General features: G+C 62.0%; 53 protein-coding genes (2 of these 53 cut by a window edge). 25 read left to right on the forward strand and 28 right to left on the reverse strand.

The genetic code is table 11. The annotated features are described in order from the left end of the window. On the reverse strand, positions 1–306 hold the 5' portion of the coding sequence (locus AAGQ88_RS16470) for a TerC family protein (protein WP_342652967.1). Its footprint begins 465 nt before the window's first position; 306 of the gene's 771 nt are visible here — the first part of the coding sequence; its start codon is at positions 304–306; the stop codon falls past the left edge of the window. Positions 307–425: 119 nt separating this feature from the next. Here AAGQ88_RS16470 and nhaR point away from each other — a divergent pair, with 119 nt between their 5' ends. Beyond that, positions 426–1322: a transcriptional activator NhaR gene (gene nhaR / locus AAGQ88_RS16475; protein ID WP_285424924.1), complete on the forward strand. Its 897-nt coding sequence runs from the start codon at positions 426–428 to the stop codon at positions 1320–1322. Here nhaR and AAGQ88_RS16480 read toward each other — a convergent pair. Together AAGQ88_RS16480 and AAGQ88_RS16485 are read right to left on the reverse strand one after the other, a co-directional pair. Continuing rightward, the gene (locus AAGQ88_RS16480) at positions 1319–2476 is read right to left on the reverse strand and encodes an MFS transporter (RefSeq protein ID WP_342652968.1); all 1158 of its coding nucleotides are present in this window, start codon (positions 2474–2476) and stop codon (positions 1319–1321) included. The two genes, nhaR and AAGQ88_RS16480, sit on opposite strands and share 4 nt — an antisense overlap. A 189-nt stretch (positions 2477–2665) precedes the next feature. Next, positions 2666–3175, reverse strand: a complete 510-nt coding sequence (locus tag AAGQ88_RS16485; protein WP_285424927.1) for a DUF1993 domain-containing protein — start codon at positions 3173–3175, stop codon at positions 2666–2668. 117 nt (positions 3176–3292) lie between these two features. On the opposite strand from AAGQ88_RS16485, the gene AAGQ88_RS16490 reads away from it, so the two are divergent. Further along, complete coding sequence (locus AAGQ88_RS16490) at positions 3293–3961, forward strand: DUF480 domain-containing protein (RefSeq protein ID WP_342652969.1); 669 nt, start codon at positions 3293–3295, stop codon at positions 3959–3961. A gap of 105 nt (positions 3962–4066) precedes the next feature. Here AAGQ88_RS16490 and AAGQ88_RS16495 read toward each other — a convergent pair whose 3' ends face one another. Beyond that, complete coding sequence (locus tag AAGQ88_RS16495; RefSeq protein WP_342652970.1) at positions 4067–4879, reverse strand: shikimate 5-dehydrogenase; 813 nt, start codon at positions 4877–4879, stop codon at positions 4067–4069. 227 nt (positions 4880–5106) lie between these two features. Between AAGQ88_RS16495 and AAGQ88_RS16500 the strand changes: the two genes are divergently transcribed. From AAGQ88_RS16500 to AAGQ88_RS16510, 3 genes are all read left to right on the forward strand, one after another. Continuing rightward, a complete protein-coding gene (locus AAGQ88_RS16500) occupies positions 5107–5457 on the forward strand; it encodes a hypothetical protein (protein ID WP_093459125.1) in 351 nt (116 codons plus the stop codon). Positions 5458–5718: 261 nt separating this feature from the next. Beyond that, positions 5719–5913 carry a hypothetical protein gene (locus AAGQ88_RS16505; RefSeq protein WP_093459126.1) on the forward strand — a complete coding sequence of 65 codons (195 nt, stop codon included), beginning with the start codon at positions 5719–5721 and terminating at the stop codon, positions 5911–5913. A 184-nt stretch (positions 5914–6097) separates the two neighbouring features. After that, entirely contained in the window at positions 6098–6280 is a 183-nt protein-coding gene (locus tag AAGQ88_RS16510) for a hypothetical protein (protein WP_285424930.1), read from the forward strand. Between the two features lie 102 nt (positions 6281–6382). On the opposite strand, the gene AAGQ88_RS16515 is transcribed toward AAGQ88_RS16510, so the two are convergent. After that, entirely contained in the window at positions 6383–6943 is a 561-nt protein-coding gene (locus AAGQ88_RS16515) for a hypothetical protein (protein ID WP_093459128.1), read from the reverse strand. A 274-nt stretch (positions 6944–7217) separates the two neighbouring features. Here AAGQ88_RS16515 and pbpG point away from each other — a divergent pair, with 274 nt between their 5' ends. After that, a complete protein-coding gene (pbpG, locus tag AAGQ88_RS16520) occupies positions 7218–8159 on the forward strand; it encodes a D-alanyl-D-alanine endopeptidase (protein ID WP_285424973.1) in 942 nt (313 codons plus the stop codon). 203 nt (positions 8160–8362) lie between these two features. Here the strand turns inward: pbpG and AAGQ88_RS16525 are convergent, their stop codons facing one another. Together AAGQ88_RS16525 and AAGQ88_RS16530 are read right to left on the reverse strand one after the other, a co-directional pair. After that, the gene (locus tag AAGQ88_RS16525; RefSeq protein ID WP_342652971.1) at positions 8363–9295 is read right to left on the reverse strand and encodes a magnesium transporter CorA family protein; all 933 of its coding nucleotides are present in this window, start codon (positions 9293–9295) and stop codon (positions 8363–8365) included. 4 nt (positions 9296–9299) lie between these two features. Continuing rightward, positions 9300–10883 carry a RimK family protein gene (locus AAGQ88_RS16530; RefSeq protein ID WP_285424932.1) on the reverse strand — a complete coding sequence of 528 codons (1584 nt, stop codon included), beginning with the start codon at positions 10881–10883 and terminating at the stop codon, positions 9300–9302. Between the two features lie 90 nt (positions 10884–10973). Between AAGQ88_RS16530 and AAGQ88_RS16535 the strand changes: the two genes are divergently transcribed. Both AAGQ88_RS16535 and AAGQ88_RS16540 read left to right on the forward strand, forming a co-directional pair. Further along, complete coding sequence (locus AAGQ88_RS16535; RefSeq protein ID WP_342652972.1) at positions 10974–12083, forward strand: GNAT family N-acetyltransferase/peptidase C39 family protein; 1110 nt, start codon at positions 10974–10976, stop codon at positions 12081–12083. 368 nt (positions 12084–12451) lie between these two features. Continuing rightward, positions 12452–12910 (forward strand): DUF2214 family protein, encoded by a 459-nt coding sequence (locus tag AAGQ88_RS16540; protein ID WP_285424934.1) that lies wholly within the window; start codon positions 12452–12454, stop codon positions 12908–12910. 54 nt (positions 12911–12964) lie between these two features. Here AAGQ88_RS16540 and AAGQ88_RS16545 read toward each other — a convergent pair whose 3' ends face one another. Then, positions 12965–14233: an Nramp family divalent metal transporter gene (locus AAGQ88_RS16545; RefSeq protein WP_342655827.1), complete on the reverse strand. Its 1269-nt coding sequence runs from the start codon at positions 14231–14233 to the stop codon at positions 12965–12967. Positions 14234–14397: 164 nt separating this feature from the next. Between AAGQ88_RS16545 and AAGQ88_RS16550 the strand changes: the two genes are divergently transcribed. After that, positions 14398–15834 carry an MFS transporter gene (locus AAGQ88_RS16550; protein WP_342652973.1) on the forward strand — a complete coding sequence of 479 codons (1437 nt, stop codon included), beginning with the start codon at positions 14398–14400 and terminating at the stop codon, positions 15832–15834. A gap of 71 nt (positions 15835–15905) precedes the next feature. On the opposite strand, the gene norR is transcribed toward AAGQ88_RS16550, so the two are convergent. Next, entirely contained in the window at positions 15906–17462 is a 1557-nt protein-coding gene (norR, locus tag AAGQ88_RS16555; RefSeq protein ID WP_285424937.1) for a nitric oxide reductase transcriptional regulator NorR, read from the reverse strand. A gap of 349 nt (positions 17463–17811) precedes the next feature. On the opposite strand from norR, the gene AAGQ88_RS16560 reads away from it, so the two are divergent. From AAGQ88_RS16560 to AAGQ88_RS16580, 5 genes are read left to right on the forward strand one after another with little or no spacing between them, the layout of a single operon-like run. Further along, positions 17812–19263, forward strand: a complete 1452-nt coding sequence (locus tag AAGQ88_RS16560; RefSeq protein WP_342652974.1) for a UbiA family prenyltransferase — start codon at positions 17812–17814, stop codon at positions 19261–19263. Then, positions 19260–20576, forward strand: coding sequence for an FAD-binding oxidoreductase (locus AAGQ88_RS16565; protein WP_342652975.1), 1317 nt, complete (start codon positions 19260–19262; stop codon positions 20574–20576). The genes AAGQ88_RS16560 and AAGQ88_RS16565 overlap by 4 nt, the downstream gene beginning before the upstream one ends. After that, positions 20573–21328, forward strand: coding sequence for an SDR family oxidoreductase (locus AAGQ88_RS16570; protein WP_285424940.1), 756 nt, complete (start codon positions 20573–20575; stop codon positions 21326–21328). The genes AAGQ88_RS16565 and AAGQ88_RS16570 overlap by 4 nt, the downstream gene beginning before the upstream one ends. After that, positions 21325–22296 carry a lysylphosphatidylglycerol synthase transmembrane domain-containing protein gene (locus tag AAGQ88_RS16575; protein ID WP_342652976.1) on the forward strand — a complete coding sequence of 324 codons (972 nt, stop codon included), beginning with the start codon at positions 21325–21327 and terminating at the stop codon, positions 22294–22296. Before AAGQ88_RS16570 ends, AAGQ88_RS16575 begins: the two co-directional genes overlap by 4 nt. A gap of 37 nt (positions 22297–22333) precedes the next feature. Next, positions 22334–23764, forward strand: a complete 1431-nt coding sequence (locus tag AAGQ88_RS16580) for a DUF2723 domain-containing protein (protein ID WP_342652977.1) — start codon at positions 22334–22336, stop codon at positions 23762–23764. Positions 23765–23794: 30 nt separating this feature from the next. On the opposite strand, the gene AAGQ88_RS16585 is transcribed toward AAGQ88_RS16580, so the two are convergent. Genes AAGQ88_RS16585 through AAGQ88_RS16595 form a run of 3 tightly spaced genes read right to left on the reverse strand, consistent with a single transcriptional unit; the run spans position 23795 to position 26686 of the window. Then, complete coding sequence (locus AAGQ88_RS16585; RefSeq protein WP_285424943.1) at positions 23795–24004, reverse strand: DUF2945 domain-containing protein; 210 nt, start codon at positions 24002–24004, stop codon at positions 23795–23797. Positions 24005–24042: 38 nt separating this feature from the next. Then, entirely contained in the window at positions 24043–25893 is a 1851-nt protein-coding gene (locus tag AAGQ88_RS16590) for a glycoside hydrolase family 15 protein (protein ID WP_342652978.1), read from the reverse strand. Then, positions 25886–26686, reverse strand: a complete 801-nt coding sequence (locus AAGQ88_RS16595) for a glucose 1-dehydrogenase (RefSeq protein ID WP_342652979.1) — start codon at positions 26684–26686, stop codon at positions 25886–25888. The genes AAGQ88_RS16590 and AAGQ88_RS16595 overlap by 8 nt, the downstream gene beginning before the upstream one ends. Positions 26687–27186: 500 nt before the next feature. Here AAGQ88_RS16595 and AAGQ88_RS16600 point away from each other — a divergent pair, with 500 nt between their 5' ends. Continuing rightward, a complete protein-coding gene (locus AAGQ88_RS16600) occupies positions 27187–28116 on the forward strand; it encodes a LysR family transcriptional regulator (RefSeq protein ID WP_285424946.1) in 930 nt (309 codons plus the stop codon). Positions 28117–28232: 116 nt separating this feature from the next. On the opposite strand, the gene pstB is transcribed toward AAGQ88_RS16600, so the two are convergent. The 7 genes from pstB to AAGQ88_RS16635 form a co-directional block, all read right to left on the reverse strand. Next, positions 28233–29012, reverse strand: coding sequence for a phosphate ABC transporter ATP-binding protein PstB (gene pstB, locus AAGQ88_RS16605; protein WP_285424947.1), 780 nt, complete (start codon positions 29010–29012; stop codon positions 28233–28235). Then, complete coding sequence (gene pstA / locus AAGQ88_RS16610; protein WP_285424948.1) at positions 29012–29890, reverse strand: phosphate ABC transporter permease PstA; 879 nt, start codon at positions 29888–29890, stop codon at positions 29012–29014. Before pstA ends, pstB begins: the two co-directional genes overlap by 1 nt. Next, positions 29887–30882, reverse strand: coding sequence for a phosphate ABC transporter permease subunit PstC (gene pstC / locus AAGQ88_RS16615; RefSeq protein ID WP_285424949.1), 996 nt, complete (start codon positions 30880–30882; stop codon positions 29887–29889). Before pstC ends, pstA begins: the two co-directional genes overlap by 4 nt. A gap of 70 nt (positions 30883–30952) precedes the next feature. Then, positions 30953–31972: a phosphate ABC transporter substrate-binding protein PstS gene (gene pstS / locus AAGQ88_RS16620; protein WP_342652980.1), complete on the reverse strand. Its 1020-nt coding sequence runs from the start codon at positions 31970–31972 to the stop codon at positions 30953–30955. 356 nt (positions 31973–32328) lie between these two features. Then, positions 32329–33636, reverse strand: a complete 1308-nt coding sequence (locus AAGQ88_RS16625) for an MFS transporter (RefSeq protein ID WP_342652981.1) — start codon at positions 33634–33636, stop codon at positions 32329–32331. Between the two features lie 57 nt (positions 33637–33693). After that, positions 33694–34887 (reverse strand): CoA transferase, encoded by a 1194-nt coding sequence (locus tag AAGQ88_RS16630; protein ID WP_342652982.1) that lies wholly within the window; start codon positions 34885–34887, stop codon positions 33694–33696. A gap of 1 nt (position 34888) precedes the next feature. After that, positions 34889–35719, reverse strand: a complete 831-nt coding sequence (locus AAGQ88_RS16635) for an enoyl-CoA hydratase-related protein (protein ID WP_342652983.1) — start codon at positions 35717–35719, stop codon at positions 34889–34891. Positions 35720–35981: 262 nt separating this feature from the next. Here AAGQ88_RS16635 and AAGQ88_RS16640 point away from each other — a divergent pair, with 262 nt between their 5' ends. From AAGQ88_RS16640 to AAGQ88_RS16665, 6 genes are all read left to right on the forward strand, one after another. Continuing rightward, entirely contained in the window at positions 35982–36665 is a 684-nt protein-coding gene (locus AAGQ88_RS16640; protein ID WP_093459160.1) for a GntR family transcriptional regulator, read from the forward strand. Positions 36666–36778: 113 nt separating this feature from the next. After that, a complete protein-coding gene (locus AAGQ88_RS16645; RefSeq protein WP_342652984.1) occupies positions 36779–37093 on the forward strand; it encodes a hypothetical protein in 315 nt (104 codons plus the stop codon). 411 nt (positions 37094–37504) lie between these two features. Further along, the gene (locus AAGQ88_RS16650; RefSeq protein ID WP_342652985.1) at positions 37505–37819 is read left to right on the forward strand and encodes an antibiotic biosynthesis monooxygenase; all 315 of its coding nucleotides are present in this window, start codon (positions 37505–37507) and stop codon (positions 37817–37819) included. Between the two features lie 223 nt (positions 37820–38042). Next, positions 38043–39374: an OprD family porin gene (locus AAGQ88_RS16655; RefSeq protein ID WP_342652986.1), complete on the forward strand. Its 1332-nt coding sequence runs from the start codon at positions 38043–38045 to the stop codon at positions 39372–39374. A gap of 109 nt (positions 39375–39483) precedes the next feature. Further along, positions 39484–39897, forward strand: coding sequence for a cupin domain-containing protein (locus tag AAGQ88_RS16660; RefSeq protein WP_285424957.1), 414 nt, complete (start codon positions 39484–39486; stop codon positions 39895–39897). 146 nt (positions 39898–40043) lie between these two features. Then, positions 40044–40307 carry a hypothetical protein gene (locus AAGQ88_RS16665; protein WP_093459165.1) on the forward strand — a complete coding sequence of 88 codons (264 nt, stop codon included), beginning with the start codon at positions 40044–40046 and terminating at the stop codon, positions 40305–40307. Between the two features lie 41 nt (positions 40308–40348). Here the strand turns inward: AAGQ88_RS16665 and xylB are convergent, their stop codons facing one another. From xylB to AAGQ88_RS16695, 6 genes are all read right to left on the reverse strand, one after another. Then, a complete protein-coding gene (gene xylB / locus AAGQ88_RS16670; RefSeq protein ID WP_342652987.1) occupies positions 40349–41830 on the reverse strand; it encodes a xylulokinase in 1482 nt (493 codons plus the stop codon). Positions 41831–41857: 27 nt separating this feature from the next. Next, positions 41858–42856: a LacI family DNA-binding transcriptional regulator gene (locus tag AAGQ88_RS16675; protein WP_342652988.1), complete on the reverse strand. Its 999-nt coding sequence runs from the start codon at positions 42854–42856 to the stop codon at positions 41858–41860. 26 nt (positions 42857–42882) lie between these two features. Continuing rightward, the gene (locus tag AAGQ88_RS16680) at positions 42883–43824 is read right to left on the reverse strand and encodes an ABC transporter substrate-binding protein (protein ID WP_342652989.1); all 942 of its coding nucleotides are present in this window, start codon (positions 43822–43824) and stop codon (positions 42883–42885) included. A gap of 61 nt (positions 43825–43885) precedes the next feature. After that, on the reverse strand, positions 43886–44878 hold the full coding sequence (locus tag AAGQ88_RS16685; protein ID WP_285424961.1) for a ribose ABC transporter permease: 993 nt from the start codon (positions 44876–44878) through the stop codon (positions 43886–43888). Between the two features lie 21 nt (positions 44879–44899). Continuing rightward, positions 44900–46498: a sugar ABC transporter ATP-binding protein gene (locus tag AAGQ88_RS16690; protein ID WP_342652990.1), complete on the reverse strand. Its 1599-nt coding sequence runs from the start codon at positions 46496–46498 to the stop codon at positions 44900–44902. Between the two features lie 333 nt (positions 46499–46831). After that, positions 46832–47230, reverse strand: a complete 399-nt coding sequence (locus AAGQ88_RS16695; protein ID WP_342652991.1) for a nuclear transport factor 2 family protein — start codon at positions 47228–47230, stop codon at positions 46832–46834. Positions 47231–47418: 188 nt separating this feature from the next. Here AAGQ88_RS16695 and AAGQ88_RS16700 point away from each other — a divergent pair, with 188 nt between their 5' ends. The 4 genes from AAGQ88_RS16700 (at position 47419) to AAGQ88_RS16715 (ending at position 53271) form a co-directional block, all read left to right on the forward strand. After that, on the forward strand, positions 47419–48606 hold the full coding sequence (locus AAGQ88_RS16700) for an ABC transporter substrate-binding protein (protein WP_342652992.1): 1188 nt from the start codon (positions 47419–47421) through the stop codon (positions 48604–48606). A gap of 83 nt (positions 48607–48689) precedes the next feature. Continuing rightward, positions 48690–49559: a branched-chain amino acid ABC transporter permease gene (locus AAGQ88_RS16705; RefSeq protein ID WP_093459172.1), complete on the forward strand. Its 870-nt coding sequence runs from the start codon at positions 48690–48692 to the stop codon at positions 49557–49559. Continuing rightward, entirely contained in the window at positions 49556–52048 is a 2493-nt protein-coding gene (locus AAGQ88_RS16710; RefSeq protein WP_342652993.1) for an ATP-binding cassette domain-containing protein, read from the forward strand. Before AAGQ88_RS16705 ends, AAGQ88_RS16710 begins: the two co-directional genes overlap by 4 nt. Then, positions 52045–53271 carry an amidohydrolase family protein gene (locus tag AAGQ88_RS16715; RefSeq protein WP_342652994.1) on the forward strand — a complete coding sequence of 409 codons (1227 nt, stop codon included), beginning with the start codon at positions 52045–52047 and terminating at the stop codon, positions 53269–53271. The genes AAGQ88_RS16710 and AAGQ88_RS16715 overlap by 4 nt, the downstream gene beginning before the upstream one ends. Positions 53272–54049: 778 nt before the next feature. Here the strand turns inward: AAGQ88_RS16715 and AAGQ88_RS16720 are convergent. The 3 genes from AAGQ88_RS16720 to AAGQ88_RS16730 form a co-directional block, all read right to left on the reverse strand. Beyond that, the gene (locus AAGQ88_RS16720; RefSeq protein ID WP_285426780.1) at positions 54050–54742 is read right to left on the reverse strand and encodes a GntR family transcriptional regulator; all 693 of its coding nucleotides are present in this window, start codon (positions 54740–54742) and stop codon (positions 54050–54052) included. 96 nt (positions 54743–54838) lie between these two features. Beyond that, positions 54839–56410, reverse strand: coding sequence for a gamma-glutamyltransferase (locus AAGQ88_RS16725; RefSeq protein WP_342652995.1), 1572 nt, complete (start codon positions 56408–56410; stop codon positions 54839–54841). A 102-nt stretch (positions 56411–56512) separates the two neighbouring features. After that, positions 56513–57160: the end of a DNA polymerase II gene (locus tag AAGQ88_RS16730; protein WP_342652996.1), read on the reverse strand. 1716 nt of this gene lie beyond the right edge of the window; 648 of the gene's 2364 nt are visible here — the last part of the coding sequence; its start codon lies off the right edge, out of view — the gene reads right to left on this strand; the stop codon is at positions 56513–56515.

The following is a 57160-nucleotide window of genomic DNA, read 5'->3' on the forward strand; positions in this document are numbered from 1 at the left end:
GACGAGGAACAGACCACCGGCGATCAGGATCATGTCCTTCCACGAAAAGGTCTGCCCGAAGACTTCAATGACCGGCTCGGTCAACTGGACAATCCAGGCCACGGTGCTCAACAGGCCCAGACGCAGAATCAGCGCCATGCTGATGCCGATACGGCGTGCTCGGGTGCGTTGATGCACCGGTAATTTGTTGGTCAGAATCGAAATGAAGATCAGGTTATCAATGCCCAGCACGATTTCCATCACCACCAGCGTCGCCAGCGCGATCCACGCCGTGGGGCTTACCACCAATTCCAGAAGGTATTCCATATAACGGTTCGTCCAGGTTCAGTTCAAAGAAGACAGTCGGCATTCTAGGGACGGAAACACTTCAGCAAAATTCGTATTTTCAAGGTGTATACTTCGGTTTTCCCGAAGTGTTCATCAGCATGCTCAACTACCGTCAACTGCACTATTTCTGGGTCGTCGCCAAGACCGGCAGCATCGTGCGCGCCTGCGAACAGCTGAACCTTACGCCGCAAACCGTCAGCGGGCAGATCAGCCTTCTGGAGCAGACCTTCGGCGTGGAGCTGTTCAAGCGCGTCGGTCGCCAGTTGGAGCTGACCGAAACCGGGCGCGTCGCCCTGCCCTACGCTGAACAGATGTTCCAGCTGGGCGGCGAACTTGAGGCAGTGCTGCGTGCGCAACCGGACGAACAGCAGATTCTGTTTCGGGTGGGCGTAGCGGACGTTGTGCCCAAGTCCATCGTCTATCGGCTGATCGCGCCGACCATGGCCTTGAGCGAGTCGATCCGTATCAGTTGCCGCGAAGACCAGCTCGAACGGCTGCTGGCGGACCTTGCGATTCAGCGCCTTGACCTGGTGATTTCCGACAGCCCCATGCCCTCTCATCTGGACATTAAAGGCTACAGCCAGAAACTCGGCGAATGCGGGATCAGCTTTTTCGCCACGCGAAGCCTGGCGCAGACTTATGGCCGGGATTTTCCCCACGGCATGCAGGGCGCGCCGTTGCTGATTCCGGGGCAGCAGACCGTGGTGCGCAGTCGCCTGATGCGCTGGTTTGCCGAGCAGAACGTGCAACCGAAAATCGTCGGTGAATTCGACGACAGTGCGCTGATGAAGGCATTCGGTAAATCCGGCAGCGGGATCTTCATCGCGCCCAGTGTCATCGCCGACGAGGTCATGGAGCAATATGACGTCGAACTGATCGGCCAGACCGACGCAGTGACCGAGTCGTTCTACGCGATCTCGGTCGAGCGCAAGGTCAAGCATCCCGGCATCGTCGCCATCACCGAAGGTGCCCGACGCCAGCTGTTCACCGACTAAGCCTCACAACGCCCGGCGGCCGGTCTTGCGGCCATGAGCAGCAGCGCCAGCAGGATCGACAGCAGAATGATCCCGGCAGCCGCGAACCCCAGGCTGCCCAGACCCAGTCGGTCAATGACCCGCCCGCCAATGATCGCGCCAATGCCGATCCCCAGGTTGGCCCCGGCGATGTTCAGCGAGGCAGCGAACGCAGGCGCCTCGGGCGCGGCCTTCATCAGCCGCACGTGACTGACCAGAAACAGCGCGGCCTGGGTCACGCCCCATACCGCCAGTGCCAATGCCAGCGCAGGCAACGAGTGCATGCTCGGCACCACCATCACCATGCCACCGATCATGAACGTGCAGAACGTCAGGCTGGCGATCAGTGGATGACGATCAACCAGCCGACCGCCCAGCGAATTGCCCAGCAGGCCGACCGCGCCGAACCCCATCAGACACCACCCCACCACCGTGCCGTTGAAACCGGCCAGCCGTTCGAGCATGTCGGCCAGGTAGGTGTAGGCCGTGAACATGCCGCTGAAAACCAGCACCGACAGCAGCACGTGCCCCTGCATCAGCGGGCTGCGCAGGATGCGGAACTGACTGCGAAAAGAAGCCTGATCCTTGTGCACGCTGCGTGGCAGATAAATGAACAGCAACAGCGCCTTGGCAAACGCCACGACCGAGAGAATGGCGAACGCGCTGCGCCAGCCGAAGGCATCAGAAATCAACGTGCCCACCGGAATGCCGAAGACAGTGGCGCAGACGATGCCGAATCCGATCTTGGCGATCGCACGACCGGCGTGATCGGGGCCGACGATGTCGACGGCGGTTTCGCTGGCCAGCGCCCAGAACACAGGCAGGCCAAGGGCAGGAATCAATCGCGCGACGGCCATGACCCAGATATTGGGCGCTATCGCGGCCACGGCGTTGGCGACACCGAACATGATCAGCACCGAGATGAACAGGCGCTTGCGCTCGAATCGCGAAAACCAGGCTGTCAGGAACGGGCCGAAGCAGGCGACGGTAAACGCGAACAGGGTGACCAGAAGGCCGGCCTGCGGGATCGTCACGGCCAGATCGCGGGAAATCGCCGGGAGCAGCCCGACAATGACGAACTCTGTCGTCAGCACGGTGAAACCGGCGGCCGATAACAGGTAAATGGGAAAGAACATGAACACTCCAGAACGACGAAACGACCAGTCCTTGCGGAGCGGCCGATCGGGGATGACGTAAAGCGGAATGCGGATATTAACAGAGACCGGCGACAGCATCGCCATCGCGCGGCCTGCAAGCAGGACCGCCGCCTGAGCAGGCAGACGGCGGCGAGGATCAGGCGTTCACGCCCGTCCGGGTATCGGCGATCAGTAAGCGCCCATGTAATCGCGTTTGCCGACTTCAACGCCGTTGTGACGCAGCAGGTCGTACGCCGTGGTCACGTGAAAAAAGAATTGCGGCAGCGCGTAGTGAACCAGGTAAGTCTGGGTACTCAGACGCTTCTCCTTGTCGGTGCCCGGGCGCAGTACGATCTCGCGCTCTTCGTTGCCGTTGATTTGCTCCGGCGTCAGGGTGTCGAGGAACGCCAGGGTCTGAGCGAGCAAGGCCTGCAGATCGGCAAACGTGGTCTGCGCGTCCGCGAAGGTCGGTTGTTCGACGCCCGCCAGACGAGCGCCGGCGCCCTTGGCGAACTCGACGGCGATCTGGACTTGCCGGGTCAGCGGGAACATGTCCGGGAACAGCCGCGCCTGCAGCAGCGCATCGGGCTGGATATTTTTCGCGGTGGCGTGGGCTTCGCCTTTGGCCAGCACATTGCCCAGGGCAGTGAGCATTTGTTTGATGACCGGAATCGAAGCGGCGTACAGAGAGATCGTCATGGCAGTTCCTGAAAAGAGGGGCGTATTTAGGCGCATGTCGCGCATGCGAACGCGGCTTGTCTTTTACCTCATCCAGCCCCTACCCTCATAGCCTTTTCAACGCGTGGGGAAACGGCCATGTCCGCCGATCTGGATTCCGGCAATACCGCAGACGCAGCCGATGCGCTGCAGCTCGACAGTACCGAAGTGCGCATTCTGGGCTGCCTGATCGAGAAGCAGGCGAGCAACCCTGAAACCTATCCTCTGACCCTCAATGCGCTGGTGCTGGCATGCAATCAGAAAACCAGCCGCGAACCTGTGATGAACCTGACCGCCGGCCAGGTGGGTCAAGGCCTTCGCGCCCTTGAAAGCCTGCAACTGACGCGGCTGGTCATGGGCAGCCGCGCCGATCGCTGGGAACACCGTGTCGACAAAACCCTCGAGCTGGTCCCGGCGCAGGTGATTCTGACCGGCCTTTTGCTGCTGCGCGGTCCGCAGACGGTCAACGAACTGCTGACCCGCAGCCAGCGCATGCACGATTTCGAAGACGGCGAAGCGGTCGTCCATCAGCTGGAGCGATTGATCGGCCGCGGCCTGGCGCTGTTGATTCCAAAACAGGCCGGTCAGCGCGAGGACCGCTACACCCACGCACTGGGCGATCCGGCCGACATGCAGGCGCTGCTGGCGGCGCGGCAGCAGTCGCCGGAACGCTCCAGTGGCGGCAGCGCGGCCCTGACGGACCGGGTTGAAGCACTGGAAGCGCGGATCGCCGCACTGGAAGAACGGCTGGCGAAACTCGAAGGCTGAGGCCGCAGCGACCCTCGACTCACACTGCGCTGGCGAAACAACGCCATTCGGATGCGCCTGATCACTGGCGTAAATCGGGCGGCCGCTGCGATCGAGCCAGCGGCTCTATCCCCGGGCGAACGCGGCGGCGGCTTGATATTGCTCCTCGGTCGGCGTCACCCCGGTGTACAAAATGAACTGTTCCAGCGCCTGAATGGCCGCCACTTGATCACCTGTGATCAGACGCTTGCCGGCGCTTTCGGCGTGAACAATGAACGGCGTGCGTGCGGGAGTCGCCACGACGTCGAATGCGGTGTCCGCGGCCTCGATAGCCGCTTCTTCGAAGGCCAGGGCGTCGGCCTGATCGCCCGCCATGCCGAGCGGCGTGACGTTGACCAGCAACGGCGGGCGCTCGCTGCCCAGTTCCGCCTGCCACTCCAGGCCACAGGTGCTCGCCAGCGCGCGACCGGCCGCCTCGTTGCGCGCCACGATCAGACCCTCGGTGAATCCGGCATCACGCATCGCGCACGCCACCGCCTTGGCCATGCCGCCACTGCCGCGCAAGGCAAAGCGTGTGCGCGGAACGGCGTGCGCCTCCAGCAACTGCGCGACAGCGATATAGTCGGTGTTGTACGCCTTTAGATGGCCGTCAGTGTTCACGATGGTGTTGATCGACTGAATCGCCGCCGCCGACGCATCCATTTCATCGATCAGGGCGATGCTCGCCTCCTTGAACGGCATGGACACGCCACAGCCGCGAATACCCAGTGATCGCATGCCGGCGATGGCAGCCGGCAGGTCATTTGGCGCAAAAGCCTTGTAATAAAAGTTAAGTCCCAACTGCTGATAAAGATGGTTATGAAACCGCACGCCGAAGTTGCCGGGCCGCCCGGCCAAAGACATGCATAACAGTGTTTCTTTACTGGCAGTGACCAACATGAAATCTCCCGAACGGTATTAGGTGGCGCCTCAGGAAAGGCGTAGAATTGCGTCGCTTGCGGTGGTTAGAACAAGCAATTGTCAGCAAAGTTGTCGAAGACCTTACACAAAATTTACCCAACGGCGCCGCAGAAATTTCGCAACCCGTTGTCTGAGTAGTTATCCCGTGGCAGTGCCTGAGCGTAACGCAGGCCCGCGACAACGGGACTGAACACCGAGGAACAGTCATGATTCGTCACATCCCCAAGGTTGCCTTGTTGTTAGGTGCCCTCGCCCTTGCAGGCCAGGCTGAAGCCCATGGCGGCGGCCCAGGCTGGGGTGGAGCGGCCGTAATTGGCGCAGTCGTTGGCGGCGTGGTCGGTGCAGCCGTCGCGTCGGGCCCGACCTACGTGGCGCCCGCTCCGGTGTATGCGGCCCCGGCTCCGGTGTATTACGCACCGCCACCACCGCCACCGGTTTACTACCAGCCTGCTTATGTCGTTGAGCGTCCCGTGGTTTACGGTCCACCCCGCTACTATGGCCCGCCACGTTACTACGGCCCGCCACCGGGCTATTACCATGGTGGCGGTCGCTGGTAACAGCGAGCCGACCCTGACATGAGCGCTGCTGCTTACAGCGCCGCGCTCGATACCAACCCCGCCGATCAGGCGGGGTTGTCGTTTCCAGCCCGCCGAAGATGTACAGAATACGCGGGTGAAGTTTCTCCAAGGCTTCACGGGTGGGCATTGCGATAAAAGAGGTCGTTCCCGGAACATCAACGCCTGCCCAAACGTACATACTTCAGGCATCGTCTTACTGGCGACTGTCGCGTCAGCCTTCAATAACAACAGGTACGCCCAATGCCGACACAGAATCCGCACCGCACCGCCGGACTTTGCACTTCTGGCAAGGTCTACAACGCGCTCACCGAACTCAAGAGTCTGGAAGGTCACCGCACGGCGAAGTTTCTGTCGCTGCTGGCGCAGAACCTGGTGGAACAGGGCCTGCTGTCAGAGGAAGAAGTGGTCGCCATGCTTGATCAGGTCGTTGACTGACGCGCCGCACGTCGCGCAGTTGCAGCCACGCCTCGCCTCCCTTGCGCACGCCCCGCCCTGCCGCCACCGCTGACGGCTTCAGGCGGCTGCACCCGTCCCACGTCAATGACGACTATCGAGAGCAGTGATTTCTGCCTGCGGACCCGGCCCCGTAAAGTAGCCCCATAGATTGATGGAGGCACTTATGACCAAGGTTCAAATCATGTCGGTAATCGGCAGCGCAGTTCCCGCTCAACTTCGTGAACGTGGCCTGTTGGCGTGCTGGTACTTGATGCAGGACGGTGAGCCCGTCAGCGGCCCGCTGCTGTCGCTGCCAGCCGCACAGGCGCTCTCGCAACAGATTGAAACCCGCCAGCTCAACAGCTGAAACCGAATTCGCTCTTCCCTGAAATCGTGCGTTGCTCCGCACTTCCCTTTAGCCCGCATCCCCTGACGCGGGCTTTTTTTTGCCTGAAATACCTGGCCGGATTCAGCCTCGTTCAGCGAGGGCGACATTGACCTGGCACCGATGGGCGAGCTTCTGCAAGCGCTTTTCCAGGGCAGCAAGCACGACGCGATCCGAGCGACCGCTTTCCATTTCGTCGATCAGGTCATTGGCGACCAGTCGCAGTTCATGGGCGATGACGATGCGGTCGTCGTTCTGATCCAGCTTGTGCGACTCGAACAGCCGATGCAGGAAGTCGTCGAGCGTGCGTTGCTGGCGGTGCCGGTCGCTGGCGCGCAGGTGCACCAGGTTGACGGTGATGCGTGCCAGCAGTTCGCTCAGTTCGCCACACAGGTACTGCATGCGCCGGGCATAGCCGGTCTCGCGGTCACGCACCTGCTTGCGCTGGAATGCAAGGTCGTCGCGCTTCTGAATGGCGGGCACGGCAACGGCTGCCATCAGCCCTGCAATCAAGCCGATGGCCTGAACCCAACCCGCCCAGTCCGAAGACCTGGCGAACAGACCGATCGCAAGCAAGAGCACCGCGACGATCACTGCGGCGAACACCGGCACGGTGTAATCCTTGCTGATAAACCCCTTGGGCATTGCGCAACTCCTGATTCAATGTGGCAAGACGATTCAATGGCGTGGAATGCTAATCGGTGGCTGTCGCGAGTGCCATGAATATTCGATCCAACCCTTTTAAATACAGGCTTTTTTAACCGGAAACCTGAACGCCACCCATACGAGCTGCTTTTATTGACGAAACGGCACGGGGCCCCATCGACATCTCTGGAAACATGCTCCTAAAATGCGCCGATCTTGTTGTCGTCCTTTAATAAGTACGGCGTTCCATGGTGTTTCCATCAATAAGTGAGCTCTGCTCTTGAAAATTCGCACATCACTCATCGGCCTATTATTTGCACTTACAGGCTCGGCACTTTCCACCGGTGCCCTTGCGAACGAACCCGCCGCTTTCAATCGCGACCCTGCCAACCTTCATCTGGCGTCCGGCAGCGCCATGATCACTGACCTGCAGACCGGTCAGGTGCTGTATTCGAGCAACCCGGACGTCATCGTGCCGATCGCCTCGGTGACCAAACTGATGACCGCCATGGTCACCCTTGACGCCAAGCTGCCGATGGACGAGATGATCAAGGTCGATATCTCGCAGACCGCTGAAATGAAGGGCGTGTTTTCCCGGGTCAAGCTGGGCAGCGAGTTGAACCGCCACGACATGCTGCTGATTACCCTCATGTCGTCGGAGAACCGCGCGGCAGCGAGCCTGGCGCACAGCTATCCGGGCGGCTACCCGGCCTTCATCAAGGCCATGAACGCCAAGGCCAAGGCATTGGGCATGAGCCACACCGTTTACATGGAGCCGACCGGCCTCTCGGTGTTCAACGTATCGACTGCGCGCGATTTGACCAAACTGGCGCTTGCCGCCCGCAACTACCCGATGCTGCGGGAATTGAGCACCACGCCGGAAAAGACCGTGACCTTCCGCAAGCCCACCTACACCCTGGGTTTCAGCAACACTGACCACCTGGTGCGCAAGTCGAACTGGGACATCAAACTGACCAAGACCGGTTTCACCAACCAGGCCGGGCACTGCCTGGTGCTGCTGACCAGCATGGCCAATCGTCAGGTGTCGGTGGTGATTCTCGATGCCTTCGGCAAATACACCCATTTCGCCGATGCCAGCCGCATGCGTCTGTGGATGGAGACCGGCAAGAGCGGTCCGGCGCCGGAAGTGGCGCTGCAGTACAAGAAGGAAAAGAACCTGGTGATGAAGCAGAAAGGGCTCCAGGCGTCGGATTGATTGCCTGCAGTCATTGGCGGCGTGTAGGGCCGGCTTTACCCGGGAAGATGGCAGTGCGCAGGACATCACGCTTGCAGCGCGGCGCCCTACGCCTTCCCGGCTAAAGCCGGTCCTACGGGTCTGCGCATTGTCTCGGTAAAGCCGGATAAAGCCAGCGCGCCGTCCCGCGTTGCGAGCTGACATTCACCGGTCCGGTCAGGCCTTCAGCTGCGAATCCTGGCCATGCGCTTGAGCACCACCACCATGGCCGTGCCCAGCCCGGCCATGCCGACCAGCAGGGCCGGGTAGCTGATCCACCAGGGCAGCGGCGTGGTCATCATGCTGTATTCGGACATCCCGCCGATGCCCGCCAGCAGGTTCAGCGGCAGGAACACCACGTTGATCAGCGTCAATTTGCGCAGCAGGTTATTGGTGTTGTTGTTGACCAGATTGCCCCGTGCGTCCATCAGGCTGGCGAACACCGTGGAATAGATGTTCGCCTGTTTATGGCACTGCTCGTTCTCAATGATCATGTCTTCGATCAGCGCCAGGCTGTCAATGGAAAAGTGGTGCTTGTGCGCATGATTGCGCAGCCGGGTCAGCACCGAGCCATTGCTGTCGATGGCGTTGATGTAATAGACCAGGCTCTCGCTGAGGTTGAACATCTGCACCAGATGGCGGCTGTCCATCGAGGCGTTGAACTGCTGCTGCAATTCCCGGGCGATCAGTTTGATCACCTTCAAGTGGCCCAGGTAGTGATGGATATTGTTGAACAGCACCTGCAGCAATACGTCCAGCGGCTCCTGCATCGGCCGATGCTGATCCAGCTCGCCGAGCTGGCGGTCATCGGCGCAGATCAGCACCATCTGGTCGTGGCTGAGCAGCAGGCCGAATGAGGACACGTCAAAGCAGAAGCTGTCCTGCCCGGAATAATTTTCCGGACGCTTCCAGATCATGAACAGCCCGTTGGGGTGAAACTCGATCCGCGCGACTTCGTCCGGATCCAGCGCCGACGCCAGCGCATGGTCATCCAGTTGAAAACGCTCCAGCAGACGCGCCCTCTCCTGCGCATCCGGCTGGCTGAACCAGAGCACAGTAGCGTCCGGCTCGGCACACTCGCGCAACGCGCCCGCCTCAAGGCGATGCCCCTTGATCACGGCATCAGCCCGCCAGGCCGCGACGCTTGACGTCGAGACGGCGGATGAATTCCTCGAGCACCAGCGCGTACAGATCGTCCTGCAACCAGGCGTCTTCGATACCGGCATCAAGGTTGGGGTTGTCGTTCACTTCGATCACCACCACCCGATCGCCCGATTGCTTGAGGTCGACACCGTACAAGCCGTCGCCGATCAGGTTGGCGGTCTTCACGGCCAGCTCCACAACGGCCTTGGGCGCGTCATGAACCGCCAGGGTCCGACACTCGCCGTTGATCTCGGCGCCCTTGGCCTTGTGGTTATAGATCTGCCAGTGGCCCTTGGACATGAAGTACTGGCAGGCAAACACCGGCTTGCGGTTGAGCACGCCGATCCGCCAGTCGTACTCGGTGTAGAGGTATTCCTGCGCCAGCAATAGCACCGACTGCTCGAACAACTGGTCGGCGGCGTCCTGCAGCTGCCGGGCGTCCTGCACCTTGATCACACCTTTGGAGAAGCAGCCATCGGGGATTTTCAGGACCAGCGGAAACCCCAGCCGGCTGGCCACGCGCGTGAGGTCGTCCGGTCGCTCCTTGTACAGAATCTCGGTGGCGGGCATGCCCAGGTTGCGGCGCTTGAGCAAGTCGGTCAGGTAGACCTTGTTGGTGCAGCGCAGGATCGACGCAGGGTCATCCATCACCACCAGCCCTTCGCTCTCGGCCTTTTTGGCGAAACGGTAGGTGTGGTTGTCGACGCGGGTGGTCTCGCGGATCAACAGGGCGTCGTATTCACCCAGGCGTGAATAGTCCTTCTTCTCGATCAACTCGACGTCCATGCCCAGTTGCTGACCGACGCGAATGAAGTTCTCCAGCGCTTTGGAATTGGATGGCGGCAGCGCCTCCTGCGGGTCGTGGAGAATCGCCATGTCGTAACGGTAGGTGCGACGCGATCGCGGCTGGCGCCAGATCTTGCGGCTGAAGCTGTCCAGCGACTGGGCGAACTGATCCTGCTGATCGTCACGCAGACGCGTCATCGCCCCCGTCTTGATGCCGACCACGTGCCAGTGCTCGCGTTTGCGAAACTGCACCAGCAGGATCGGCGCGGGAAAGGCTTCGAACAGCTGGCGCGCCAGATCCTGCAACGGCACGAGGTCGGTCTGGCCGAAATACAGGCTCAGCGTGAAGCCCTCGGTCTCGTCATAGGGATGGTCACGCAACGCGTGCTCCAGCCGTTTGTCCAGGTCGTCCAGTGCCAGACCGTACAGCGATTTGCGCGCCAGCTCACTGATGGTCTTCACCGAAGGAATCACGTGATGACCCCGTGCTTCGGCCAGCAGCGAACAATAATAACCATGGCCCAGGTACCGGTAACTGCGACACAGGTTGATGACCTGCACACGCTGTCCGACATGGGTCTGTGGCGGGCTTTCCATATAATCCTGCGCCGTGATCAGGTCATCACTGGGCAAGTAGGAAGACCAGTCTTCCAGGCGCTCGACCACGATCAATAGTTGACTCTGTGTGGAGAGCGCTTTCAGCGGTTCAATATTAAATGTTGCCGAACGCTGAGAGTGTGTCGATACTTCATCGGTCTTCACCGGCACCGCATTCATGAGTAGATCCTTCGGGAACCAAGTCCTTTCTATTAACCATGGCGTTGTAGAAATGTCCCGTTTCGTTACTCACTCTTTACGGTTGTCGACATGAACTTTATTTATCGCCTCGCCGAACTTTCCGATGTAGATGAGTTGCTGGTCCTGGAAAACCAGTGCTTTGAATCCGACCGACTGAATGCGCGCAGTTTTCACTGGATGGTCAGTCGCGCCAATGCCCGGTTGATCGTCGCCCAAGGCGATGGCCATCTGGCCGGCTATGCGCTGCTGCTGTTTCATCGCGGCACCTCGCTGGGACGGCTCTATTCGCTGGCGATCAGCGAGCGTGCGCGCGGCCAGGGCCTGGGCCAACAGTTGTTGGCCCAGGCGGAGCGCCATGCGCGGGAGCGCGACTGCGCCTACCTGCGCCTGGAAGTACGGCCCGACAACACCCCCGCCATTCGCCTGTACGAACGCAACGGGTATCGCCTGTTCGACCGGATCGACGATTACTACGAAGACCACGCCTGTGCGCTGCGCTACGAAAAGCGCATCCGTGAGCATGCCGTCGGCATCACCCGCCATGTGCCCTATTACGCGCAAACCCTGGATTTCAGCTGCGGGCCGGCCTGCCTGCTGATGGCGATGAAGGCGCTGCAGCCCGAACGCGCGATGCAGCGCCACGAAGAACTGCAGCTATGGCGCGAAGCGACCACGGTGTTCATGACCTCCGGCCACGGGGGTTGCAGCCCGCAAGGCCTGGCACTGGCCGCACTCAGACGCGGGTTTGATGTCGGTCTGCAGGTGTCGGTGCAAGGGCCGTTGTTTCTCGCCGGCGTGCGCAGCGAAGAAAAACGCGAAGTGATGCGCCTGGTGCATCAGGAGTTCAGCCGCGAACTGAGCCGGAGTCCGGTGCGTCAGTTGGGCAATCTGCCCCTCGACCTGCACGCGCTGCAACAGCACAACGGTCTCGCCCTGGTGTTGATCAGCAGTTACCGACTCACGCGCTCCAAAGCCCCTCACTGGGTACTGGTAACAGGTTGCGACAGCGATTTCGTCTACTTGCACGACCCGGATATCGATCACAGTCAGCAACGTCAGGCGATGGATTGCCAATACATGCCGGTCAGTCATAAAGAGTTCGATGGCATGAGCTGTTTTGGCGCCGACAAACTCCGGGCCGCCGTTGTTTTATACCGTCCGGAGGTGGCCGGCGTATAACCCGCATTAACATTATCCAATCATGCGTAAAGAGTTCGTCGTATTCATTGAAGTGCCTCGCTTCAACGCGCATGAATAGGACGTCGGCCGGTGGCCAGTCTGGAATGACTCACGTGGAAAACTCGGAAATCGGCTTCATGATTATTTGCGCGATTGCAGTATTGGGGATGACAGCGTTTTATTTCGACTTCGTGCATCCGCGCACGCGACGCCCTCGGCACAGCCGCGAAGAACATGACAAATGACAACGGTTTGCATCCTGCCCGGTGCTTCGTTTCTTTCATCTTGCCGGGCGCGCATAACGCCAGCCACCCGCTACGCTTGCTCTGTTGAAGTTCGCTTCAGAAACGGCTCGGGGGAGTTGCGCCATGGTCATCAAGTGGGTACTGGCTGCTTTGCATTTACTGGCGTTCGGGTTTGCGTTGGCAGCGGTACTGGCTCGGGGGCGAGCACTGCGGCGATTGCGCGCCGACGATCCCCGATCCTTTCGCGACGTGTTCGTGGTGGACAACATATGGGGCGTTTCGGCGGGCATCCTGCTCATCACCGGCGCCTTTCGCGCGTTCGGCGGGCTGGAGAAAGGCTCGTATTACTACCTGCACCAGCCGCTGTTTCACCTGAAAATGACCGCCTTCGTCGCCATTCTGGCGCTGGAGATCGTGCCGATGTTCGCCTTGATCAAATGGCGCATCGCGTTCAAGCGGCAACAGACCATCGACATGTCCCGGTCACGTCGCTTTGCCCGCATCAGTCACATGGAGGCAGCGCTGATGGTCATCATCGTGATCGCTGCCACTGGCATGGCCCGGGGCATCATGCTGAGTTGAGGCACGGCGTCCTCCCCGGCACCCGTGTACGCGCGGCGGCGAGCCTGTCGCCGCTCAACTCACCCAGAAGTACATGAGCGCCAGATTGGCCGCCGAGATCAGGCCGAACAGCCCCCACGCCAGGGTTTTGGTCAGGGCGCTGTTGGCGAACGGCCCCATCAATTGCCTGTCGCTGGTGAAGCGAATCAACGGCCAGAGCGCGAACGGCAGCTGCAGGCTGAGCACCACCTGACTGAGCACCAGCATTTTGCCCACGGCGCCGTCGCCGAACCAGATCACGCCCGCCAATGCCGGAATCAATGCCAAAGCGCGTGTGATCAGACGGCGCTGCCAGCACGGAATCTTGGCGTTGAGAAACCCTTCCAGCACAACCTGGCCGGCAATCGTCCCGGTGAACGTCGAGCTCTGCCCGGCGGCCAGCAATGCCACGCCAAACAGGATGCTGGCCAGCGTGCCGCCCACCAGCGGATCGAGCAGATGATAGGCGTCCTGAATCTCCACCACGTCGGCGTGGCCGCTGCCGTGAAAGGCTGCGGCGGCCAGAATCAGGATCGCCGCATTGATCACCAGCGCCAGGCTCAGCGAAGCGATGGTGTCGACCCGCGCATAGCGGATGGCGCTGGCCTTGCTCTGTTCGGACGTGCCGTTGACCCGGGTCTGCACCACTGACGAGTGCAGGTACAGGTTATGCGGCATCACGGTTGCGCCCAGAATGCCGATGGCGATGTACAGCGGCTCCTGATTGCTCAGCACGTCCCACGAGGGCTTGAGGCCGGCCGCGACATCCGGCCAGAACGGCTTGATCAGCACCAGCTCGATGAAGAAACACGTGGCGATCGTGGCAATCAGGCCGAGCACGATGGCCTCCAGGCGCCTGAAGTTGGCGCCCTGCAAGGCCAGCACGATGATCGTGTCGAACGCCGTCAGCGCCACGCCCGTGGTAATCGACACGCCCAGCAACAGATGAAAGGCCAGCGCGGCGCCGAGCACTTCGGCCAGGTCCGTCGCCAGAATCGACAGCTCGGCCAGAATCCATTGCCCCATGCCGACCCGATGGCTGTAGCGCTGCGCAGAGAGCTGCGCCAGATCGCGACCGGTCGCGATGCCCAGGCGCGAGCACAGATTCTGCAGCACCATGCCCGACAGGCTCGCCAGCACCACGACGAACAGCAACGCGTAGCCAAAGCGCGAGCCGGCCTCGATGGCGGTCGCCCAGTTGCCGGGGTCCATGTAGCCGATGGAGATGAGCAGCCCGGGCCCGACGAACAGCAGCAATTTGCGCAGGAATGACGCATTGGCCGGGATGGCGACGCTGTCGGTCACCGCGGACGGACAGAAAGGTGCAGTGGCGGTAGTGGGGAGTTTGTACTTCACAGGAATCCGATACAGGGTGGCGTTCAGCCACGGAGCTTAAACTCGCAGAAATGTTTTGTCTTGAATCTCTGTCGCTCTAACATGCGTCGTCCCCTGGATCCGGAAAAACAATAATGCATTCCCCTACTCACGTTTCAGACACCGCCGACGCCACCGCCGACGGCATCGACCCGATCCGCGCCGCGCAGATTTCCGCCCGCATCGACCGGCTGCCCGCCGTAGCGACCCTCTGGAAGCTGGTGGCGTTGTTGTCCATCGGCGGCTTTTTCGAGCTGTACGACCTGTTCCAGACCGCCTACATCAGCCCCGGCCTGATCCGCAGCGGGCTGTTTGCCACCGGCGCGCAAGGCGTATTCGGCTTCTCCGATCAGGCCGCGTTCGCCTCGGCGACCTTTCTCGGCCTGTTTCTGGGGGCCAGCCTGCTCAGCCCGATCGCCGACCGCTTCGGCCGCCGCGCGATCTTCACCTTCGCGCTGATCTGGTACACCGTCGCGACCGTGCTCATGGGCCTGCAGACGACGCCGCTGGGCATCATCTGCATGCGCTTTCTGGTGGGAATCGGTCTGGGCATCGAGTTGGTGACCATCGACGCCTACCTGTCCGAGCTGGTGCCCAAGCGCATGCGCAGTTCGGCGTTCGCGTTTGCCTTCTTCGTGCAGTTTCTGTCGGTGCCGTCGGTGGCGCTGATGTCGTGGTGGCTGGTGCCGCAGGACCCGTTCGGGATCGCGGGCTGGCGCTGGGTGGTGTTTGCCAGTGCCGTGTTCGCGCTGTTCATCTGGTGGCTGCGCTCGCGCCTGCCGGAGTCGCCGCGCTGGCTCGCCCAGCAGGGCCGCTTCGCCGAAGCCGAAACGATCATGGATGACCTGGAGGCGCGCTGCCTGCGTGACCACGGGCAGGCGCTGGACGCCCCGGAAACCCACAACGTCGCAGTCGAAGGCAATGGCCGTTTTGCCGACATCTGGCAGCCGCCTTATCGACGTCGCGCGCTGATGCTGATCGTCTTTCATGTGTTCCAGGCGATCGGCTTCTTCGGCTTCGGCAACTGGCTGCCGGCGCTGCTCTCAGGCCAGGGCGTCAGCGTGACGCACAGCCTGGCCTATGCGTTCATCATCACCCTCGCCTACCCGCTGGGCCCGCTTTTGTTCGTCAAGTTCGCCAACCGTTTCGAGAACAAATGGCAGATCGTCGGCTCGGCCTTGGGCGCGATGATCTTCGGCACGCTGTTCGCGCAGCAGAGCACGGCGGCAGGGCTGATTTTCTGCGGGGTCATGATCACGTTCTGCAACGCCTGGCTGAGCTTCAGCTACCACTCGTATCAGAGTGAGCTGTTCCCGACCAACATCCGCGCCCGTGCCGTGGGCTTCTGCTATTCGTTCAGTCGCCTGTCGACCGTGTTCAGCAGCCTGTTGATCGGACTGTTTCTGGACCATTTCGGCACGCCGGGCGTACTGACGTTCATTGTCGTCAGCATGCTGATCGTGATGATCACCATCGGCGTGTTCGGCCCGAGAACCCGCAACCTGGCACTGGAAGACATCGCCCATCGCTGACGCGGCGCGCCGAGACCTGTGAACGGCACAGGTCTCTGGCGCCCTCCAGCCAGACAGCGGACGTCAGCCGTTCAGCGAATCCCCAGTCGACGGGCAAGGCGGCTCAGGTTGGCGCGGTCGACGTTGAGCTCGCGGGCGACCTGCGCCCATTTGCCCTGATGGCGGTTCAGTGCGTCGTTGATCAGCACCGTCTGAAACGCGTCGACGGTTTCTTTGAGCCCTTCTCCCGGTTTGATCACCGGTGCAGGCCCGATCACCTCGGGCGTCACCACGCCAGACGTCGGCAACTCGTCCAGGCCGAGCGCCTGAGGTTCGATGGTAAGGATGCGCGGCCGCTCGGCGTGCGCCGAAAGCGCCTTGAGCACGGCGCGGCTGATCAGGTGTTCCAGCTCGCGAACGTTGCCCGGCCATGGGTAACCGAGCAGCACTTTCTGCGCATCGGCGCTCAGGCGCAGGCTGCGCAGGCCCATGCGTGCACGGTTCTCTTCAAGAAAATACCCGGCCAGCAGCAGGACATCACGCCCGCGTTCGCGCAGCGGTGGCACCACCAGCGGATAAACGCTCAGGCGATGGTAGAGATCGGCGCGGAAACGCCCGGCACGCACTTCTTCGGCCAGGTCGCGGTTGGTGGCGGCGATGATGCGCACGTCCACATGGTGTTCCTGATCGGAACCAACCCGTTGCAACTGGCCGCTCTGCAGAACGCGCAACAGCTTGGACTGGACCGGCAGCGGCAGTTCGCCCACTTCGTCGAGGAAGATCGAGCCGCCGTCGGCCAGTTCGAACTTACCGCTGCGCCCACTGACCGCGCCGGAGAACGCGCCTTTGACGTGGCCGAACAGTTCGCTTTCCACCAGCAATTCCGGCAGCGCCGCGCAGTTCAGGCTGATCAGGGGTTTCTGCGCGCGGGGTGACTGCAGGTGAATGGCTTCGGCAACCAGCTCCTTGCCGACGCCCGTTTCACCGGTGATCAGGACGGTCAGCGGACTGTTGCCGACCAGCTGGATCTCCTGCTGCAAACGCCGGTGCACGGCGCTCTGCCCGATCAATTCGCGGGGGCCGCGCCCGCCGGCTGCCCGCTTGTAGACCTCGGCCAATTGGCGCTGGTCCTCGACGTTGCGGGCGAGCTGGCTGATCCGCTCACTGGCCATCACGGTCGCCGCTGCCAGGCTGGAAAACGCCTGCAGGTTATCCAGATCGACGCTGCCGAAGCGGGCGGGATCGAGCGAGTCGAGGGTGATCAGCCCCCAGAGCTTGTCCTGCACATAGAGCGGGCAGCCCAGGCAGTCATGCACTTCCAGGTCCCCGTGCACCCCTTCCACCAGGCCGTCGTAAGGGTCCGGGAGGTCACTTTCGGCACAGAAACGCGTGGGTTCGCGGTTCTGCACGATGATGTCCAGCCGCGGATGCTCGCCCAGCCGGAAACGCCGACCCAGGGTATCCGGGCTCAGGCCCTCGACCGACAGCGGCACCAGCACATCGTCTTCGAGCTTGAGCAGCGCCACTGCGTCGCACGGCAGCAATTGCCGCAGAGAACGCAGCAGCCGGCGATAACGCTCGTGGTCGGGCAAGTCGCGAGACAGGTCGGCGACCAGCGGTATGAGTGCCAGCAGAAGCGGATTGGTCATCGAGACTCCAGATGCGGACAGGCGAACGGGTGAATAAAACGCGGTCATTATGACTGCGATTGCCGCTGTGAACGACAGCCTGTTGCCCTGTTTTTTTTGCCCCGCTATACCTGCCTCGCAGGGAAACCCCTGAATTCAGCACACTTTCACGCAGTCATTAGTTGGTCGCCAATTAACTGGCAGCCCACTGTTTCAATATCGAAACAACTTTGATCGAGAGAACGACTTAAACCGTCTTTTTATTCTGGCGCCAAGTGCTCGACGGGGTTTGTACGGCCCTTTAATTTAAATGAAGTTGCTGAAAATCAATTTTGTTTATAGTCGGCTCGACCCTAAAGGAGCACTCGCTATGGCCAGAATTCAGGGACGAGTTCTTGAAACTTTCCCACCCTTGGTTGTCGATCTGGACGGTACCTTGTTGCGTTCGGATCTGCTCATGGAAACGGCAATGGCCTTTGTCCGAAGCCAGCCGCTGAAAGCGTTCAAGGTGCTCGGCTGGTTGTTCAAAGGCAAGGCGGCGTTGAAGGAAGGCCTGGCGCTGAATACCGAAATCGATGTGTCCGTCCTGCCTTACGACCCACAGATCATCGAAATGATTCAGCGCGAAAAAGCCAGCGGACGCATGGTGGTTCTGGCCACCGCGAGCCATGTCAGTCTGGCCGAGCGTATTGCCGAACACTTGCAGTTATTTGATCTGGTGCTGGCCTCCAATACCAATCGAAACTTGTCCGGGCCGCATAAACGCGACTTGCTGGTTGCCCACTTTGGCGAGGGCGGATTCGACTATATCGGCAACTCCAAAGATGACCTGCCGATCTGGAAAGTGTCGCGTCAAGCGTATGTGGTCAATCCCGATTCCGGCGTCGAATCCCGTGTCGAGGCCATGACCCAGGTCGAGCCGACCCTTCACACCAACACCCCGGCGCTTCGGGACTGGCGCAAAGCATTGCGCTTGCACCAGTGGCTGAAAAACGCGCTGATCTTCGTTCCCCTCCTCGCTTCGCATCGTCTGGCGCAACTGGAGCTGATGAGCGACGGCGTCATTGCATTCCTCTGCTTCGGCCTGTGCGCCTCCAGCGTCTACGTGCTCAACGACCTGCTCGATCTGTGCGACGACCGCCACCACAAGAGCAAATGCAACCGTCCCTTCGCCAGCGGCCGGCTGTCGATCAAGGCCGGGCTGATGCTGGTGCCGACGTTGCTGATCGTCTCTTTCGGCGCCGCCCTGTTGCTGCTGCCCTGGCAATTCGCGGCGGTCATGGCCGCGTATTACGGCCTGACGCTGGCGTATTCGCTGAAGCTCAAGCGCCTGATGGCCTGGGACGTGATCGTCCTGGCGATGCTCTACACCGCGCGGATCATCGCAGGTGTCGCCGCCTTCAACCTGACGCTGACGTTCTGGATCCTGGCATTTTCGATGTTCATCTTCCTCAGCCTGGCGATGGTCAAGCGCTATGCCGAACTGCGCGATGCGCGTGCCAGGGAGGTCAATACCTTCGCCCGCGGTCGCGGCTATTACCCCGGCGATCTGGACATGATCGCCTCGCTTGGCGCGTCATCGGGGTATCTGGCGGTGATGGTCCTGGCGCTGTACATCCAGGACGCCAAGACCACCGAGCTCTACGTGACGCCGCACGTGATCTGGCTGGCGTGTCCGCTGCTGCTGTTCTGGGTGACGCGGGTGTGGATGCTCACCCATCGTGGGCAGATGAATGAAGATCCGGTGGTGTTCGCCATCCGCGACCGCACCAGCCAGTTGATCGGCGTCGCCTTCCTGCTGATGTTCTGGATCGCCGCATGAGTGCGCCGCTGTATTCCTGGGGACGGTTTCCCCGCAGTCCGCAGCGAGGTCACAGCTGCGTGTGGCTGGACGAATTGCCGAAGCATCTTGACCGCGTGATTGGCGACCACCGCAGCAGTCTGCCCTACGGCAACGGCCGCAGTTACGGCGACAGTTGCCTGGCCGCCAGCGACCAGGTGCTGCACATGCGTTCGCTGGACCGCCTGATCGAGGCCGACTGGGCCACGGGGGTGATCAAGGTGGAGGCTGGCATCACCCTGGCCGAAGTGCTGGCCGTCGCGATTCCGCAGGGCTGGTTCCTGCCGGTCACGCCAGGCACGCAATTCGCCACGGTGGGCGGCGCCATCGCCAACGACGTGCATGGCAAGAACCACCACGTGCGCGGCACCTTTGGCCGCCACGTGCTGAGTTTCGGCCTGTTGCGCCACGGCGAGCCCCAGATGACCTGCGCGCCCGGCACCAATGCCCCGCTGTTCAGCGCCAGCATCGGAGGCCTCGGGCTCACCGGGATCATCCATTGGGCACAGATTCAGCTGATGCCGATCCGCGCCAGTCAGATCGACACCAGCACCGTGCGCTTCGCCAATCTGGCGGAGTTTTTCGCCCTGTCGGCCGAACTCGACGATCATCACGAATACAGCGTGGCGTGGATCGATTGCCTGGCCAAGGGCGCCGACACCGGACGCGGCGTGTTCATCGTCGGCGACCACGCGCAGTACGGCTCGCTGGAAGTCGGCCAGCGCAAGAAACTCAGCGTGCCGCTGACGCCGCCCGTCTCGCTGATCAACAAACTGTCCCTGAGCGCCTTCAACAACCTGTACTGGCGCGTGCACCCGAGCCAGCGCACCCGTGGCCGCAGCGCCTACGAACCGTTTTTCTATCCGCTGGACCGGGTCCTGCACTGGAACCGCATCTACGGCCGGCGCGGCTTTCAGCAGTACCAATGCGTCGTGCCACAGGCCAGCGCGGAGCCGGCCATGGCTGAATTGCTGCGCGCCATCGCCGACGCCGGACAAGGCTCGTTTCTGGCCGTGCTCAAGCGCTGTGGCGACCTTCGCTCGCCGGGCTTGCTGTCGTTTCCGATGCCGGGCACCTCGCTGGCACTGGACTTTCCGCAGAGTGAACAGCTGGAGAACGTCGTGTTTCCACGCTTGGACGACATTGTCCGGGCTGCGGGAGGCCGCTTGTATCCGGCCAAGGATGCCCATATGAGCGGCGCCGACTTTCGTCAGGCGTATCCCGCCTGGGAGCGACTGGAAGCGCTGCGCGATCCGTCCCTGATGTCCCGTTTCTGGAGCCGTGTGATCTTATGAAGCAGATAGCCGTAAAGAAAGTCCTGATCATCGGTGCCACGTCGGCCATCGCCAGCGCCTGCGCCCGTCTGTGGGCCAGTGAAGGCAGCGATTTTTTCCTGGTGGCGCGCAATGTCGACAAACTTCAGCAGACCGCCGCCGACCTCAAGGCGCGTGGGGCGAGCAACGTGACCTTGCATGAGATGGACGCCAACGACATCGATGCCCACCCGCTGATGCTCGGCCGTTGCCTGACCGCGCTGGGCCAGATCGACATCGCCCTGATCGCCCACGGTACCCTGCCCGATCAGAAGGCCTGCGAACGGGACGTGAACCTGGCGCTGCGCGAGTTTGCCAATAACTGCACTTCGGTGATCGCGCTGCTGACCTGTCTGGCCATGCAATTCGAAACCCAGCGTTGCGGCAGCCTGGCGATCATTTCGTCGGTGGCCGCCGATCGCGGCCGGCCGTCGAACTACCTCTATGGCAGCGCCAAGGCGGCGGTTTCCACGTATTGCGAGGGCCTGCAGGCGCGCCTGTTCAAGGTGGGTGTGCACGTCACCACCATCAAGCCGGGCTTCGTCGATACGCCGATGACCCAAGGCCTGTCGCTGCCGGCGGCGTTGCTCGCGCAACCGGCCCAGGTCGCGCAGCGGATCGTCAAAGGCATCGCCAACAAAGTGCCGACACTGTACGCGCCGGGCTTCTGGGCGCTGATCATGTGGGTCATCCGCTCGATCCCGCAGCCGGTTTTCAAGAGGCTCAACCTGTGAACGGCTCACCGCATCTGTCCGGCTGGCGTTACCGGGCGGTGGTGCTGTCGGTGGTCGGGTCGGCGCTCGGCTATCTGGGCTTTTCCCTGTGGGGCGGCTGGCAGGCGGTGGGGGCCGCCGTGAGCGAGGTCGGCCTGATCGGCATCCTCATCGCGCTGTTCATGTCCTCGGTGAATTACGGCCTGCGCTTCGTGCGCTGGCAGGCGTACCTGAAGGTGCTCGGCCATCCGATGCCGTGGCGCCCGAGCCTGAATATCTACCTGGCCGGCTTCGCCCTGACCACCACGCCCGGCAAGGCCGGCGAAGCCCTGCGCGGCGTGCTGCTCAAGCGCTGGGGCGTGCCGTATCCGCAGAGTTTCGCGGCGTTTTTCAGCGAGCGCCTGTCGGACCTGTTCGCCGTGGTGCTGCTGACCCTGTTCGGCCTCTCGCTGTACCCCGAAGCGATGCCGATGATCGTCGTGGGCGTGGCGCTGGTGGTCGTCGGGCTGATGGTGCTGTCGCAGCGTCGTCTGCTGGAACGTCTGACGCTGATGGTGCCGACCGAGGGCGGCAAAGTGATCAGCCTGCTGCGCCATCTGTTGCAGGTACTGATGCACGCCCAGCAATGCCATCGACTGCGCCTGATGCTGGGCCTGACGCTGCTCAGCGTCATCGCCTGGAGCGCCGAGGCGCTGGCCTTCGACTGGATCCTGCAATGGATGGGCGCGGACATTCCGCTGACGTTCGCGGTGTTCGTCTACGCGCTGGCGATGCTGGCGGGGGCGGTGAGCTTCATGCCCGGCGGCCTCGGCGGCGCGGAAGCGGTGATGGTCGGCCTGCTGGTCTGGAAAGGCATGAGCAGCGCCGATGCGGTCGCCGCCACCGTATTGATCCGCCTGGCCACGCTGTGGTTCGCCGTGGCCATCGGCGCAGTGATGTTACTCAAGCTCAAAGGCGAGGCAACGCCTCAGGGCCAACCGGTTCAGTAACGCTTCCAACGTAAAAAAGGGACAAGGAGTGCAAGTCATGGTGGCAGTCATGCGTTATCGAGCGTCGGTACTGATTCCCGCGCTGTTGGTGATCGGGGCGATCGTCGCCAGTTTTCTCGCATCCAGCGGTCCGATTCAGTGGATGGACAACGGCATGTTCCTGGCCGACGCCTCCGAAGGCCGCTATTTCAGCCAAACCCTGGGGCCGCTGGATCACCCGCTTTACCTGTTCGTCACCACCGCGCTCTTCGCAGGCTTCGGCCCTTATGTGCTGAGCCTGATGAACTCGCTGCTGCTGATTCCGCTGGGCTGGGCGATCTTCCGTCTGGCTAGAGGCGTCGGCGCCAACACCCGGCAGGCGCTGCTGGCCGTCGCTGCCGCCGTGCTGTGTCACTGCGTGTTCTGGGTCTCCACCAAGGCCGAGGTCTACCTGCTGCATACGCTGCTGGTAACGCTGGCGTACATGCTGCACTTCTGCGACCGGCAACGCTTGGGCGCGCTGCCTTCGCTGTTCGTCATCGGCGTGCTGACGGGCCTGGCGGCTGGCATCCATCAACTGACGTTCATCGTGCTGTTCCCGCTCTACCTGCAGCTGCTGTGGCAGCACAAGGCGCGAATCCTGATGGCCGTTCCGGGCTTCGCGCTGGGCTTTGCCGTGGCGATTCCGGGAATCCTACACGAGATGCAAAGCGGTCTGGGGCTGATCGATATCGCCCATCGCTACCTGATCGGCATTCCCGACAAGACCACCGAACAGAGCTGGCAGGGGTCGCTGTTCCGCTTCGATGATATGTGGCACGAGAAGAATTCCGTGGCACTGCTGATGCTGTCGCTGATCGGGCCGCAACTGGTGGGTCTGCTGCTGTTCCCCAAGCGCCCGCAGCTGCGGCTGCTCTGGTGCGCGGCGATGATGAACTTCATCTTCGCGGTGTCGTACAACGTCACCGACCGCTTCACGTTTTTCCTGCCCGGCGCGGTGTTGCTGAGCATCATCGGGGTGATGCAACTGGACGCCTGGCTGCAGCGCAGAAACGCAGACGGTCTGAGCAATGCCGCGCCGCTCAGCGGGCCGGTGACGATTCTGGCGGTGTACGCGATCTACGCCAGCGGCATCGTCACGCTGCCCACGCACAAGGAAGCGCTGCCGTTCCGCGACGACATCCACTACTTCATGGCGCCGTACTTGCGCGATCGCTCGGCCGAGCAGTTCGTGCGCAGTTACGAAAAATCCGCCCCGGAAGGCGCGCTGATCATCGCCGACTGGACGCCCAACGGCGCCCTGCGCTCGGCACAGGCCAGCGGTCTGCTCAAAGGCAGGAATTTCGAGTCGTGCGAAGAAGTGGCCAACATCGATGCCTACCTCAACGGACCGGGCGCGTACCTGGCGCGAACCAGTTACTGCGGGATGATCGCCGACCGCTTTACCCTGGAAACCCTGGCCGTCGGGTATGAGCTGAGGGCCAAATAAAACCGGCGACAGAGGCGCGCGGCGCTTGGGCTAGACCTTCTCCAGCGCCGCTTCCTTGTGCAGCGCCGAATGCCCGGTCTTGTCGCTCTTCACTTCGTATTGCGGCTCGTCTTTGGAAGCGGGGCGATGGCGCCCCATGAATTCGACATCCTGGGTGTGCACCTTGGTGACTTTACCGACGACGTGGCCGACGTCCGAGTTCCAGCGCACGTGGTCGCCGACTTTAAAAGCGTGAGGCATGTGAGATCTCCTTGCTTCAGGGCTTGTGGTTCAGGGGCTCAGGGCTGCCAGAGCGTCTGGCTGCCTTCGAGTTTGCGATCCAGAAAACTCGCGGCGCTGATCAAAGCCAGATGACTCAACGCCTGTGGCGTGTTGCCCAGGTGGTGGCCGTGTGCGTCGAACTCTTCAGCGTAAAGCCCCAGCGGGTTGGCGTAGCGCAGCAACTGCTCGAATTCCAGGTGCGCCTGCGCCACGCGTCCGGCCCTGGCCAGGCACTCGACGTACCAGAACGAGCACGCGACGAACGCGCCCTCTTCCCCTTCCAGGCCGTCACCGTAGTCATCGTCATTGCGATAGCGGAACACCATGCCGTCGCGCACCAGCGTGCGTTCGATGGCGTCCAGGGTCTGGAGCCACTTGGGGTCGCTGGCACCGACGAACCTCACCAACGGCATCAGCAGCATCGAGGCATCGAGGTTCTTGCTGCCCTTGTGCTGGACGAAATGCCCGAGATCGTGATCCCAGAAATTCTCCCAGATATCATCGTGAATCGCCTGACGCTCCCTGTCCCAGCGCTCGAACGGCGCAGGCAGCGAACGCTTGAGGGAAAGTCGCAGCGCCCGGTCCAGCGCGACCCAGCACATCAGACGCGAATGCAGGAAATGCTGATCGTCGCCGCGCATCTCCCAGATGCCGACGTCCTTGCTGCGCCAGTTCTCGCACAACTCGTTGACCAGCCGCGTGGTGTGTTTCCAGCCTTCGTGAGAAATCGCTTCCCCGTATTTGTTGGCCAGATAAACCGCATCCAGCAGTTCGCCGTAGATGTCCAGTTGTGTCTGCTTGTACGCTTCGTTGCCGATGCGCACCGGCGTTGCGCCGCCGTAGCCGGACAAATGCGTGAGGTCTTCTTCGGGCAATTCCTCGCGGCCGTCCAGCGAGTACAGAATGCCAAGCTTGTTGGCGTCTTCGCAGCAGTCGCCCATGCGCTCGCGCACCCAATGCATGAAGCCGTTGGCTTCTTCGGTGTAACCCAGGCGCATGAAGGCATAAACGGTGAACGAGGCATCGCGGATCCAGGTGTAGCGATAGTCCCAGTTGCGCCCGCCGCCCTCTTCTTCCGGCAGCCCGAAGGTGGCCGCCGCCACGATACCGCCGTGCTTGCGAGAGGTCAGCAGTTTCAGCGCCAGTGCCGAGCGATTGACCGTTTCCCGCCAGCGGCCACGGTAATTGGAGTGCCGACTCCAGTGCTGCCAATAGCTCACGGTGCTCTTGAGGTCGCAGTCGCATTGAGAAGCCTGGACCGCCTCATCATCGGCGCCGCCGAGCATGAATTCGACGATGTCGCCTTGCTTCATTTCGAAATCAGCAACCGCCGCGTGATCGTCGACCTGCAAAGGTGTGGTCGCAGACAGTCTCAAGGCCGGCTGCCCAGGTGCTTCGAACCGGACGTCCTGATCGTCCATCCGCGCGACCGTATCAGCTCGGCTGTAATCATGTCGCACCCGGCAAAACATGCGCACCGCCGTGTTGCCATGGCGCACATGAATACGCCGTACCAGCCGCGGCAGGCTGTCGACTTCCGATGCAATCGGCATGAGGTCAGTCACTTCGACCACGGCATCCTTGGCAATCCAGCGGGTCATCAGCACGTTGGTTTCCGGCAGGTACAGCTGCTGCCGACGGGCATCGGGGAGGATGGGCGACAGCTGGAAAATCCCGGCCTTGGGCGAATCCAGCAGCGCGGTGAAGATGCTCGGGCTGTCGAAATCCGGCCAGCAGCAGAAATCGATGCTGCCCGTATCGGCCACCAACGCGGCGCTGCGCATGTCGCCGATGATGCCGTGGTTCTCGATGGCGTTCTGCGCTTCGTCGCGCAGGTCGACGGGGCGTTGCTGGGTGGGCTCAACCATTGTGACGGAACTCCGGGTACAGGCTCATGCCGCCGTCGATGAACAGCGTGGTGCCGTGCACATAGTCGGACGCATCGGATGCCAGCCAGACGACAGCGTTGGCGACGTCCTCGGCTTCACCCACCCGCCCGTAAGGGATCAATTCCAGCAGCTTCTTCTCGGCGTCGCCGCTGGTGGCCTGAGTGTTGATGGCCGTACGAATGGCCCCGGGCGCGATGCTGTTGACCCTGATACGCTGCTCGCCGACTTCCTGGGCGATGCTGCGCATCAGCAGATCGACGCCGCCCTTGGAGGCCGCGTAATTCACATGCCCGGCCCAGGGAATGACCTGATGCACCGAACTCATGTGAATGATCTTGCCCAGCGCGCGGGAGATTTCCGGCCGGATTTCCTGTTGTGCGAACTGACGCAGCGCCGCGCGAGCACAGAGAAACTGGCCGGTCAGGTTCACGTTGATCACGGTGTTCCAGTCGTCAAGGCTCATCTCGGCAATGGATGCGTCCTTCTGCAGCCCGGAATTGGCAATCAGAATGTCCAGTCGCCCGAACGCCTTGAGGGTCTCGGCGAACAGCTTCTCGACCTCGCGCTCGTCCGACACATCAGCGCCAATGGCAACAGCCTGGCCACCGGCGGCTCGTATTTCTTCGGCCAGCTTTTCAGCCGGTTCAGGCTGAGAGTGATAGTTGACCACCACTGCCGCGCCGGACGCCGCCAGCCCCCTGGCCGCCCCCGCGCCCAACCCGGAACTGGCGCCAGTCACCAGCGCGACCTGGCCCTTCAAGGAAATCTGCATGGAATGTCGAGCCTCATCGTGAGCGTTTCAATGCTGACTGACGGGGCTTGGCGGAAGTTCAGAAAACCCGGCACGCAGCGTGACTGCGTCTACGCCCTGGCGAGGCGATGCAGGCGAAATGGGGCATGAGCCAGCGTGCTGACGAGGACGGATTTTCAACCACTGCATCTGCACGACCTGCACCGGCCCCTTCCCGGCTGAAGCCGGTCCTACAGACACTGCAAGTTTCCCGTAGGACCGGCTTCAGCCGGGAAAGCGTCGGGTGTCACGCCGTTGATCGAAGGGCGCGTCGAAGACCGTTAGCGCCCTCCCACCGGCCATTGGCCGGGCTGGCACCTCTCCTGACCTTGACCCGCCACGAGCCACCTGAGGACTGCGATTAACCGGCCAGTCCGCGAAACATGCCGTCAGGCTGGACGTGCACCAATGGCGGTCCATAAACTGTCGTCCATCATTTCGTTACAAAATGGATGACACATGCCGGGCAACGGGGACGTTTTATGAATCGCAATGAGCTGCGCAAGGCGGACATCAACCTGATGGTGGTGTTCGAGACCTTGATGCAGGAGCGCAACGTGACCCGTGCCGCCGAGAAGCTGTTCCTCGGCCAGCCCACGATCAGTGCGGCGCTCAACCGGTTGCGGGCGCTGTTCAACGACCCGTTGTTCATCCGCGTCGGCCACCGCATGGAGCCCACGGCGCGGGCCAACGAAATCATCCATCACCTGTCGCCGGCGCTGGACGCAATGTCGGTGGCGTTGAGCCTGACCCGGGATTTCGACCCGGCCAGCAGCGACATGACCTTTCGCATCGGGCTTTCCGACGATGTCGAATACAGTTTGCTGCCACCCTTGCTGCGCGCCATTCGTGAGGAGGCGCCGGGCATCGTCATTGTCATCAAGCAGGTCAACTACTGGAATGTGTCCGAACTGCTGATGTCCGGCGAGATCACCGTTGGCGTGTGCCTGACCCGGGAGTTGCCGGCCAATGCCAAGCGCAAGTTGCTGCGCAGCGTACAGCCGATGGTGGTGCGGGCAGATGCGTCTTCCGAGCCGATCACCCTGGACGAATACTGCTCGCGCCCACACGTGGTGGTGTCCCACGTGGCGAACATCTCAAGCTTTGCCGATGAGTGGCTGGCAGCAATCGGCCGCAAACGCACGGCGGTTCTGTCGGTGCCGCAATACAGCACGTTGCCGGCGTTGATGGAAGGCACTGATCTGCTGTGCAACCTGCCGGATCATCTGACCCTGGCGATGAGCAAGGCAGGATTGCTGCGCGGCGAACCTTTGCCCTTCATCACGCCCAACCTGGAACTGTCGATGGTCTGGCTGAGCGTGATGGACACCGACCCCGCCGAACGCTGGCTGCGCAAGCGGCTGGAGCAATTCATGGGCGATCACAGCGCGATCCCGCCGGCGCCGCTCTGACACCCCACGTTCAACATGATGGCTGACGCTGCTGTCAGGAAACTGCGCAGGTTTCCACGCTATACACCTCCCGCTCCATGCGTTGACGGCGTCCCTGCCCTCAACTGCCGGGTCGATCAACCGAACCGACCGGTGATGTAGTCTTCGGTCTGGGTCTTGGACGGTTTGGTGAAGATGGTGTCCGTGTCGCCATGCTCGATCAGCTCACCCATGAACATGAACGCGGTGTAGTCCGAGCAGCGCGCGGCCTGTTGCATGTTGTGGGTCACGATGACCACGGTGAACTGCTCCTTGAGCTCGGTGATCAGCTGTTCAATACGGCCGGTGGAGATCGGGTCGAGTGCCGAGGTCGGCTCGTCCAGCAACAGCACTTGTGGGCGCAACGCGATGGTACGGGCGATGCACAGACGTTGCTGCTGACCACCGGACAGGCTTTGTGCGCTCTGCTTGAGCTTGTCCTTGACTTCATCCCATAGGGCCGCGCCGCGCAGGGCTTCTTCGACACGTTCTTCCATTTCGCGACGCGAGAGCTTTTCGTGGTGACGCACGGCGTAGGCGATGTTGTCGAAAATCGACATCGGGAACGGCACCGGCTTCTGGAACACCATGCCGACATGGCTGCGCAGGCGGTTCATCGAATAGCCCGGCGCCAGAATGTTTTCCCCGTTGAGCATCACTTCGCCCTTGGCTTCCTGCTTGGGGTACATCGAGTAGATCCGGTTGAACACGCGCAGCAGGGTCGACTTGCCGCAACCCGAAGGGCCGATGATCGCAGTGATGCGCTTCTCGGGGATGTTCATGTCGATCGATTTGAGCGAACGATGGCCGTTGTAGAAAAACTCGAGGTTGCGTACCTGGATTTTGGTTTTTTCGTCGGCAAGGGAAAGGTTATTCATCAGGACGCCCTATTGCGCAAAAGGAGAAGACGGGAGCTGAGGCTCAGCACCAATACAAACAAGGTCAGAATCAAGGCACCGGCCCAGGCCAGGGAATGCCAGTCATCGAACGGGCTCATCGCGTACTGGAAGATGACCACAGGAACGCTTGCGATCGGCTTGAGCAGGTCGCTGCTCCAGAACTGGTTGCCGAAGGCGGTGAACAGCAGTGGCGCGGTTTCGCCGGTGATACGTGCCAGTGCCAGCAGAATGCCGGTGACCACGCCGGCCTTGGCGGCCCGCAGAACGATCTGCAGCGTCAGCTTCCACTGTGGCACGCCCAGCGCCAGCGCCGCTTCGCGCATGGTCGAAGGCTGCAGTTGCAGCATTTCATCGGTGGTACGGACCACCACGGGAATCACCAGCAGCGCCAGGGCCAGCGCACCGGCGAAGGCCGAAAAGCCCACCTGATGGTTGGTCACCGCGCTGAGCGGCAGGATCACAGCGGTGTATACGAACAGGCCCAGCACGATCGACGGCGCCGACAGCAGAATGTCATTGATGAAGCGCACGGCGTTGCCGAGTTTCGAGTGGCGGGCGAATTCCGCCAGCCAGATCCCGGCCATCAGCCCGATCGGCGTGCCGATCAGCAGACCGATGCCGGACATCAGGAAGCTGCCGTAGAACGCGTTCGCCAGACCACCGGCCGAACCCGGCGGCGGGGTCATTTCAGTAAACAGCCGCAGATTCAGTGCCTGGAAGCCGTTGACCAGCGTGGTCAGCAGGATCCACACCAGCCACAGCAGGCCGAAGACCGTGGCGCCACAGCTGAGGACCATCGCGATGCCATTCTTGATCGCGCGGACCCGGTACAGGTTTTCGTTATCGACCTTGCTCATACACCCTCCTTGCGCGACAGACGAGACAGCATCAGACGGGCAAACGCCAGCACGATGAAGGTGACGACAAACAACAGGAAGCCCAGCGCGATCAGCGACGAGCGATGCAGGTCGGTGTAGGCCTCGCTGAACTCGTTGGCGATGACCGAGGCGATCGAACTGCTCGGCATCATCAGCGATGCCGAGAACTGGTGGGCGTTACCGAGCACGAAGGTGACCGCCATGGTCTCGCCCAGTGCGCGGCCAAGGCCCAGGAAAATACCGCCGACCACGGCCGAGCGGGTGTAAGGCAGGACGATGTCCCAGACCACTTCCCACGTGGTTCCGCCCAGCGCGTAGGCGGATTCCTTGAGGGCAACCGGCACGCTGCGGAACACCTCGGTCATCACCGAAGTAATGAACGGCGTGATCATGATCGCCAGCACGATGCCGGCGGTGAGCATGCCGATACCCAGCGGCGGCCCCTGGAAAATCGGACCGATCAGCGGCAGCGCGCCCAGATTGTCGTTGATCCAGGGCGCCATGTTTTCGGCCATGAACGGGCCGAACACGAACAGCCCCCACATGCCATAGATAATCGAAGGAATGCCCGCCAGCAGTTCGACCGCGGAGGCAATCGGCATCCGCAACCAGGGCGGCGCTACTTCAGTCAGAAAAATCGCGATGCCGAAACTCACCGGGACGGCGATCAGCAGCGCGAGAAAGGATGTCACCAAGGTGCCGTAGATCGGGACCAACGCGCCGAAATGGCCGTTGACCGCATCCCATTCAGTACTGGTAAGAAATTCGAAACCAAACGTCTTGAACGCCAGGGCTCCGCCCCAGAGTGTCGAGCCGGCGATGCTCGCCAGCAACAGCAGCACCAACAGAGCCGCTCCCAGCATCGTGCGCCGGAACCAGGCGTCGTGTCGGTGATCGCGGGCCGCGCGTCTTTCGCTCTCGGACGTGACATCCGGAATCACAGCGGACATGTATTGGGTGTTTTCAGTCATGGTGGGTCCACTCGCAAGGAAACCCTGTCACCGAGCGCTCGATGACAGGGGTAAGCCGGATTACATCGAGTTACTTGGTGAACTCGGTCTTCCAGTAGTCTTCGATCTTGCTGACCAGCTCTTTAGGCAGTGGCACGTATTCCAGCGACTCGGCCTGGGCCTGACCTTTTTCCAGCGACCACTTGAAGAAGTCGAAAGCAGCAGCGCTTTTCTCGGCGTTCTTCGGTTGCTTGTACATGATGATCCAGGTGGTCGCAGTGATTGGCCATGCGTCAGCGCCCGGGGCGTTGGTCATGATCAGGTTGAAGTCCTTGGCGCTTGCCCAGTCAGCGGTTGCAGCGGCGGCGGCGAAGGCCTTGGCGCTTGGCTCGACGGATTTGCCGGCGGCGTTTTCCAGCTTGGCGTAGGCGATGTTGTTGGTCTTGGCGTAAGCGAACTCGACGTAACCGATCGAACCCTTGATCTGCTTCACGTAAGCAGCCACACCTTCGTTACCCTTGCCGCCTACACCGACTGGCCATTGCACGGCCGAGCCTTCGCCAACGGCTGATTTCCAGTCCGGGCTGACCTTGGCCAGGTAGTTGGTGAAGTTGAAGGAAGTGCCCGAGCCGTCCGAACGGTGAACCACGGTGATGTTGCTGTCAGGCAGTTTCAGGTCCTTGTTCAGTGCAACGATCGCTGGATCGTTCCACTTGGTGATCTTGCCCTGGAAGATGTCGGCCAGAACCTTGCCGCTCAATTCCAGCTTGCCGGTTTCGATGCCTTCCACGTTGATGACCGGAACGATACCGCCGATCACGCTCGGGAACTGACCCAGGCCGCCGGCCTGCAGGTCTTCGGCTTTCAAAGGAGCGTCGGATGCGCCGAAGTCAACGGTCGCAGCCTTGATTTGAGCGATACCGCCGCCCGAACCGATGGACTGGTAGTTGATCTTGGTATCAGTGCTCTTGCTGTAGTCTGTCGCCCATTTGGAGATGACTGGGAAAACGAAGCTCGAACCAGCACCAGTGACGTCCGTAGCGTGTGCCATTCCAGTCAGGCACATCGAAGCCAGCAGGAGTGACAGGCGAGTTTTTGTCAGCAGATTCACGGCAATACCTCAACAAGAGAATTTTGTGTGTGGGGTCCGGTTGAAGACCCGATGCAGATTAAAAACCCGAAACATTTCTGTTTGATGACAGTCTCTAGACACTCGCGAAAATCTCGGCCGCTCTGTAGGCAATTACCTACACCCTGCAAACGCAAAACCCCCGGTTTCATTGAAGAAACCGGGGGTTGTCTAGTGCAGGACGATTTAATATCAACGGGCCATATCAGCGCTTTTTACAGCGCCGTCACGGCACATTCAGTCGCTAAAAAGCGCCTGAGGCGACACATTTGTGACAGCAATCCCTGCGTTTGCCGCGACGGTTCCCTTCCCGGCTCTTGCCAAAAATGAGAAACGCCTTACTTGGCGATTGCGTCTTTGGGTTCAAGTGTTTCGAAGTTTTGCGATGGCGATTTTTCGTCCGCGACGAATACGTTTTGCGGCTTCATCGTGAAGGTCATCAGCACCCCAAAAGCCAGCACACCGATGGAGATCAGAAACGGCAGCGTCCAATTGCCGGTCACGTCGATGAGATAGCCCGCCAGCACAGGGCTGATGATGGTCGCCGTTGCAGCCGTGCCGTTCATGATGCCGCTTGCCGTACCGGCGCGGTCGGACGCGATGTCCATCGGCACTGCCCACATGGGCCCCACGGTCATCTCATTAAAAAAAAGCGCCATGGCCAGGAAGATCAGCGAATACAGCGGTTCCTGGAAAAGCAGGACCGGGATCAGCGACAGGCCGGTGCACGCCATGCACACCGCCACCAGATAACTGCGCGCCAGGCGCACGTTGCCGGTGCGGCGCAGCAGCTTGTCGCTGATCATGCCGCCGAGCAGATCACCCACCACCCCGGCGAAGAACACGCCGGAAGTGAACAGCACTGCATCTTTGATGTTCAGGTGGTAGTTGTGCATGAAGTACATGGGTATCCAGCTGAGCATCAGCCAGAGAATCCAGTTGTAGCAGAAGTACACGCTGGAAACCGGCAGCATGCGGCGGAACAACCGCATATAAGTACCGGGCGCGTCGACACGGCGAGGTTTGGGCGCTGGCAGCGCGGCCAGTTCCTGCGCCGTGATGCGCGGATGATCGGCTGGTTTTTCGGTGTACGTGACATACCACAACACCACCCAGCCGAAGCTCAGCGCGCCTAACAGATAAAAGGAAAAGCGCCAGTCGTACGCGGTCATCAGCGCGGCGACAATCAACGGCGCGCAGGCATTGCCCAGGCGGGCGGCGGCGTGCGTGATGCCCTGCGCGAAGCCACGTTTGTCCTTGGACACCCAGGCGGCCATGGCACTGGTCGATGCCGGAAACGTTGCGCCCTCGCCGAGACCGAGCAACATGCGCGCAGCCACCAGGCTGAGGAAACCGCCCGCCATGCCGGTCAGCACGGTGGCCGCCGCCCAGATGAAGGCGCACACAATCAAGGTGCGCTTGGCGCCGTAGCGATCACTGACCCAGCCACCGATGAACTGAAACACCATGTACGGGTACGCGAACGCAGAAAAGATGAAACCCAGTTGCGTGTTGCTCAGCCCCAGCTCGCTGCTGAATTGCCCTGCCGCCGTGCTGACATTGACCCGGTCGACGTAGGTGATGAAGTACATCAGGCACAGCATCATCATGACGACGGTGGTGGCCTTTATTTTTAGCCTGCTCATGATTGCGATCCTCAGCGTTATTTTTGTAGTTGTTCACACCAATGCGCTTATCAGGGTTCAGAGCTCGAGGATGGCGCCCTCTCGCCGCAGCTCGGCGATCTGGCCGGTGTCGTACCCGTACTCGGCAAGGATTTCCAGGGTGTGCTCACCCAGCAGCGGTGACGGTCGGCTGACGTGCCGTGGGGTTTCCGAGAAGCGGATCGGCAAGGCAATGCTGCGCGCCGCGCCGGTGAGCGGATGGTGGGTTTCGACAATCATCTCGCGTTCCAGAATCTGCGGATGCTCGACCGCCTGCGAAATGTCCAGCACCGCGCCCACCGGCAGGCCGGCAAGATCCAGCCGCGCGACCCAGTTATCAGTGGTGTCTTGCGCCAGGCATTCGGTGATCAGCGCAACCAGCGCCTCGCGATTGTTCATGCGCAATACGTTGGTGGCGAAACGCGGGTCGTCGCTGATGTGTGGCGCGTCGAGCACCTGCAGCAAGCGTTCGTAATTGCCCTGGTTCGCCGCGCCGATGTTGATCCAGCCATCCTGAGTGCGGAACGCCTGATACGGCGTGCTGGTGGAGTTGGCCGAGCCCATCTTTGGCAGGATCACGCCCTCGGCGAAATAATTCGCCGCAGGCCAGTACATCTGCTGAAAGCCGGCTTCCAGCAACGAGGTGTCGACCACCTGACCCAACCCGGTTTTCTGCTTGTGCGCGTAGGCGGCGGCGATGCCCAGCGCCGCGAGGATGCCGGCGTTGATGTCGGCAATCGGCGAGCCTGCCTTGATCGGCGCCTGCCCCGGCTCACCGGTTGCGCTCATCAGGCCCGACAAACCTTGCGCGATCAGGTCAAAACCGCCTTTGTCGGCATACGGACCCGTGCGTCCATACCCGGACACCGAGCAATAGATGAGCCCGGGATTGAGCTGCCTGAGCGTGTCATAACCCAGCCCGAGCTTTTCCATCGTGCCTTTGCGGTAGTTCTCGGTGACCACGTCCGCGTCGGCCAGCATGCGCCGCAGCACATCCTTGCCGCCATCGGTCTTCAGGTTCAAGGCGATGTCGCGTTTGTTGCGGTTCAGGATCATGAACGAGGCGGACTCGCCGTGTTCCAGAACAGGTGCGAAACGGCGGCAATCGTCACCGTCCATTTTCTCGACCTTGATCACGTCGGCGCCCATGTCGGCGAGCATCATCCCGCAGATAGGGCCGGACATGATGTGCGACAGCTCGATGACTTTCATGCCTTGCAAGGGACCGGCCATTTCATTTGCCTCCGAAAACAGGTGTGCGTTTGGCCAGGAAGGCCTGGTAACCGATCTGGAAATCCTCGGTGGCGAAGCAGTCGAATGCCTCGTCGTATTCTTGCGCCGTCAGCGGTGCGGAATCAGTGCAGCGCTGCACGAACTGCTTGTGCCACCGGGCGACCAGAGGCGCGCCGTCAGCAATGCGACGGGCGCTTTCCATGGCCTGCTCTTCCACCTGTGCATCCGCCACGACGCGGGTGACGATGCGCTTGTGCAATGCCTCGGCAGCGCCGAAAACACGGCCTTCGAGCAGCATCTCCAGGGTCACGTCAGGGCCGGCAATGCGCATCAGCCCGGCCATCTCGTCATGGGCCATGGCCAGACCGAGCTTGTTGACCGGTACGCCGAAACGGCTCGACTCGCCGCAAATCCGGATGTCGCACAGCGACGCAATGCCCAGGCCGCCGCCGACGCAGATGCCGTGGATCATCGCCACCAACGGATGGCGGCAGTGAGCGATCGCGCGCAGTGCGCTGTGCATCACCGGCCCGTAGTGCCGGGCCAGTGCCTGATTGCCGCGATGGGTTTCGAACTCGGAAATATCGTTGCCCGGCCCGAATGCTTTGGTGCCGGCGCCACGAATGACGATGCAGCGCACGGAATCGTCGGCGTCCAGCTGGCGAAGGGTGTCGTCCAGCAATTTCCACATCGATAAGGTGGTGGCGTTGAGTTTTTCAGGACGGTTCAGCACGACCGTGGCGAGGTTGCCGTCACGCAGGAGGAGGATTTCGGAAGCGGGCCGCTCGTGCTGGCTGCGAGCGTCGGAGTCGGGCGAAACATGCGTATTCATACAAGCACCTTATTATTTTTGGGATACCATTTCGTGCGTTTGGTATCCCAAATATAGACTTTGCTTTCCGTGACGCAAGTGCTTTTTGCGAGAAATCAGCGGGAGTGGACGAAACGCATCTGCCTTGCAGTTCACGTGAATCGGGGCTCGGGCTCTTCAAGCGGCGAGTTTCGTAGATAAATTTTCGATTCACCGGGATAATCGTCGCGGCCTATGTCGACAGCAAAGCGGGCGAATCCGGGATACCGATGGAGAGGGTTTGATGTCCGAACACAACAATCTGGCGAACATCAACGAGGCGGCTTATGCCGCGTTGCGGGAGCGCATCATCAGCGGAGACCTGATGCCCGGCGCCCCGCTGTCCGAACGTGCCTTATGCGAGCAGCTTGCGGTGTCACGCACCCCGCTGCGGGAGGCAATCAAGATGCTGGCCCGGGAAGGGCTGGTGGAGATTTCCGCGACCCGTCGGGCGAAAGTCGCCAGCGTCAGTCTGGAAGAAGCGGCCAACATGCTGACGTTGCTGGCGGCGCTGGAGGGTCTGTCGGGGGAACAGGCCTGTCAGAAGATTTCGGCGGCCGACATCGCCGAACTGGAGGCCTTGCAGGCTGCGATGCGCCTGTCCCATGAACAGAACGACCTGAGCAGTTACTTCAGCCTCAACCAGCAGATTCACCTGAAAATCCTCGACGTCGCAGACAATCGAGTGCTGTCGGAGATGTTCAATAACCTCAACGCCCGGCTGCGCCATGTACGCCGTCGCCTGAACCCGACTCCGGGCCGCTGGCAGCAGGCGATCAACGAACATGAGCAGATGCTCACGTACCTTAAAAAAGGCGACAGCAAAAAACTGCGCGCCCTGATGGAAGATCATCTGCGCAACAAAATCGATGTGTTTCTGGCGACGATGCTGGAACATGGCATAGTCAGCGCGCGGCGCTCGGCTTGATGGTGAGGCGCGGCATGACGCTGGGAGTCTGATGACCGTCTGTCGGCAAGAATGCACCTCTGCACAGCGACGACGGACCAATGTGTATCCATGACAACAAAGGGATTCACATCATGATCAAGACTAAACTGACTGCCCTGACGCTTGCCGGCCTGATGGCTGTTGCAACTGGATCTGCGTTCGCCGGCTCTACCGGTCCGACCAATCCGGACAGCACCACTGGCCCGCGCCCAAGCAGCGCCGGCCCGAACACGGATGGCACGCCTAAGACCCCGAACAGCTCGACACCAGGCACCAAAGGCATGGGCAGCAGCGACGGCAACGGCGCTACGGGTGAAGGCGGCGGCATGAGCAACGGCAACGGCATGGGCGGCAGCGGTGGCGGCGCAGGTGGTGCGGGCGGCTCGGGTGGTTCGGGCAGCAAGTAACAGCCCGTGAATAAAGCGCGCAGACTGGCTGTCTTTTTCCCCTGACACCCTGTTCGAGCGCTTGGCACTGTGTATCGAACGAAGTGCCTCTCAAGTGCGGCTTGTTCTCTGTAGTCACTCTGAATGACCACAGTAGACAAGCCGCATTTTCGTGAGCATCACGCCATCCAGACGCATTCTTACAAACGCCATCTCCCGCCCCGTTGCCCTTCTTCGCTTGCTTGAATTGGTCTGCTGCTGATTCCCCGGATTGGCCATTGGCCGCTTGCCCCTTTGCGCCCTACCCTCAACGCGCTGGAAATCATGTGCCAGCCAGGCGGAAAAATCCGCGAGTGACGCTACTATTGAGAGCTGCGTATCGCCCTGTCCCTTTCTAACGCCCCCGAACCTGTTGCGACGGAGACATCCTGCATGACCGAGGAAGCCAAGAACACTGTGCGTATTTATGCGGCTCATGGCCGATCGGAAGAACTGGGCGCCTACCTGGCGTCGATTGTCGAAGGCCTGCCATCAATCCCCGGCTGCGTGTCCAGCGTGCTCAACCGTGACGCCCTCGATCATGATCTGTGGACCATCGACGTCTGCTGGCAGTCCTGTCAGGCGATGAACGCGCATTTCGCTCAACCCAGCAACGAGGGCCTGAATGGATTACTGAGCAACCGCTTCGTCCGGCATGTTGCCTTCGACAGCGACTCGGAGCGATGCAACTTGCCCGGTGCGCGCTGACATGAGCTACCCCGTGACAATCTGAATTTCCACTTTAACGATTGGCGATAATTGGCTGTTTACTAAACCAATCGTCAGAAAAACACCGATTGAAGGACCGATTGCGCCCATGAACTGGCGAAGCGTCTGACAGGGATTATCCTTTGCGTCTTACGGGCAAGTTGGTGCTATTGCCACTCGTGTAATAGCGAACTGCCTCAAAGACCCAAGAGGTAATGCCATTATGAGAGTGATGACTCTGAGCCTGATCGCCCTGGCGGTCTCGGCTGGATATGTCCAATCAGTAGAAGCAGACCCCTTCGTCAGTGATCAGGCCGACGCCAAAGGGTTCGTCGAAGACGCCGGTTTCGACGTCCTGTTGCGCAATTACTACTTCAACCGGAACGGCAAGAGCGGTGCCGATGACCAGCGCGACTGGTCTCAGGCAGCGATGGCCAACTTCAGCTCAGGCTTTACGCCGGGAACGGTCGGATTCGGCGTCGATGCCTACGGCTGGTATGGCTTGAAGCTGGACGGCGGCGCCGGACACTCCGGCACCGGTAACATTCCAGTGGACAGCAGCGACAGCCCCGAGGACGAATTCTCCACGGCGGGCGGCGCGCTCAAGGCGCGCATTTCCAGGACTGAGCTCAAATGGGGAACGATGCAGCCGACTGCGCCGGTCTTCGCCGCGGGCGGCACCCGGCTGTTCCCGCAGACGGCCACCGGCTTCAGCCTGCAGAGCAGTGAGTTCGAGGGACTGGACCTGGAAGGCGGTCACTTCACCGCCGGCAACGGCCCGCAACACACCCGCTCCAGCGGCGAACTCTATGCCGCGTATGCCGACGTGACCACCAGCAGCGTCGACTTCGTCGGCGGCAAATATTCGGTCAACGACAGCCTTTCCTTCCAGCTGTATGGCTCGGAATTCAAAGACGTCTGGCGTCAGTACTACGGCAACGCCAACTACGTGCTGGCACTGCCCGCCGAGCGCTCGCTGACCTTCGATTTCAATATTTACCGCACTACGGACGAGGGCCAGGCCAAGGCCGGCAGCATCGACAACACCACGTGGTCCCTCGCCGCCGCCTACGATTTCATGCCCGGTCACACGTTCACCCTCGCCTACCAGAACGTCCACGGCGACGAGCCGTTCGACTATGTCTCGTTCGGTGACAATGGGCCTGGCACCACAGGCGACTCGATTTTCCTCGCCAACTCGATTCAGTATTCGGACTTCAATGGCCCGGGCGAAAAATCCTGGCAGGCACGTTACGACCTCTCCATGAGCACCTACGGCGTACCGGGTTTGAGCTTCATGGCCCGTTATGTCAACGGCTGGGACATCGATGGCACCAAGATGGCCGCCGACAGCCCCTATCGTGATTACGGCTACGGGGACAACGGCAAGCATCACGAAACCAACCTGGAAGCCAAGTATGTGGTTCAGAACGGGCCCGCGAAGGATCTGTCGTTTCGCGTCCGTCAGGCGTGGCATCGGGCGAATGCCGATCAGGCCGAAGGTGATCAGGATGAGTTTCGGCTGATCGTCGACTACCCGATCTCCATCCTCTGACCTTGAGCGCAAGCTGATTGGCCTAACGATCTTTCCGCAGATTGGGAGTGTGACCCGTGCCTGGCCAGGCCTAACGTGTCGGCTGTCACTCTCTTTCACAGGACCGATCATGAACGCTCTGAAACTGCTCGCTGCCGCCCTCTCCTGCGCGGCCCTTTGGCTGCCGCTCGGCGCGCTGGCCCATGACGCCGGACAGGAAAAAGTCACCGTGCTGGAAAGCCACCCGATGCTCAATGCGCCAGGCAAGAAGGCGATGGTGCTGACGGTCGATTATCAGCCCGGACAGGTCTCGATTCCGCACAGCCACAGCGGCAGCGCGATCGCCTACGTACTCGAAGGCGCGGTCATTTCCCGGGTCAACGAGGGCAAGGCGACCACCTACAAGGCTGGCGAAACGTGGTACGAGCCGGCCGGTTCGAAACACTATGAATCGCGAAACGCGAGCACCCGCAAACCGGCGAAATTGCTGGTTTTCATCCTGCTGGACGACAACGCCGAGATCCTCACGCCGCTGCCGAAATGATGGACCGCCCGCTGCGCGGAGGCTCTGGGGTGCGGCGCCGTCGGTCAGCAGGTGAACGTGGCGACCTCAATTTTTCCGCTCGACTGTCGATAAGCCATCAGTAGAGCCCGCATTCGGGCCGGACTTGATAAGCAAAAGGCACAGGCATGTACAACATTTTTCTGCTGGTAGAACACGGCCGCGATCAGGGCGAAGTTTCAGTGCTTGGCTGGTTCGATGACGAACGTGCGGCGAAGGACACCGCAGAAGCCATGGAATGGAAGGCCTACCGCGAAGAGGCCAAGCGTCATCACCAATGGTCGGCGCAGCCGCTGCTGCCGCCGGACCAGACCCCGCATCGCCGGTTCTGGGTCAAAGGCATCTCCAAGTTTACCCACACCCCGGCACCGCGCTCGTGGGCGGTGCATTAAGGTCGCGAGTGATTCCCGCAGGGGCTGATCGAGCCCGCGCCTTAACCGTGCAGCGCCTGCGCAGCGGACAGTAATCCGCGAAACTTCGCGTAACGCTCGCGCAGCGCAGGCTGGGTCGCGGCGATTGGTTGATAGCGCGATTTCACCGGCATGCCTTGCTGCAGCAACTCTCCCTGGCCGATCGCCAGAAAGCCCAGTCTGGCCGCGCCGATGCAGGCGCTCAGCTCGCTGCCCTCCAGCGTATACACCTCGCGGTCGAGGATATTGGCCAGCAGCTGCGCCCAATAGTCACTGCGCGCACCGCCACCGACCAGCGCGCAGGCGTTGACCGTCGCACCCGCTGACCTGCACGCATTCATCGCGTCCAGCAGGCCAAAACCCACCCCTTCGAGCACCGCATAACCGAGCATGGCGGGTGTGCTGTCGTGCCCCAGATTCATGAAGCCGCCACGCAGCAACGGGTCGTTGTGCGGCGTCCGCTCGCCAGCCAGATACGGCAGGAAAACCGGACTGGAGATCGGTACCGGGCGGTCCACTGGCAGGCCGAGCCGGACAAGTTCGAGCAACGTCTGCTCATCCGGCTGGCCCAGCAGACGCGTCACCCAGCGCAGGCAACTGGCGCCCGCGAGCATGGCGCCCATGGTGTACCAGCGTTGCGGGAGCGCGTGGCAGAAGCTGTGCACCGCTTGCGCCGGATTGCCAGCGGGACGATCGGTAATGGCGACGATGGCCGCGCTGGTGCCAAGGGTGACGAACGTATCGCCCGCCTGAACTGCGCCGATCGCCACTGCCGAAACGGGATTGTCGCCGCCACCGGCCGCAACGGGGAGACCGACCGGCAGCCCGAGCTGCGCAGCGGCCTCGCGGGTCAGGGTGCCGCAGCGCTGATCCGCTTCCAGCAGCGTCGGCATGTGTTCACGGGTCAGGCCGGTGGCGTGCAGCATGGGTTCGTACCACTCGCGGCGCGCCACATCCAGCCACAAGGTCCCCGCGGCATCGGACATGTCACTGACACGCTGGCCGGTCAGCAACAGGCGCAGGTAATCCTTGGGTGAGAGCACGCAGTCGATCCGCGCGAACAGCTCCGGTTCCTGCTGGCGCATCCACAGCAACTTCGGCGCGGTCAGCCCTGCCATCGCCAGGCTGCCGGTCACTTCAGCGTAGTGTGGGTAATCGCGGTTGAGTTGGGCGGCCTGCGCCACGGCGCGGGAGTCGTCCCACAGAATGGCCGGGTACAACACCTGCCCTGCGCCATCGAGCATCACTGCGCCATGCATCTGCCCGGACACGCCCACGCAGGCAATCCGCCGCCAGGCTTGCGGCTGACTGTCGCGCAGACGTGCCAGCGCGGCCAGGCACGCGTGCCACCAGTGCGCCGGATCTTGCTCCGACCAGCCCGGCTGGCGGCGAGAAACACTCACCCGCTCGCCCGACTGCGCCAGAATCGCGCCGCTGGCGTCGAGCAAGATGGCCTTGAGTTCGGAGGTACCCAGATCGATGCCCAGAGAAACAGCCTGGTTCATGGGTGTTCAATTCCTTGTGGCGGGCGCTCAAGGGCATCCGCACGAATTTCGGATACGCAGCGTCGGCGACAGCCGCTCGCACAGGCGCATGCCATCAGGGTGGTCGATGCGCTGGAGCAATAGTTGCACCGCACGCGCGCCCAGTTCATGCACCGGCTGGGCGATCACGCTCAGGCGCGGGACAAAAAAGTCGGCCCAGTCGAAGTCGTCGAAACCCACCAGCGCCATCTGCTCGGGCACCCCGACTCCGGCGTCACGCAACGCGTGCATGGCGCCGATGGTCATCAGGTTGTTCGCCGCCATGATCGCGCTGGGCGGCTCATCCAGGCTCAGCAACTGACGCGCCGCGAGACGCGCCGATTCACTGTTGGATTCGCCGTTTACCAGCAGCGCGTCATCGAAGCGCAAACCGCCATCGGCAAGCGCCTGCCGGTAGCCCTCGATGCGTTCCTCAGTGGTGCTCAGGCCTCGATGGCCGGCGATCATGCCGATACGCCGATGGCCATGACCGATCAGATGGCTGACCAGCGCATGAGTGGACTGGCGGTTCTCCACGCCGACCTGGTCGAAGCCCTGGGTCGCCAGGCGGTCGACGAGCACGGTGGGAATGGCGTTGGCCTGCAGATACGCCAGCGCCGCGCGCTGCGGATCGCTCGAAGGCGCCAGCAGGATCCCGTCGACACGCCGGTGATGCAGCGCCGTGACCACGCGCAGTTCCTGCTCGGGATCGTCATGGGTGTCGACGAACAGCATCATGATGCCGTACCGCGCGCACTCGGTTTCGATGGCATGCACCGTCTCGCTGAAGTAATGGTTCGACAGCGCCGAGATCGCCACGCCGATGGTGTTGGTGCGCGAGCGGGCGAGCGAACGGGCCAGGGTGTTGGGGATGTAACCCAGCGCTTGCACGGCCTGCTGCACCGCTTCGACGGTCAGCGGACTGACCTTGCGCGTGCCGTTGAGCACGTGGGAAACCGTCGAAGTCGAGACCCGCGCAAGGCGCGCCACATCCTCCATCCTGACCACAGCGTTCACCCCCTCAGCGCGGCCATTCAGTGCTTGCTCGACCAGCCCGTGTAGCTGCCGACATTGTCGCGGGTGATCAGCTTGGGCGTCAGCTGCGTCACGGCTTGAGCGGGTTTCTTGTCGTTGAGCAGATCGTTGCCGATCACCACCGCCTGCTGGGCCATCGCCCACGGGTCCTGACTGGCCGAGGCTTGAATCGAGGACTCGGACTTGAGCGCATGTTCGATGTCCGGCGCGCCGTCCACCGACGTGATGATGATGCCTGCACGTTTCAACTGCCGGGCCGCCAGGTCGCTGCCGATGGCTTGCGGATCATTGATCGCAAACAGGCCGTCGATTTTCGGGAAGCGCGTCAGGTAGCCCTGCATCGCGTTAAGGCCGCCGTCCCGCGAGCCTTTGGCGTCCTGATCGTCGGAGAGAATCTTGATGTCCGGCGCGGCGGCGAACGCTGATTTGCAACCCGTGACGCGATCAGTGACGGCCGTCACTTGCGGGCCGTTTTCGATGATCACGTTGCCCTTGCCCGAGAGCTTGTCGACGATGAACTGGCAGGCCAGCTTGCCTGCTTCGACGTTGTCGGTCTGCACCATTGCGTCCACCCCGGTGGCGCTGACATCGACAGCGACGACCTTGATGTTCGCGGCCTGGGCTTTCTTGATGGCCGGGGCGATGGCCTTGGGGTCCACCGCGTTGATCAGGATCAGATCGACGCCTGCGGCGATGAAGTTATCGATCTGCGAGAACTGTTTGCCCAGGTCGTAATCGGCGGACACCGAGGTGACCTTGACACTGGGGTTGATCTCCAGCGCCTTGGCCTTGGCGCCGTCGGCCAGGGTCACGAAGTACGGATTGCCGAGCGAGCCCAGGCTGATGCCGACGGATTTCAGCTCGCGGGCCTCGACGCCCTGGGACAGCAAGGCTGCGAAGGAAAGGGAAACGACAGCAGGAAACAGGCGTTTGAAGTTCATGATTGCTCTCTTGTGATTATTGTCGCGGCGGTTGCTTGAAATTCAGGGTCGGCAGCGTGCATCAGGTCCGCGCACCGGATTGACGATAACGGTCCAGTGCCACGGCGCCGATGATCACAATGCCCTTGATGATGTACTGCCAGATGTCCGACACGCCCAACAGCACCAGCCCGTTGGTGAGCACCGCGATGATCAGCGCACCGATCAGCGTGCCACCGATGGTGCCGACGCCGCCGGTAAAACTGGTGCCGCCCAGAATGACTGCGGCGATGGCGTCCAGCTCGTAGGACTGCCCCAACTGCAGGCCGTTGGCGGCGAACAGCCGTGAGGCGCTCATCACCGCACCCAGTCCGGCCAGCGCTCCGGACAGCGCGTAGACGAACAGCAGGACTTTCCACACCTTGATGCCGGACAGCCGCGCCGCCTCGGGGTTGCCGCCCACCGAATAAATCTGCACGCCCATCACGGTGCGGCGCAGGATGAACCATGACATCGCGATCACGGCCACGGCGATGATCACCAGCCACGGCACGCCCAGCACCGAATCGTTACCGATGAAAGCAAAGGGCAGATCGGGGTTGAACACGGTTTTGTCGTCCGCCAGTAACCGGGCCAGGCCGCGCATCGCCGTCAGCGCACCCAGCGTGACGATGAAGGGCGGCAGGCGCATGAACGCAATCAGGCCGCCATTGACCAGCCCCAGCAACAGGCCGAAACCGATCCCGGCGAAGATGCCGAGCATGCCGTACTGCGGCGACATCGAGGCCTGCAACGCGACCACCGCCGACGCGGCGAGAATGGCCCCAACCGAGAGGTCGATGCCGGCGGTGAGAATCACGAAGGTCATGCCCGCCGCCAGCACCACATTGACCGAGGCCTGCTGGGTGATGATGGACAGGTTCTGCCACGTCATGAAGCTGTCGGTCATCAGCGCGAAGCCCACCAGCAGCAACACCAGCACCGGCAACATGCCGAGGGTGCGCATCCACTCTTTGGCCCGTTCGCGCCGGCTGATAGCGTCTACCCGCGGCGAGTTTTCCAGGGTCAGACTCATGGCCTGGCCTCCTTATTGTTGTTATTTAGAGTTTTTGAAGTCTGTTGCACGTCCCTGTGGGAGTGCGGTGTCTGTGAGGCCGGGTGCCTGCTCGCCTCCAGTGGCAAGATCGATGATCCGTTCCTGAGAAATCGCGTGCCCCGAGGCGCCGCCGACTTCGGCCACCAACTGCCCTTCACGCATGATCAGCACGCGATCGCAGGTGCCGATGATTTCCGGCAGCTCGCTGGAAATCAGCACGACGCCGACGCCGGCTTTCGCCAGGTCATTGATAATCCGGTAGATCTCGGACTTGGAGCCGATGTCCACGCCACGGGTCGGCTCGTCCAGAATCAGCACGTGGGGTTTGACTTCCAGCAAGCGCGCCAGCAGCACTTTTTGCTGATTGCCACCGGACAGCGCGCCAACGTTGACCTTGCCGGACGCCACGCGAATCGACAGCGCGCGGATGGCTTCCAGCGCACGCCGCGCGCCGCGCCCCCGGTCCAGCACGCCACCGGCATGAGCGTCCGGCACGCAGGCGCAGACGTTGATGTTGTCGCGCACGCTCATGTCGAGAAACAGCCCTTGTGCCTTGCGATCCTCCGTCAGATACACCACACCGGCACGTATGGCGTCAGTGGGATTGCGCAGCGGTTCGACGACTTTGCCGGCCACTTCGAGCGTGCCCGAGGTGCGCGGGTCGGCGGCGAAAATCAGTCGCGCCAGCTCGGTCCGGCCCGCGCCGACCAGCCCGGCGATGCCCAGCACTTCACCGGCGTGCAGGTCGAAACTGCACGGTTTGACGCGTTGGCCGTCGGCCATGTCGCGCACGCGCATCACCACTGCGCCGGGGTCATAGGCGGCGTGTTCTTTCTTGTAGAAACCGGAAAGGTCGCGCCCCACCATCATTTTCACCAGGGCCTCGGCCGACAGCCCGTCGCGCTGCAGCATGCCGACGTATTCGCCATCGCGAAGCACCGAAACGCGGTCGGACAGTTCGTAGATTTCGGCCATTCGGTGGCTGATGTAGATGATCGCAAGGCCCTGGTCGCGCAGTTGCTTGATGAGGGCGAACAGGCGGTCGGTTTCCCGTGAGGACAACGGCGTCGTGGGCTCGTCCATCACCAGAATTCGGGCATTGGCGTGCAGTGCCCGGGCGATCTCCACCAACTGCCGTTCGGCGATCGAGAGCACGCTGACGCGGGTCGAGGGTTTGAAATCCGCACCCAGTCTCGCCAGTACCTCCACGCATCCCGCTTCCATCGCCTTGCGATCGATGCTCCAGCCGCTGCGCAGCTCACGGCCCAAGTAGATATTTTCAGCGACGCTCAGGTTCGGGCACAGGCTCAACTCCTGATAAATGACCGCAATGCCCCGCGCTTTGGCGGTCAGCGGGTCGAATGCGGCAAGCGCATGTCCACCGATGCGGATCTCGCCGCCGGCGTCGGCCTGATACGCGCCCGAGAGGATTTTCATCAGCGTCGACTTGCCCGCCCCGTTCTCACCCATCAGCGCGTGGACTTCTCCGGCGTAGACTTTCAGCGCGACGTCTTTGAGCACGCGCAGGCCGTTGAAGGTCTTGGAAATGGCGTTCATTTCCAGCACGGGCACGGGGTGTTCAGCGAGGATTGCGCTCATGGTCGAGCGCCTGGGAGGCGTGTGACGGATGCGGCAGTTGCAGAAAAAACACGCGGCAGCAGAGCAGACGAGCTGTTCATGGGTATCTCCGAGGTTTCTTGTTTTTATGCCTGGCCACCTCGTTCGGGTGACGCTCGGGAATTACGTTGAAACACTCTAGAACAGCTGAAACGATTCACGCAAGCGCTTGCTTTTTTCTGCCGACGAAATCACCTGTGGCCCTGCCATGACCGGCGCGGCTGTGAAGTCGTCCGTAATCAACGCTCGTCGGCAGGCGATGACTCGGAAACGCCACCGCCCACCGTTCCATCCGCACGCGGGATAAAGTGACCGTCAGGCCTTGGCGATTTCCGGCGCCAGCATCCACTCGGCACTGTCGTTCCACACGTCCATGCGGGTGATCTTGCCGTCGCGCACTTCAAAGCGGTCGAGGTAACGATTGTCCGAGAAGCTGCGGCCGTCCGGCCACTCGCCGTACAACGTGCCGTTGGAGTAGACGACAGTGTGATCGCCCCGGTCCATCCAGTCGAAATTGCCCAGCGCTTTCTTGACCCACGCGTAGCGTGCGCCGTTGAACGCCGTGATGGCGAGCGGGTCCGGCATCGCGCGGCCACCGGTAAACGTGATCTTCACATCGGGGCTCATGAACGTGGCGGCTCGAACCGGATCCGGCGTCATGGAAGCCTCGAGAAAATTGCTAACAATCTGCACCGCTTCATTCGTTTCAGACATCACTGATTCCCCTTTCACTTGATATGACGATGAACCTGACCGTGCCTTCACGTGGTGCACCGTGCCTTAATCTGGAGCGTGTTTGCTGGCTTTATCCCCGGTAAACGCAGGCATTCGGGCCAGGCTTGGACTGGCATCCTACTTGCTAGCAATAATTTTACAAGTGCTAGCAATCAGGAGCATCACCCATGTCATTCCGGCTTCCAAACATGCAGCGTCTGTTGTTCCCAGTGGCGGCGGCTTTCACGCTGACCCTTGCAATCGGTGGCGGCGCCCAGGCGGCCGAACCACCGATCAAGGTCGGTCTGGTGGCCGCCTTGTCGGGGCAGTCCGCCAAGTCCGGCGAAGCACTGACTCGCGGCCTGACCATGGCCATCAATGAAGTCAACGCCCACGGCGGCGTGCTGGGCCGCCCGCTTGAGCTGGTGCGCCGTGATGACGAAAGCAACCCGTCCAAGGGCATGCTGGCCGCTCGAGAGTTGATTCAACGGGAGAAAGTCACGGTGCTGTTCGGCGGCCTGGACACCCCGGTGTCACTGGCAATCGTGCCGCTGGCCAACCAGCTGAAAGTCCCGTTCATGGGCATCTGGGCGGCAGGCACCAAAATCACTGAAAACGGCGCGGCGGATAACTATGTGTTTCGCGTATCCGCAGTCGATGAGCTTGTGGACGAAGCGCTGGTCAAGTACGGCGTCGATCAGGGCATGAAAAAGCCCGGCATGATCCTCATCAATAATCCGTGGGGTGAGTCGAACGAGGCCGGTTTCAAACGCGCGCTGGAAAAACGCGGTCTGCAGAACGCCGGCGTCGAACGCATTCAGGACAGCGATCTGGACGTGGTGCCGCAATTGACCCGGCTGAAAAACGCAGGCGCCGACACGCTGCTGCTGGTAGGCAACGTCGGCCCGTCGGCGCAGGTGGTCAAATCGCTGGACCGCATGGGTTGGGACGTGCCGGTGGTGTCGCACTGGGGCCCGGCCGGTGGGCGCTTCGGTGAACTGGCAGGTCCGGGTGCCTCGCGCGTGCATTTCATCCAGACGTACGTATTCACCGAGCACAACAACGCCAGGGGCGACGCCCTGCTCGCGTCGCTCAAGGCGGCTTATCCGCAGATCAAGAGCCTGGCCGACGTGACGCCCGCAGTAGGGATCGCCAACGCCTACGACGCCTTGCACCTCAGCGCGCTGGCCATCGAGAAAGCCGGCAACACCGAGGGCAAGGCGGTGCGCGACGGTTTCTATGCGATCACCGATTACGACGGCCTGATCAAGCACTACACCCAGCCGTTCACCGCGCAGAAGCATGACGCCCTCGGGCCGGACGACTATGTGTTCACGCACTTCGAGGGCGATCAGATCGTTCCGCTCAAGCCGTGACCCGGGCAGCGGCCTGACCCGCCAGGCATGTCTTCGGCGTCGGCGCTGTCGACGCTGTTTTTCCAAGCACTAAGGATTTCGTCATGTTCACCGCCGCCATTGTCACAGGCCTGGGCCTGGGCAGTATGTACGCCCTGCTCGCCCTGGGTTTCCACTTGACCTACGTGGTCTCGCGCACGGTCAACTTCGCTCAGGGCAGCGCCATGATGGTAGGCGCAGTCGTGGGCTACACGTTGTGCATCACCTGGGGTCTTTCGCTGTGGCTGGCGCTGCCGCTGACCCTCCTGCTCAGCGGCGTGTACGGGCTGGTCATCGAACGCTGGCTGGTGCGCCCGTTTCACAGCCGAGGCTCGCAAGCCTGGCTGATGGCGACGGTGGCGGGCGGAATCCTGGTCGACAACCTGGCACTGTTCACCTTCGGCAAGGAGCCGCGTCAGTTCGAAAGCCGCCTGGTCAACCTCAAGGTCGAGCTGTTCGGCAACGACATCGGCGCGCTGCAAATCCTGATTCCGCTGATCGGCGCGGCCATTGCGCTGGCGCTGTATCTGGTGCGGCGCCACACCCGTCTCGGCAAAGTGCTTGAGGCCTGCGTACAGAATCCGCGCGCGGCGATGCTGATGGGCATCAATGTCAATCGCGTGGTCGCCATCGCGTTCGCCGTTTCGACCATTTTCGCCGCCATTGCCGGCCTGTTGATCGCGCCGCTGTTCAGCGTCAACGCGGAGATGGGCATGTTGTTCGGCCTGAAGGCTTTCGCCGTCGCGATTCTGGGCGGCATTTCCAGTGCTGGAGGCGTCTTCGCTGCAGGGCTGCTGTTCGGCTTGACCGAGGCGCTGATCACGCTCTATTTCGGCTCGGCATTCACTCAGATCTTCACCTTTGCACTGGTGATTCTGGCGCTCGCGATCCGCCCTGACGGCCTGTTCGGCAGCAAGGCACTGGTGAAAGTATGAAAAACCTGCAAACCCTCCTCGGCCCTGTTTCCATTGTGGCGCTGGCGCTGTTCAGCGTGGCGGCAGCCTTCGTGCTCGACAGTTACTCGTTACTGGTCTTCACCCTCTGCGCGCTGGCCGCGGTGGTCGGTGTCGGCCTGAACGTGCTGATCGGTCTGAGCGGACAGATTTCCTTCGGCCACATCGCGTTCTATGCGATCGGCGCCTACGTCAGCGCGCTGATGACCCTGGCCGGGCTGCCGCTGTGGCTGGCGTTGCCGACTGCCGGGCTGGTGGCGGGCGGCGTCGGTGCGCTGCTGGCGATTCCGGCGCTGCGTGTGACCGGGCCTTATCTGGCGATGATCACCATCGCCTTCTCGTTCGTCGTGCATCACAGCCTCATCGAGTGGCGCGACGTCACCGGTGGGTCGAACGGCCTGATGGGCATCCCGCTGCCGGAGTTCGCCGGAATCGACCCTTCGATCCTGCTGGCGCTGATTGCCGCAGGGCTGATGATCGCCGCGCTGACGTTTTATCAGCGCTTGCATCACAGCGGCTGGGGCAAGGCGATGCGCGCGGTGAAAGCGTCGGAAATCGCGGCACGCTCGCTGGGGTTCAACCCAGTGTTGAGCAAGACCCTGGCATTCGCCTTGTCGGCGTCGCTGACCGGGCTGGCCGGTGCATTGCTGGCGCCGCTGCTGATGTTCATCAACCCGGAGTCGTTCCCTTTCTCGCAGTCGATCCTGTTCGTGCTGGCGGTGATCGTCGGCGGCAGCGGCACGCTGTTCGGCCCGGTACTGGGCGCTTTGCTCATCGTCCTGGTGCCTGAATTGCTGTCGGATTTTGCCGAATACCGGCTGCTGATTTTCTCGGTCCTGTTGCTGATCGTGCTGTGGATCGCGCCAAACGGTCTGCTGGGCGCCCTCGCCCGGCGCTGGATCAAGCCGATACCGCTGACGCCTCCGCTGCAGATCGACCACAAGCGCCTCGCCGATTATCTGGGCGGGCACCCGCACCGCGAGGGTCTGCACATTCGCGACATCGGCATTCGCTTCGGCGGTGTGCAAGCGGCGCAGCAGGTCAGCCTTCATGCACCGGCTGGCAGCATCACCAGCATCATCGGGCCGAACGGCGCCGGCAAAACCACGGTGCTGAACATGATCAGCGGGTTCTACACGCCTGACAGCGGCCGGATTGACCTCGATCAGCCGCTCGCCGGTCTGCCGGCCTGGAAAACCGCTCGCGCCGGGATTGCCCGCACGTATCAGACCACCCAGCTGTTTGGCGAAATGTCAGTGCTGGACAACGTGCTGGTGGCCATGCAGAAGGGTCGTCTGGGCTTCATTTTCAGCCGCGCCACTGCGCAACAGCGGGCACTGGCGCTGGATCTGCTGGCACTCGTGGGTTATCGCGGTGCGGTGAACATTCCGGCCGAAGACCTGCCCCACGTCGACCGTCGCCTGGTGGAAATCGCTCGCGCGCTGGCCACCGCGCCGTCGGTGCTGCTGCTCGATGAACCTGCAGCCGGGTTGAGTCGTCGAGACACCGACGCGCTGGCCGATGTGTTGCGTCAGTTGTCGGCGTTCGGCTTGACGGTGATCCTGGTGGAACACGACATGGCGCTGGTGATGTCGGTCTCGCAACGCCTGCTGGTGCTCGACGCCGGCAAGCCGATTACCGTGGGCACACCGGCGCAAGTGCAGCAGGACGAGCGCGTCATCGCGGCGTATCTGGGCGGCACCGATTATCAGGCCAGCCCGCGGGAAACCCAGTGGGACGGCTGTCACGACGCACGTCTTTTCGTCAAGGATCTGGTCATCGATTACGGCGCTGCGCCGGTGGTCAACAAGGTCAATCTGGTGGTCAATCCGGGCGAGCTGGTGGCGATCCTCGGTGCCAACGGTGCGGGCAAGTCCAGCATTCTGCAGTGCCTGGCCGGCCTGCATCGCGCTTCGGGCGGCAGCATTCTGCTGGACAACGAAAACATCGAACACAGCAGCGCCAGCAGCATTGCCGGTCAAGGCCTCGCGCTGGTACCCGAAGGGCGTCAGGTGTTCCCGTACCTGAGCGTGCGCGACAACTTGCTGCTGGGCAGCTACTCGCGCCGGGACACGTTCGACGCCGATGCCGAAATCGAGGCCATCCTGCAGCGCTTCCCGCGCCTGCGTGACCGAATCGACAGCCCCGCCGGACTGCTCTCAGGGGGCGAACAGCAGATGGTCGCGGTTGGCCGTGGCCTTATGGCCAAACCGAAAATCCTGCTGCTCGACGAACCGTCGCTCGGCCTGTCGCCCTCGATGATCGGCGAGTTGTACGACGTGCTGGCAGCGCTGCGCGACGAGGGCGTGACGCTGTTGCTGGTGGACCAGATGGCCAACCTCGCCCTGCAGGTCGCTGATCGTGCCTACGTGCTGGAAACCGGCCAGGTGATCAAATCCGGCAGCGCCGCGCAGCTGCGCGAGGACACCGAACTGGCGGCTGCCTACCTGGGCGAAGGGGTCACGGCATGAGCGCGCTGATCATCCACAACGCCCGCGTCGGCAATGATCCCGGGCTGTCCACATTGCTCGTCGAAAACGGCCATTTCGTCGAGGCCTTCAGCGGCGATGCGACGTTGCGCGAGACGCTCGATCTTGAGGGTCGGCTATTGCTGCCGGGGCTGGTGGAAACGCATATTCATCTGGACAAGGCCTGCATCATGCAACGCTGCCAGTTGCAAGCGGGCACCCTGGCGGAGGCGGTGCAGCAGACCCGCACCGCCAAGGCCCGATTCACCGAAGAAGATGTGTATCGACGCGGCGCGCAGGTGCTGGACAAGGCCATCTTGCAAGGCACCACGCACATGCGCACCCACGTCGAACTCGACCCGCAGATCGGTCTGACCGGCTTCAACGCGATACGTCGTCTGCAAGCCGATTACCAGTGGGCCGTGAGCCTTGAGATCTGCGTGTTCCCGCAGGAAGGCATGCTGAACAATCCCGGCACCGAAGCGTTGTTGCGCCATGGACTGGAAAACGGTGCGACCGTGCTCGGTGGCTGCCCTTACACCGACAGCGACCCGCTGGGCCAGATCGACCGGCTGTTCGAGCTGGCGGTCGAGTACGACTGCGACCTCGACCTGCATCTGGATTTCGACCTGAACCCGCAAGGCATGACCGTTGACCACGTGGCCCTGTGCACCGAGCGCCACGGCTGGGGCGGCCGGGTGACCATCGGCCACGTCACCAAGCTGTCGGCCTTGCCAATGGAGCCCCTGATCGCACTGGGCATCCGGCTGGCGGAAGTCGGCGTGCAGGTCACCTGCCTGCCGAGCACCGATCTGTTCCTCACCGCCCGCGAGCACTTTCACAACAAGCCAAGGGGCCTGGCACCCTTGGCGCACCTGCATGCCTGCGGCGTGACCTGCTCGGTCTCGACCAACAACATCGGCAACCCGTTCACGCCCTACGGCGACGCCTCGCTGGTGCGCCAGGCCAACCTGTTCGCCAACGTCAGCCAACTGGGCACCGTGGCGCAATTGCTGCAATGCCTGGCGTGGGTATCGACCGAGTCAGCGCGGCTGCTGCGTCTGCCACACTACGGCCTGACGCCCGGTTGCCACGCCGACTTCATCGTCTTCGACGCCCCCTCACCCGCCGCCGTGATCGCCGAAATCAACCCGCCCCTGATGGGATACAAACGCGGCAAACGCACCTTCGAACGCCCGCAAGGCAGACTGCTCATGCCTGATTGACCGCTTTGACAGCAGGTGCCCCTGTAGGGGCGCGCTTGCTCGCGATCGGCTGCGAAGCCGTCGTGAAACCAGCCTCCGCGGTTTGTCTGATGGAACGCATTTACCGGTTTTGCTGCCGGTACCCGGCAGATCGCGAGCAAGCTCACTCCTATAGGTATCGCGCCCATTTCCAAATCCGTCAGCGCTACCTAACCCATGTAGGAGCGTGGCTTGCCCGCGATCGGCTGCGCAGCAGTCGTGAATCAGCCTCCGTGGTTTGTCTGATATAACGCAGTTACCGGTTTTGCTGCCGGTACCCGGCCGATCGCGTGCAAGCTCACTCCCACAGGTATCGCGCCCATTTCCAAATCCGTCAGCGCCACCTAACCCTTGTAGGAGCGAGCTTGCCCGCGATCGGCTGCGAAGCAGTCGTGAATCAGCCTCCGTGGTTTGTCTGATAGAACGCATTTACCGGTTTTGCTGCCGGTACCCGGCAGATCGCGAGCAAGCTCACTCCCACAGGTCTCGCGGCCCATTCCCAAATCCGTCAGCGCCGCATAACCCTTGTAGGAGCGTGGCTTGCCCGCGATCGGCTGCGAAGCAGTCGTGAATCAGCCTCCGTGGTTTGTCTGATAGAACGCATTTACCGGTTTTGCTGCCGGTACCCGGCAGATCGCGAGCAAGCTCACTCCTACAGGTCTCGCGCCCATTTCCAAATCCGTCAGCGCCGCATAACCCTTGTAGGAGCGTGGCTTGCCCGCGATCGGCTGCGCAGCAGTCGTCAAACCGGCCGTGGCGTTCAGTCCTTCAATGCCTGCTTGAGGTTGAATTCGGCGGGGGCGGCGGACTCGAGGGCCAGTTGTCCTTCCAGTTCGTCCAGATGCTCGATCATGACGGCGACGGCTTTCTCGTGATCACCGGCTTCCAGCGCGGTGATGATCTGCTGGTGCTCGTCCGATGCACAGGACGGCACGTCATTGCGTTGGTACAAAGCCACGATCAGCGAGCTGCGGACCATGAGGTTGCCGAGAATTTCACTGAGCACGGTGTTGCCGCAGATCGCGCCGAGCATCAGGTGAAACTCGCTCAGCTCGCGCACGATGGCCCGGCGATCGGTGTCGTTGGTTGCCTTGCGCTCATTGTTCATGTGAGTGGCGATGCGTTGGCGCTGCTTGCGCATGATCGCAGGGGTGATGGATTCGACAATCGCCCGCTCGATGGCGCGACGGGCGCTGAAGATGTCCCGCGCCTCCTTGGCGGTCGGCTGGGCGACCATCGCACCGCGATTGGCCTCGATGGTCACCACTTTCTGCAGGGCAAGGCGTTGCAGCGCGGCCTGCACATGGTTGCGGTTGGCTTGCAGGGTTTCGACGATCTGCGCTTCGATCAAGCGCGTGCCGGGCGGCAGACGATGCTGGGCGATAGCCTTGTACAACGCATCGACGATGCGCTGAACTTCAAGCTGTTTGGCGGTGACTGTGCTCAAGCCCATCCATTCCTCATCTGTACAAAGAACCTCATGCCACGCGCGCGACGCGGGCGGGCGGGCAACGGGCGGCATTATCCGCCAGCGCCCGAGGCACGGCAATCAATCGCGCAGTCCCAGGCCGACGCCCTCGCCGCGGGGATCATGCAAGGCATGGCGGACACCCTCGCGATCGATACTGATGATCCCGGCGTGCCCGGTCATGGGGCTCTGCGCAGGGATCATTTCCACGTCGTGGCCGCGCTGCGCAAGGCCGAGGGCGGTGTCGGCGCCGATGTCGCTTTCCAGCTTCAGGTTGTCGGTGCTGTCGAAGAAACTGCGCCCCAGCAAAAAGCGCGGCGTGCTCAGCGCGCGGTCGATGGGCTGGCGATAGTCGATCAACTGGGTGGCGAGCACCATCTGCGTTTGCGGCTGGCCGTCGCCGCCCTGGGTGCCGAAGAAGAACCGGCGGCCATCGTCCGCCAGATAGCATGATGGATTGAGGGTGTGCGCCGGCCGCTTGCCCGGTGCCCAGCCGTTGACATGGGACGGATCGGCGTTGAAGCCGGCCGCACGGTTCTGCCACAGCACGCCGGTGTCGCCCAACATGCAACCTGAACCGAAGTCGTGGAACAGACTCTGGATCAGACACGCCGTGCGGCCTTGTTCGTCGGTGGCGGCCATCCACACGGTGTCGGCGGGACGCCCAGGCTCGTTCCACGGCGCCGCGCGCTGATCGTCGATCGCGGCGGCGTAGCGTTCGATGCTCGCTGGCGACAGAGTGGTCGCGAAATCCCACTGCCCGTGAGCCGGATCGCACAATTCGGCATTGCGCCTGAGCAAGCCCTGTTTGATCGCCTCGACCAGCCGGTGATAGTACGCTGCGCTGCCATTGGCGATGTCGGCCAGCGGCTTGTGCTGCAGAGACGCCATCGCCTGCAAGGTGTAAAGCCCCTGGCTCGGCGGCGCCACATTGAACAGCCGCCCCTGACGATAACGCACGTAAAGCGGCGCCACCTCCATCGCCTGAGTGGCGCGCAAGTCAGCGCCCGTCAGCCCGCAGCCGAGCCTTGCGAACGCTTCACTGAACGCGCCTGCCAGCTCGCCGCGGTAGAAATCCTCGACGCCGTGGCGCGCCAGGTGCCGCAACGTATTTGCCAGCTGCGGCTGACGCAACGTGTCGCCCTCCTGCAGCCAGCGGCCATCGGTTTTGCACAGGGCGTGCAGATCGGGCAACTGCTCGATCAGCGGCTGGCGCAGGGTCTGCCAGAACAACTGCGATTGAGAGACGGCCACGCCTGCCTGCGCAGCGTCAGCGGCGTCTGAGAGCAGGTCCGCCCAGCCCATGCGCGAGCCCCATTGCTGGCGGCTGATGGTCGCCGCCGTCTGCCAACTGGCGAGGGCGCCGGCGGTAGTGGCCACCGAACTTGGCCCGCGCACGCCGATGCTGCCGGCGTCAGGCAAGCGCGCCCCAGCCTGACCGATCCCCATGATGGTGCGTACATCGCCGTCATGGATCATCCACAGGGCATCGCCGCCCAGACCGGTCATGTGCGGAAACACTGCGCTGAGCATCGCGCTGGCCGCCAGCATTGCATCGATCGCGGTACCGCCGGCCTCCAGAATCCGCAGCCCTGCGGCGGTGGCGTCGGCATGAGGAGTGGTGATGACAGCGCGGCGCGAAGTCGCAATCATGAGTCAGGCCCTTTTTGAATTGCTAGCTATTGGATATTTATTGCTAGCAAAGCAAAAGCTATGCCGTCACTCCGCGCGCTGCCGAAAGCCCCCTCGCCGACCTCAGAACAGCCCCATTTGGCCGCCGATCAGGGTGGCGAAATCGTCCTGCACGAACGGCAGGATGGCATCGGCGATTGGCTGCAGCTGGCGGGTGATGTAGTGGTCGTAGTCGATGGCCGCGCTGCGCACTTCCAGCGGTTCGGGACCGGCGACGGTGATGACGTAGCTGATCCAGCCGCGATTCTGATATTGCAGCGGTCGCCCCTGTCTGCGGTTGTATTCGTCGGCGATCCGCGCGGCGCGCACGTGCGGCGGCACGTTGCGTTCGTAGTCGTCGAGCGCCCGGCGCAGGCGTTTGCGGTAGATCAGTTGATCGTCGAACTCACCCGCCAGGGTGCGCCGCACATAGTCACGCACGTAATCCTGATACGGACGCCGATTGAAGATGCGCAGGTAAAGCGCCTGCTGAAACGCCTGCGCCAGCGGCGACCAGTCGGTGCGCACGACTTCCAGGCCCTTGTAGACCATTTCATCTTCGCCATTGGCGCGGGTGACCAACCCGGCGTAACGCTTCTTGCTGCCCTCTTCCGCGCCGCGAATCGTGGGCATCAGAAACCGTTTGAAGTGGGTTTCGAATTGCAGCTCAAGCGCGCTTTCCAGGCCGAATTCAGCGCGCAGGTGTTCGCGCCACCAATCGTTGACGCCGCT

The organism is Pseudomonas sp. F3-2, from assembly GCF_038804275.1.
GTDB lineage: Bacteria > Pseudomonadota > Gammaproteobacteria > Pseudomonadales > Pseudomonadaceae > Aquipseudomonas.

Coding starts and splice junctions, on each gene's coding strand:
- nhaR (WP_285424924.1), top strand. CDS start 426: ATGCTCAACTACCGTCAACTGCACTATTTCTGGGTCGTCGCCAAGACC.
- AAGQ88_RS16480 (WP_342652968.1), bottom strand. CDS start 2,476: ATGTTCTTTCCCATTTACCTGTTATCGGCCGCCGGTTTCACCGTGCTG.
- AAGQ88_RS16485 (WP_285424927.1), bottom strand. CDS start 3,175: ATGACGATCTCTCTGTACGCCGCTTCGATTCCGGTCATCAAACAAATG.
- AAGQ88_RS16490 (WP_342652969.1), top strand. CDS start 3,293: ATGTCCGCCGATCTGGATTCCGGCAATACCGCAGACGCAGCCGATGCG.
- AAGQ88_RS16495 (WP_342652970.1), bottom strand. CDS start 4,879: ATGTTGGTCACTGCCAGTAAAGAAACACTGTTATGCATGTCTTTGGCC.
- AAGQ88_RS16500 (WP_093459125.1), top strand. CDS start 5,107: ATGATTCGTCACATCCCCAAGGTTGCCTTGTTGTTAGGTGCCCTCGCC.
- AAGQ88_RS16505 (WP_093459126.1), top strand. CDS start 5,719: ATGCCGACACAGAATCCGCACCGCACCGCCGGACTTTGCACTTCTGGC.
- AAGQ88_RS16510 (WP_285424930.1), top strand. CDS start 6,098: ATGACCAAGGTTCAAATCATGTCGGTAATCGGCAGCGCAGTTCCCGCT.
- AAGQ88_RS16515 (WP_093459128.1), bottom strand. CDS start 6,943: ATGCCCAAGGGGTTTATCAGCAAGGATTACACCGTGCCGGTGTTCGCC.
- AAGQ88_RS16530 (WP_285424932.1), bottom strand. CDS start 10,883: ATGAATGCGGTGCCGGTGAAGACCGATGAAGTATCGACACACTCTCAG.
- AAGQ88_RS16535 (WP_342652972.1), top strand. CDS start 10,974: ATGAACTTTATTTATCGCCTCGCCGAACTTTCCGATGTAGATGAGTTG.
- AAGQ88_RS16540 (WP_285424934.1), top strand. CDS start 12,452: ATGGTCATCAAGTGGGTACTGGCTGCTTTGCATTTACTGGCGTTCGGG.
- AAGQ88_RS16550 (WP_342652973.1), top strand. CDS start 14,398: ATGCATTCCCCTACTCACGTTTCAGACACCGCCGACGCCACCGCCGAC.
- norR (WP_285424937.1), bottom strand. CDS start 17,462: ATGACCAATCCGCTTCTGCTGGCACTCATACCGCTGGTCGCCGACCTG.
- AAGQ88_RS16560 (WP_342652974.1), top strand. CDS start 17,812: ATGGCCAGAATTCAGGGACGAGTTCTTGAAACTTTCCCACCCTTGGTT.
- AAGQ88_RS16565 (WP_342652975.1), top strand. CDS start 19,260: ATGAGTGCGCCGCTGTATTCCTGGGGACGGTTTCCCCGCAGTCCGCAG.
- AAGQ88_RS16570 (WP_285424940.1), top strand. CDS start 20,573: ATGAAGCAGATAGCCGTAAAGAAAGTCCTGATCATCGGTGCCACGTCG.
- AAGQ88_RS16580 (WP_342652977.1), top strand. CDS start 22,334: ATGGTGGCAGTCATGCGTTATCGAGCGTCGGTACTGATTCCCGCGCTG.
- AAGQ88_RS16585 (WP_285424943.1), bottom strand. CDS start 24,004: ATGCCTCACGCTTTTAAAGTCGGCGACCACGTGCGCTGGAACTCGGAC.
- AAGQ88_RS16590 (WP_342652978.1), bottom strand. CDS start 25,893: ATGGTTGAGCCCACCCAGCAACGCCCCGTCGACCTGCGCGACGAAGCG.
- AAGQ88_RS16595 (WP_342652979.1), bottom strand. CDS start 26,686: ATGCAGATTTCCTTGAAGGGCCAGGTCGCGCTGGTGACTGGCGCCAGT.
- AAGQ88_RS16600 (WP_285424946.1), top strand. CDS start 27,187: ATGAATCGCAATGAGCTGCGCAAGGCGGACATCAACCTGATGGTGGTG.
- pstB (WP_285424947.1), bottom strand. CDS start 29,012: ATGAATAACCTTTCCCTTGCCGACGAAAAAACCAAAATCCAGGTACGC.
- pstA (WP_285424948.1), bottom strand. CDS start 29,890: ATGAGCAAGGTCGATAACGAAAACCTGTACCGGGTCCGCGCGATCAAG.
- pstC (WP_285424949.1), bottom strand. CDS start 30,882: ATGACTGAAAACACCCAATACATGTCCGCTGTGATTCCGGATGTCACG.
- AAGQ88_RS16625 (WP_342652981.1), bottom strand. CDS start 33,636: ATGAGCAGGCTAAAAATAAAGGCCACCACCGTCGTCATGATGATGCTG.
- AAGQ88_RS16630 (WP_342652982.1), bottom strand. CDS start 34,887: ATGGCCGGTCCCTTGCAAGGCATGAAAGTCATCGAGCTGTCGCACATC.
- AAGQ88_RS16635 (WP_342652983.1), bottom strand. CDS start 35,719: ATGAATACGCATGTTTCGCCCGACTCCGACGCTCGCAGCCAGCACGAG.
- AAGQ88_RS16640 (WP_093459160.1), top strand. CDS start 35,982: ATGTCCGAACACAACAATCTGGCGAACATCAACGAGGCGGCTTATGCC.
- AAGQ88_RS16645 (WP_342652984.1), top strand. CDS start 36,779: ATGATCAAGACTAAACTGACTGCCCTGACGCTTGCCGGCCTGATGGCT.
- AAGQ88_RS16650 (WP_342652985.1), top strand. CDS start 37,505: ATGACCGAGGAAGCCAAGAACACTGTGCGTATTTATGCGGCTCATGGC.
- AAGQ88_RS16655 (WP_342652986.1), top strand. CDS start 38,043: ATGAGAGTGATGACTCTGAGCCTGATCGCCCTGGCGGTCTCGGCTGGA.
- AAGQ88_RS16660 (WP_285424957.1), top strand. CDS start 39,484: ATGAACGCTCTGAAACTGCTCGCTGCCGCCCTCTCCTGCGCGGCCCTT.
- AAGQ88_RS16665 (WP_093459165.1), top strand. CDS start 40,044: ATGTACAACATTTTTCTGCTGGTAGAACACGGCCGCGATCAGGGCGAA.
- xylB (WP_342652987.1), bottom strand. CDS start 41,830: ATGAACCAGGCTGTTTCTCTGGGCATCGATCTGGGTACCTCCGAACTC.
- AAGQ88_RS16680 (WP_342652989.1), bottom strand. CDS start 43,824: ATGAACTTCAAACGCCTGTTTCCTGCTGTCGTTTCCCTTTCCTTCGCA.
- AAGQ88_RS16685 (WP_285424961.1), bottom strand. CDS start 44,878: ATGAGTCTGACCCTGGAAAACTCGCCGCGGGTAGACGCTATCAGCCGG.
- AAGQ88_RS16690 (WP_342652990.1), bottom strand. CDS start 46,498: ATGAGCGCAATCCTCGCTGAACACCCCGTGCCCGTGCTGGAAATGAAC.
- AAGQ88_RS16695 (WP_342652991.1), bottom strand. CDS start 47,230: ATGTCTGAAACGAATGAAGCGGTGCAGATTGTTAGCAATTTTCTCGAG.
- AAGQ88_RS16700 (WP_342652992.1), top strand. CDS start 47,419: ATGTCATTCCGGCTTCCAAACATGCAGCGTCTGTTGTTCCCAGTGGCG.
- AAGQ88_RS16705 (WP_093459172.1), top strand. CDS start 48,690: ATGTTCACCGCCGCCATTGTCACAGGCCTGGGCCTGGGCAGTATGTAC.
- AAGQ88_RS16710 (WP_342652993.1), top strand. CDS start 49,556: ATGAAAAACCTGCAAACCCTCCTCGGCCCTGTTTCCATTGTGGCGCTG.
- AAGQ88_RS16715 (WP_342652994.1), top strand. CDS start 52,045: ATGAGCGCGCTGATCATCCACAACGCCCGCGTCGGCAATGATCCCGGG.
- AAGQ88_RS16720 (WP_285426780.1), bottom strand. CDS start 54,742: ATGGGCTTGAGCACAGTCACCGCCAAACAGCTTGAAGTTCAGCGCATC.
- AAGQ88_RS16725 (WP_342652995.1), bottom strand. CDS start 56,410: ATGATTGCGACTTCGCGCCGCGCTGTCATCACCACTCCTCATGCCGAC.